Below are 56,907 nucleotides of genomic sequence, written 5' to 3'. Positions count from 1 at the left end.
GGTGTCAGTTCATATGAGATTGAATTCACATCATAAACATTATCAAATCCAATCTATTTAGCAATTCGATTGTTTCACTCTGATAGTCGTCACTTTGAGCATCTAACTATCGATAATTACCTCTTATCGATAGTGATGGACATGCCGGCCGAAATCGGCGATTCTGACGCTCCAAACCACCGCCGTTGGCCATCGGCCGACCTCAGCTCGACGAGAATTGGCCTTGCCGAAGCACGCTGCTCGCCCGCAAATGGTCGACAATCACCCCGTCCGCGTCGTGCCAAGGGACGCTCTCGATCCCGGACTGCCACGATGACGAGTCCCCGTGCTGCCCAAGATCCGCAGCCGCCAGGAGCGTGGGCGGTCCTCGATCCATTGACTGCAGCGATCATCATGTCTGTTCGCCTCGACATCGCCTGCATTCTGGAAAACGACGAGGCTCCGCCGCCTGTCATGTTTGCAAACTGGGCAGGTTTGGAGCGCTGGTCGACCCGGCACGAACTACGTTGCAGCCCGATTGAAGGAGCCCGCACAACCTCTGCCGTCAGGATCGTCGGGGACTATCAGGCGATCAGAGGCGACGTATCGTTCAGATACGATCAGGTTTGGGCGCGAGCAGGCTATAAGCGCTATGCGCGATCTCTCAGAACGGTCGCCCTCCGCGGCTATAATGTAGACCAAGCCGCGATGTCTGGAACGCATGCCGATCACGTCATCAACCGGGGGCGACTGCGCCAGCACCCGGAAGCATGGGTCACGATATTCCCAGTGCACCGCAGTGCGAACTGCCCGTTCGGCTCGATTGAAAAAATGCAGCCGGAGATCGGGAAGGACACCTCGCGCGTTGATCTTCCCGCACTGACGGCCCTCAAATTGTTCTGTGGGACCCTACCGCGTACCCGCGCCGAACTTTCTCACGCGATGCGTGATGTCAGAGGCCAACTGGATCAGAACAGGCCGATCACGAAGGCGTTCTGCGACGAGATGGAGGCTTTGGCTCTCGTCCATATGAGGTCGGAGAAGCCCATGGGCGTGAGTGACGAGCTGTGACCCGTGCAACTACTGAGCCGATGGCGTCGTCGCAAAGTCCCGAGATGCAGCGCGCCCTGCAGCTTGATGCGCTGTCCGCGATCCTGCCGATGGAACGGCGCGATCAACTCGCCAGAATCCTGACCGACGACGATGTCGCAACGCTGCGTCACCTTGCCAAGGAGGGCATGGGCGAGAATTCCTTGCGCGCCCTCGCTTCGGACCTCGCCTATCTCGAGGCCTGGGCGATCGCGGCGACGGGCTCCTCCTTGCCTTGGCCGACGCCGGAAGCGCTGGCGCTGAAGTTCGTGGCGCATCATCTCTGGGATCCGCGGCAGCGCGAAAGCGATCCGGCACACGGCATGCCAGACGCCGTCGCCACCGCCTTGCGCGTAGACGGTCATTTGCGGGTCGAGGGCCCACATGCGCCGTCAACGGTGAAACGCCGGCTCGCCCACTGGTCGACTCTGCATCGCTGGAAAGGGCTCTCGGGTCCGTTCGCCACCCCCTCATTACGCACCGCGGTACGTCTGGCGATACGAGCCAGCACCCGCCCGCGTCGACGCAAGAGCAAGCGCGCCGTCACGCGCGACATCCTCGACCGATTGCTCGCGACCTGCCGCAGCGATCGCTTGAGCGATAGCCGCGACCTTGCCTTGCTGCTGATCGCATTCGGCTCGGGCGGCCGTCGCCGCAGCGAAATCGCGCGCTTGCGCGTCGAGCAATTGTCTGAAGAGTCGCCGGTGCCGCTCGATCCGAACGATCCTGACTCCGCCCGCCTGCCCTGCCTGGCGATCACCCTGGGCAAAACCAAGACGGCACAAGCCGACGACGACGTCCGCGTCCTGATCGTCGGGCCGCCGGTCGAGGCCCTCCGTGAATGGCTAGAGCGCGCGACGATCGACAAAGGAGCGATATTTAGGGCGATCAATCGCTGGGAGGGCCTCTCGGATCGCGCTTTAACTCCACAAGCCGTCAATCTGATCCTCAAGCGCCGCTGTGTCCAAGCCGGGCTCGACCCGGTGACGTTTTCGGCGCATGGGCTGCGTTCTGGCTATCTGACCGAAGCCGCTCGCAACGGCGTACCCCTCCCCGCGGCGATGCAGCAGTCGCAACACCGCTCCGTCCAACAGGCTGCGAGCTACTACAACGACGCCGACCGCCAGTTCAGCAAAGCCGCCCGTCTGGCAGTTTGACCGGACGAGTTGAGACGTCCGCGGGACATCGCTTTGCAACAACCTCACATTCTCGCGTCGCTCGGCACCAGGTGCCCGTAGGCTCTGAAATCGTCCCATTCGGACCGGCAGGAGCCCAAACCATTCTCTCCGATAAGATCGAAGGCCCCTGAGGTCGATGCCGAAGCCAAAAAGCCCATAAACGGCCGCTGGTGGGCTTTGAGCCTTCTCCCTGGTTACCCCTGCCGACGCAGGCGCGAAGGGCACTCAGCGAGCGTCCTGCGAGGTCGATTTTTTTACGATGAATTGAATTTGCAGGCCCGGGCTGTCGGACCTACCGCAACAAGGGTATCACCGTAACCGCGGCGATCGCCATGCGATGGCGCTGCGAATGAGAATGCCGTTGATCCGAGCCATTGAGGCTTCCGAGCCGTCTGGTGTGCGCATGACGTCGCCTTCCTCGCAAGGCAGCTTCGATCGCATCCGGGCCTCGTGCAATCGCGATTGTTGGAACAGCGGCAAACTCTCGTCTCGTGTGGCCAGGCAGCAACGCGTTCTCGCGCAGCGAACAAGTCGCCTGCCGCAAAGGCCTAGGGCTGATCTCCAGTCGGGGATTACCATGCGCCCAAGCAGGCCGGTAGCTCAAGGGTCAGAGCTGGCTGCTCACAACAGCGCCGCAGCCGGTTCGAGTCCGGACCGGCCTACCACGCTCCCCGGACTCATCGACCCTCCGACGATGAGCTCGGGCTAGGCGTCGTCCTTTGTCGTTTTCGATGCGACGACGTCATAGCCGCGCCGGGTCTTCCTGAGGAGCCAATCCTGTAGTGCCTCGGCTGCAGTCTCGCGATCATCATACAGAACCAGCCGCCGCCGACCGGAACAGCCCCGACGTCCCCATTCGCGCACGAGCGCGATATCACCAAACAAGGTCGGCTCGATCGCAAGCACGTAGAACCGCGCCATATTCTGTGCTGGATCGGATCGATCCAGCACCAGCATTTGCAACCGCGGCGGCGTCTCTTCAGCTAAGGAGCTTTCCATGCGCGCATCTGGCGCTCATGGCACGCACCGGTCCAACGCAAAGGATGAATCAATCCCGTGCTACGGATTCATGTCGCTGATGAGCCGTACTACGTTGCCAACCCGGATCGGCCGCGAGCACCCACCCCTACTCGTCAACGACGCTGACCCGAAAATGACGCTCTCCAACCTCGTCGATAGCGACAACAGATCCAGCAACAATCTGGTTGAGCTTGAAGAACTCGGCGATCCAAGCGCGCTTCCGAAAGAGTTTTTTGGTGCCGTCAAGGTCGGTCGATACAGGCTCCGATCCTCCCCATTCGATCGAAAGTTTGATCGCAGCTGCTTGCGCGCGGTTCGATCCGCCGACCGTGTCGGCCGGGAATTTTTCGAAGAACGGCCTCAGATAGATGTGATTGCTCTCGAGGTTGCCCTGTGTGATCGTCGCGATGCCTATCCGCCTTGCAGCCTCTATGCTGGAGGTGGGAGCCAGCCGGATCGCGCTTGACGGCTTCCGGACTTCGCGATGTGGCTCGACAACGGCTTCAGCGCGTGCGCTCCCAGTAGCTGATCGAGCTACAGCCTCAGCTCTCAGGACAACTTCGGCCGACGCTCTCGCGTCCTCACCAGCGTCATGGTGGACGAAATCCAGACCAAGGTGGCGCTTCAGCGACGCGAGCCCATGTCCACCTCGGCCCTTCAGCTCCGGCCATGCTCTGCGAGCCACTTGGACACTATCCCGCCAAATCCAACTTGGCCGCTGCAGACCGTCGCGCTCGCACGCGGCGGCCATCGCGGTTTCATCGAAACGCGAATGCTGAAAGACGACATGACCGCACAGCACCTCCTCCAAAAGAGGATAGACTTGTTCGAAGGTGGGCGCGCCGCTCACAGTGCGGGCTGTGATCCCATGGATCCGGCTACAGGACCAGTCCGTCGTCTGCGGATCGACATAGGTGACCCAGGTCGAGATCGTATTGTCAGGTCGAACAAACGCGACGCCGATCTGGCAAATGCTGTACCGCTGGTAATTGGCTGTCTCGACGTCCAGGGCATGAAACCGGAAATCCCCTTCTGGGATATCGTCTATCGGGAGACGCTGCCTTGCCTGCTTTTGCACTGGTTCCACTCTTGCTCAGAACGACCATCGTTAGGCTGGGCCAGCGCCCAATTGTGACAGGAAGCCCTCACGGACAAGCCGCGTCCTGTGCTTGCCGATCGTTTGCTGGATATACCGCCGCTCCGCTCCTCATCGCCCACCACAACGTCGTTTCGTTCCCCCGGGTCAAAGTCCGGATTTCGCTCGCAGGTCCTCTACGGTCGCCGCGCTAACGAGCTCAGCTTGGCCCACCAGCACACCGCCCTTCATCACCGAACAAGCGGTTACACCTGGACGTGATTGCATATCCCGATATCGACGAAGCGCCTCGGCGGCGGAAGGGGCAGTTTCCCTCACCTTGCTACCCCGGATCGTGGCCTTGATTTGAAACACGTCTATTCCCTTGAACCGTCGAAAGGCCGAGCCCGCCTCCAAATTTCGAATCGGCTGGCCCGAACGCGCGCAGTGATACCAGACCCAGATCGCTCTGACTCCGATCCGTGCTGAACATCCGCCACCTCGTTCATCCTAGCCCCCGCAAGTTCACGGGGCGGTTGCCGAGCATTTCCGCCTTTCGAAGCCGCAGAAGCCTTAAGCGCGTTTCGGCTCGCGCCTCCGGCTTCCGATCAACGCCATCAGCATCGGCCCGATCGAGAACTCATTGGCTTCGGCTTTCCGCGTCAGGCCTCGCAAATAGCCGCCGGCGCTAGAAATCGCCTCGCCGCGCTGCAGGATTGCCGCAACGACAATCGACGCCTCCGTTTCGCCCATCGCATTCTGCGCATCGAGCCAGGCGCTTGGGCTGATTCCAAGCATCGAGCGCACCATCGCAGCCGTCGCCAGGAAATCTCGCCAGTTGGCGATCCCACCACGGGCATAATCGATGATATCCGGGCAGGCATCGAGGACCATTCCCAGCGGGAACGGCCGTTCTGTCTTCCTGGCGGGTTCAGGATCAATCTCGACCGAGGCCACCCTGCTTTCTGGAAAGCGAGGTTCAAGATCAATAGGAAGGTCTGGATTTGAATTCTGTTTGTGGCGCTCAGAATGAGACTCATTGGCGCTTAGATTCTGCGCTTTGGCGTGGATTTCCAGCAGGTTGAGGATCTCGTCTGCCAACATTGATAGCTCACCGGCGATTGGCTCCAGAATCTCGCGCGGAGCGGTGCGTGGAATCCGCCCGGCAATCGTCCGGTAGAGCGTATGGATCTCCTGCCAGGTCGAAGGCCCCTGCCCTGCCGCGTGCGCCGGGACGTTCTCCTCGACGGCCGTCGCGATCATTTTCACGATGTCCCGTCTGCAGACCGTGATCCGTTCCCGAACGAGCTTCAAGGCTCGCTCCTCGAGCCTGACGCCTTCGGCCGCGGCCTCGATCTCTGCCGAACGAACCACCAGCGGAGACAGATCGAAGCCGAAGGCGAGCTCGACGTCCCCTCCCCTCCCCTTTCGGGCGTAGCGCTTCCCGTTCGGGCTATCGCGGCGGATGATGAGTCCAGAGTCCACGAGCACGGCGAGGTGCCGGCGCAGTGTCGCCGGCGACATGCCGTGCGCCCGCAGGGCCAGTTGCTGGTTCGAGGGGAAGACGACCAGCTGTTCGCCCGTCAAGACCGTCTCGGGATGGAATGTGAGCAAAGCGTCGAGCACCGCCAGGGCGCGCTCATTGACGCCTAGTCGAGCCTTGGCCGTGCAGATATCCCGAAAGAGATTCCATTTATGGACCGCCTTCTCGGGTGGTCGTTCTTTCGCGAGCGCCTGATTTGCCACATGGGCAAGAGTCAGCGACCGCCGCCCAAAAGGCGTCGTTGCGGCGTGATTAACCACGTTTCTTTACCTTCAATTAGGCAAAAGAAATCCGCTCGCCGAAATGGCGCTTCGTCTCCAAGAGACTCTTGACGGCGATTCGAGGAAGTGCGATTCTCAAGGTGCGAACTACGAGAAGGGCTTCCGAGACACCGTTTCGGGGGCCTTTTTCTTTTGCTGGTTTATCTAAAGCCTATGATTCCGAGATGGCTCTCAGATATTCCGGCTGTTTCCCATATCCCTCCTCCTTGTCGCTCCGATCTCGCTAACTCAGTGCCCGACGGCATCTGCGAAACGCCGCATCAGCTCGGGCAATTCTGACTTCATGAACTTCGCAAAAGCCGTCGCGGAGTTCGCATCTACGACCAGGCGCACCTCACGGTCCGCGAAGGTCGCCTGACCCAGCCGGTATCCTTCCGGAGTACGCAGCTCCAGTTTTTCACGGCCCTGGCTCTTGCGCACAGCCGGCTTCTCCGACGCCTGCCAGACGATGTTGAAGCGATCGTCGCTGCCGAGGGATTTCACCCTCTCCTCGTTCAGGACCGCATCGACGGCTGAACGAAGCTTCACGTCCTCGAGTTTCTCGGCAAGGCCAAGCCATCTTGCGCGACCGATCTTGGGGGCCGGTCCGATCTTATGGATGAAGGCTTCAGGAATGCGCCGCGCGATCGTGATGTAGCGGCTGAGGTCGGCCTTATCGGTAGACAAGGCCGACACGAGCGTGTTCCGGTCGTGGCCTGAGTCTTCGAGCCGCTTTGCAAAAAGAGCCTTCTCGATGAACGAAAGATCCTGACGATCGAGATTCTCACGGCCTTGGGCAATGATCAGCTCGGCGTCGCTCAGCTCGCGGACAACCGCCTTGACCTCGCGACCAAGAGTGGCGGCCGCGCGAAGACGGCGCCGGCCATATGCGATCTGGAAGCGACCTGGTTCACGCGGGTGAGGGCGAACCAGAATGGGCACTTGCTGCCCGTTCTCCGCAATGCTGGCCATCAACTGGTCGAAACCGGGATCGATCTCGATCGGGATCCGGTCTGCAATGGTGGAGCCCTCAATCTGGCTCGCGTCCAATGCGACGACGACCTCCCCCGCGGCTAGTTGCTGCCGAAGCTTGTCGACTGCCTTTGCGCTTTCGGACAGTTCCTGAAGCGAAGCTCCCATCGCCGCGACTGCGCCGGTGCGAAGCCGTTCGGCCGGCTTGACGGGTGAGGGCGCTGGAGCTTCCGGCTTGGTGAAGAAAAGCGAGTTGACCTGGTCGCGGCGGCTCACGATCGCCCCCTTTCCAGTTTGATGCGAGCGTCGTTGGGAGCTCCCAACAGGCACTTAGTCGAAGCAGGTCGGCGCGCCTGTTGGGAGCTCCCAACACACGCGCATCGCCGCTCGAAGACCCGGCCGCCGTAGACAGAGCGACCTGTGACGAGAAACTTGTGTCCCAGTTGTTGGGAGCTCCCAACAAAGGCGGCCGCAGAGCCTCGAACCGGCGACCGTTTCAGCGACAAGCGGCGAGACTGGCGCCCAAACGAAGCGGGCGGGCGAACGTGTTGGGAGCTCCCAACAAACTCATTCGGCGGCCGTAAGGACGGTTTATGTAAAGGCGGCGTCAGAGAGGAGTGGATATTGCTCACAGCCGCCTTCCCCACGCGGCTTTGATGAGCCCCTCAACTTCCTCGTTGACCGCGCTCAAGGATTCCATAGCCCGGTCGTATGTAGTCCGAGTGAGATTCTCGCGCCCAATCTCGTAAAGCGTCTGCTTGGTCAAACCGGCGTCCGATATCGCGGCCGACTTCACCATCGCGTTGGTGAGAACGAAGTCGTCGAACAGGTTGCGCAGCAGCGCGGCGACCTTTGTCTGCGGAGCGTCCTGCGGCTCATACCGCGTCAGCAGATAGCGCAGGAAATCGTACTTCAGCTCGCCTCCCGCCTCCCGAACCACCCCGAGTAGATCGCGCGTCATGAGCAGGAACTGGCTCATCGACGCGATGTCCAACATCTGGGGATGGATGGTGACGATCATCGCGGTCGCTGCGCAAAGGCCGCTGAGCGTCAGGAACCCCAATTGAGGAGGGCAATCGATGACCACTACATCGTACCGGTCGGCGACCTCGTCGATGGCCCGGGCAATACGGGTGAAAAAAAGTCCATCGCTGGTGCGATCCTTCGCAATCAACGCCTTCGGCGTCGCGTGCTCGAACTCCATGAGTTCCAGGTTTCCGGGCACCAAATCGAGGCCGTCGAAATAGGTCGAACGCACGATCTGGCTTAGCGGCCGCTTTTCGCCGTCATATCGAATGGCTGCATAGAGCGTCTGGTTCGCTGCGACGTCAGTCTCGGGCAAAAAGCCGAGGAGGGCGGAGAGGCTCGCCTGAGGATCGAGATCGACTGCCAAGACCCGATAGCCCTGTAGTGCGAGGTGCTGAGCCAAGTGCGCAGAGGTCGTGGTTTTCCCCGAACCACCCTTGAAGTTCGTGACCGCTATGACCTGAAGGTGCTCTTCTGGACGTCGGTGGGGCAGAAACTCGACGCTCTCGCGCCCTCTCACCGAGCCGGCGAGCATTTGCCGAACTTCATTTATCTGAGCAAGCGTATAAAGGCGCCGGCCATTGCTGCTTGTCTCGGGCATCGGACCTTCGCCCGCCAGCGTCATTTTGCGCAGGGTCGAGTCCGAGATACCGATCAGGCGCGCAGCCTCGCCGGAGGTGAACCGACGCAACATCTTCTTTGCAAGTGGCGGGAAGAGCGCTTCGCTCATGGCCTGCAGCTGCGAGCTGAGCAATTCCGCCTGGGCGCCGATCGTCTCGTCGACGCCGTCGATCACGACACGCGAATGTTCTGCGGCAGCGCTCACGCTAAAATTCTTTCATCACGGAAAACAGAGCTCTTCGCTCATTTATCCGTGACGATACCAATCGGCCGCTCCGGAGCAAGGAATTAGTGGTTAATGATTCGTTAACACGATCACCCGGATGCTCCAAGTTTGGTCAATTTTCTCTTTTATTTGCAGGTACTTAGGGCCGTCGTATTGGTCAGGCCCGGGCACAGCCGGCTCTGTACATTTCGTCGTCCTCAAGGAGTTCCATGAACATTCCTAAAGCGCGTTCCGCTCGAATCCATCGACTCAGGCACGAATCGCTCGACGACAATACCCAGCGCTTTGGTCCAGAATTTCGATCGATAGCGAAAGTGCGCCTCCACCAGCGTGCATCTCCGGCGCAAAGGATCAGAACGCGATTCCTTGAAAAGGGAAGGGCAGGGCGCCATGCTCCAGGTCGATCATCGCCGGTCGCCGCTATGCGGGATCCGCTACGCGAGCCCGCTGGTTGGGACGTGCCCCACGCACCAGGTTCCGCACTCCATCGGCGAGAGGCCGTGCTTGTTCGCCAGACGATCATGCGGTCTCGATCGTTCCGGCGGGCGCGAAGGAATGCGATCCGTCGATGAAAGAGCCAGCGTGCTTCTCCGACATCGTCAGTTCGTCAGCATCCTGCGGCACACGACGACGGAGAAAATGCACGGTCCATCGGCCGGCAACTGACTTGGTGACGCTTCGGGCCGACTGCCCGATCTCCCGCGCCGCGGCGCTCGCGCCGTTAACGGTTTTGAAACTTCTCTAGGACATTATGTCCGGGTCGAAGGCTTCAAGCGCATCTCGTAAAGCAATCTGGCGAAGCAGGTTATCGCTCCGGCCGCAGCCATTTCTTGGGGCCAGCCGGCATGAACGGCGCGCTGAAGCCAGGTTTGAAGAGATAGTTCGAGAGCCCCTGCGGCTTCGACGACTCCGCCATCGGTGGCGGTCCACACGCCATCATGCGGCGCCGGGACAAACTGGCTGGTCAGCGCACGCAGAAAGTACGCTACGTGCTCCGGAGGGCCGGAAACAAGCCAGCGCTGTACCGTTCGGGATGTCAGGCCAAGTCCACGCGCGAACGTCGAGTGCGTAAAGCCCAAGCGGCGTAAGGCGTCTTTGAACTCATCTCCGTCCATCTGCGTCCTGTCGAGTCGAGCAGCGGTAAGAGTCGGTCGGGCATCGCAAACGCCGGTTGACCCCGCTTCCCCCAAACTCTGAGTGCGCCTCGGTTAACGAGGTGTTGAGGCTGCGTGAGTCTCCAGCTTCAAGAATTAACACTTCATTCATTCAAAGCGACATGCCGTCGCCTCTCGATCCTTGTGGATGACGCCGATGTCGGGCGTCGCGCCGACCTCTCTGCCGCCTGCCCAGAGCCCCCAACCAGGAGTTACAGAACGTGTTCGACAACCCCGGACAGCGCGCGATTGCGCTTGCAAGAATAGGCGTCCTTCGTCGCCTTGCCGACGATCTCGCAGCCATCGTGGATGGGAGGAAGCCGTCCCCCGAGGACCTTGCTTCCGCAGTTTCGATCCAGGGCACAATCGGCCAGCGCTCGGTTCCCTGTCTCATCGGCCAGGTGAGCAATCACCCGAGACTCGGCAATCGCCTGATCACGACCTCCCAGCTCTTCATGGTCGATCCCGACGGACGCTGGGCGCGGACCCTCTCGCGCTTCTATCGCCTCGCCGACGACCCCCAGGTCACGGGTCGCGAAGAGGTGCTCAAGTGAGAATGCGGGGCACGAAAGCCTGCGGCTCGTTCAACTGCGACAAGGACGGTACCTTCGAACTGCTCGTGCATATGGAAGCGGACCCACTTGTCGCCTCGTATGGGGGATTCAATTTCGAGACCGTATTGCCTTGCGGCGAGGCAGCGGCGCTCGACGAGGTCGCCGCATTCTCCCTCAATCATCAGGCCGGGCTCTTCGTCGTCTGCTCCGTGAGCCCGAACATCGAGCGCAGTGCGGGCTTCCGCTCAGCCTGGCAGCACGCCGACTTCAAGTTGGCGCAACGGGGAACGTGGCTGTTCTCGACCACGGCCGAGAAGCTGAGGCGCGAGCCCAAATGGACGCGGGCCCGAGAGCTCGCGCGTTGCGCCGGCGTGTATGTCGACCGTCGTGACGAAGAACGCGTCGTCGACTATCTCACCCAGGTTCACCACGCTCCGATGCGGACCTGCGCCAGCCTTTGCATTAACGGGGCCGACAGCCTCGATGCACTCTACAAGCTGATCTCGGCAGGCGTCGTGTTCCTCGGCTCCGAAGACGACGTCCTGCCCTCGGGAAGCGTCACGCTGCACCCCCCGGAGCTCGCGTTCGATCGCTTGGCGATCGGTTGGCTTCAAGAGCCGTCAGGTGCGCTCGTGAGCCGGACCGCGGGTTTCCTGCCTCGGCTAGCGCCATAGACCTACCAAGCCATTCCAGGCCTCCCGGCAGCGCCGAAGCTGCTCGGCGCCGCCTGGCAGCGCTTCATCATCATTTCGGGAGCCGCTTCGCGTGAACGACCTACCCCATCCACATGACCGTCTCCGGCGGATCAAATCCGTTCAGATCCTCCTCGAGAGCCACGACCCCCTTGGGCCTTCGATCAGGCGATTGGGGAACTCCGATGCGATCGGGATCACGTTCCCACGCGATGCACTGCGGCGTGTCGCGGACTGGCCGGAACTGTCACGGCGTGGCGTATATATGCTGATTGCTCCAGATCCCGGCGATCGCGCGATGCGCATCTATGTCGGTGAAGCCCAGAACCTGCTGACGCGCCTCTCGAGCCACGAACGCGACCGCCTTTACCCGCGCTACGTCCAGATCGCGATCGTGGTCAGCACCGACAACCAGCTCCGCGAGGACGTGGCACAATATGTCGAACAACGATTGGTCGAAGCCCTGATTCAGACCGGCATGGTCGAGGTGGAAAACAAGCCCCCGGCCTATCCAGAACTACCACTCGAGGTACGCGTCGTCGCCGAACACTTTTTCCGGGACGCGCTACTGCTGTTCGGCCCTGTCGAACCGATGACCGGAATGGCGTGCGCGACCATCCTGCAGCAAGAGCGCCTGAGCGATTTTCTGAAGGACGATCCGGCTCCACCTCCACTCTGTATCGAGAGCAGCGTCGTCTACGAACTGCGCCGCGAGCACTGCCATGCGTTCGCGGTCAAGGCCCAGGATCGCACCATGCGAGTCCTTGCTGGAGCAAGGATTGCCGGAGAGATTCATTTCTCTCTGCCGAAGCGCGGCCGGGAATTGCGGGCTCGGCTGATCACGGCAGGCACGCTCGTTCGCGAACCGGACGGCCGTGCCTACATTCTGCTCCAGGACGTTTCGGTCTTCAGCTATCGCGGCGCCGCCGATCTCGTCACGGGGCGCAAATCGGACGGCTATCACAGCTGGAAGCTCGCAAACTTCAACCTCGGAGAGGGAGAAGAAGATTGAGCGGCACGACCTTCAACGAGCTCCTCATCGAAGACGACGTCGAAGAGGAAAGCGCAGCACCAAAATCGCCTTCCCTCAAAACGCGTTTCGGGGAGAGCCCACCCACCCCCGGAGCGCAGATCGCGCGACGCATGTTGTGGGCCGCGTGCCCGGCGGTATGCCGCAGGGACATCGAACGCAGGCGGTCGCTGGTCGTCATCGTCGAGGCTCCGGCGACCTGGATCGATCTGATTCAGGAAGCCGCCCGCGATCTCATCCGTCCGGCCGACTTCGTCGTCAACGAACGGAAGCCCGGGCCGAGGACTTGGTCTCTCCAGGAACTCGGCTTGCGGAATGCGATGGGATTGCGCCGCTCGTTCGTCATCCTGACCACGCAAGGGGTAAGTGGCATCAGTCCATCGGTGCTCGCGGCTGCGGATCATCATATTCGCATCGCTCCTCCCGATCGACCGATCCTGGCTGCCGCCCTCAAGGCGGTCTTCGGCCTGCGGCGATCCCCCAGACTGCCTGCCAAAATCGACGCCACGGGTGACGGCAACGCGATCGTCGCAGCGATCCGTCCCGGCGAGTCGGCGGGCCGCGCGATCCGCCGTTTGGCGAGCCTCTCCAAGGATCGTCCGATGTCTATCCTCGATCTTCCCGAAGGACCGGGCCTGTCGGACCTGCACGGCTATGGCGCCGCCAAGGAATGGGGTTTGGCCCTCGCGCACGAGATCGACGCGTTCCGCGCCGGCGCCGTCAGATGGGCTGCGATCAGCAGCGCGGCGATCCTGCATGGGGCGCCAGGGGTCGGGAAGACCTACTTCGCGGCGGCTCTGGCGAGGACCTGCAAGATCCCGCTGACCAGGACCTCGCTCGGCCAGCTCTTCGCCTCGACCGCCGGCGATCTCGACTCGATCGTCAAAGGGCTGGATCGGGCTTTCGAGGAGGCGCGTGCCAAAGGACCGAGCATCCTGTTCATCGACGAGCTCGACGCTCTGCCCGATCGAAAGATGCTGACGGGGAGGGGGCGAGACTGGTGGTCGCCGATCTGCAACCACTTTCTCAAATTGCTCGACGATGCACGCGACCGGGTCGTCGTTCTCGCAGCGACCAACATGATCGACCGGATCGACGATGCGATCCTTCGTCCGGGCCGCATCGATCGTCATTTCGAGATCGCGCTGCCCGATCACGATGCCCTCGTTCAAATGCTCAAGCATCATGTGGGGGATGATCTCGCCGGAATAAACCTCGCCCCCGTCGCGCGCCTGGCTCAGGGGCACACGGGAGCGCGGATCGAGCTCTCGGTGAAGGCAGCGCGGGCGGCTGCCAGGCAGGCGGAACGGGCCCTCGAATTCAAGGACCTCCTCGATCAGTTCTTGCCCCAGTCGGAGGATTTGCACGAGCTGCGAAGAATCTGCGTTCATGAAGCCGGGCACGCACTCGTCGCCCATCTGCTCGGTCGGCGCGTTCGACACGTCACTACGCTGGGTGACGACCAGCGCGGCGGTTGCGTCGAGATGGAACCACTGGAAGGGGCCGTGTCTCGCCGCCAGATCGAGGACCAGGTCACCATCAACCTGGCCGGCCGCGGCGCGGAAATTCTCTTGCTGGGATGCGCCTCTTCGGGTGCGCATACCGATCTGAAAGTCGCCACCCAACTTCTGGCCGCCCTGCACGGATCCTTCGGTCTGGGCGACAGCTTGATCCATCTCGCAACGGCGTTGGATCCGTCTGTCCTCATAGCGAATTCCCGGCTCCAAACTATCGTCGAGTCGGATCTCCAGCGCCTCGATGCCCGGTGCACAGCGCTTCTTTCCGAACACCGCCTGCAGCTGCAGGTGATCACCGACGCATTGGCGATCAAGCGCGTGGTCGACGGCGAAGAGCTGGCACGGCTGGTTGGTTCCCGATGACCGATCTGACCCGCGAAGAATGCGAATTGCTCCTGAGAACCGCGATCCGCATCCTTTCCAACTGGCAGGTTCGGGACGAGGAGGGACGGCGCATTCTCGGTGACGTCGACGAGGCCACCTATGCAGATTGGCGAGCAGGCCGGGGCCACGCCGTGCCGACCGGCACGATGGCCCGATGCGCGATCCTGATCGGCATTCACAAGGGCCTGCGGCTCATGTTCCGCGACCCGGCTCGCGGCTATGCCTGGATGTCGCACGCCAACAAAACCTTCGGGGGCGCGACGCCGATAGCGACGATCGCCAGCGGAAACCTCCAGGCGCTGCGACGATTGCGCGACTATGTCGCGGCACAATCTCAGCTTTGGTGAAAGAATCGGCGATCCATTGCCTCAAGGACAAAGCGATCCAGATCGCGCGGCGGGAGGGGGTCAGCCTGCACGACGCGGCCGAGCGGTTCTCGACGAAGCCGGAGACGCTGTACAATTTCTACGGCGCCGACTGGGATCTCGGGAACCAGATCGACGCCGCGGAGGCGCAAGGGGAGCGTCGCCGCTGGCGACGCGCCTTCGAGCGGGCGAGGGCACGGCGCGAACTGGCGGAGGTGAGCCGCAGCGCACGCGCCGGCGCTCTGCGACCGGGGGCGATGGGATTGCGGCCGCCGCCGTAGTCCCGGCGCTCCAGCCCGCTCCGGACGAGGGCGTTGGGTCCGTCCAGGCGCAAGCCGCCGTCGCGGCACCGGCAGAGGTCGGACCCGACTGGCTGACGGTCAGGGCGGGGCTGAGGTTTTCGCCCACGTCACCGCCGCGATCTCGCGCTGAAGCAGTCATTGTCGGCGAGGATGCCGAAAGCGGGAAGCCGATCATCGGCGGCGCGGCGGCAACCGATCCAAGCGCCGGAGAATGGCCTCAGTCCAGGATCGAACAAAGGATTGATCGGCGTTTTTTGCAGGATCTCGTGAACGGTCCTTGCTTGCGCGAAGGATTGGAGGCGAACTCCTTCTTACGTTCCCCTTGAATACTCGATGCAATCTTGCTGCACCGGCTCGTCGATGCTGTTTTTAGATGCTCCCATTACTATCTTGATTGGCGCAGAATCGGAAATTATATTCTGGATCAAAATGGCTCAAGCGCCCGACCAAGCGCCCAAAAATTCGATAAGTCACTCCTAAATAATGTTTTTTGACGATTTACGTCACATTAATCACCGCGTTCGCCGCCCCATCGCGGAAGGTCATTGCCCCCGACTCGCTGTCACCTTTAAGTCTGTGAGGACAAGATGCCCAGCCTCGACGAAGATATCGCCTGGTTCAAATTTCTGTTGGAGGCAGACCGTTTCGCCGAAGGCGACTATTTTGATCGGGTCCCAGCGATCGCAAGCCTGATCGGACTGTGCGGCCTGCCTGGCCGGCGCCTCAGCAGTCTCAAGCGCCGCGACTTCGATCTTGAACCTGGCACCGCGCATCTCAATCTCGTTGAACCGGCCTGGCAGGCCCGCCGCATTCCGATTGTTGAAACCGCCCGCATCGTCCTGCAGCAGCAATGGCGCCGCGCCCCGAACCAGAAGGCTGAGGCGGCATTTCTTCAAAACGTGTCCGGCGGGAAAATGGGCGGCCAGCAGATCTTCCAGCACTTCCGTGATGCCAGCCGTCTGCTCGGGCGTCCCGATGTCACGGTGGGCTATCTCCACGGCTTGTACATTCGGTTGGTTGAGATCCAGAGGACCCCGAGCAATGGACGCGCCATCGCCCAGCTTTGCGGCCGGGTTATCGACTTGGTCCCGGGATCCGAACACCGGTCGCCGGATGTCGCGGAGCTGAGGCGACTGCTGGAGGCCGCATTGCCGCTGGCCAAGCCGTGGAGGCTGCTGACACATCGTGTGGTTCGGCGGGGTCAAGCCGACACCGCCGAGAACAATCTCCGCTTCTCATGGTTGGGCCTAAAAGACTGACGGCCGCCGCGGTATCCTGATACCGGGAAAATCGCGGAGGCCTGGCGAAAGAATGGAGCGGGAACCGCTCGGAATCGGGGCGGATACGCCATCGTCACCGGGTACCGAACGGCATCTAAAGGTACAGCAGGGTTTGACAAATCGCCTGACCAATCGACGGCAGATAATGCGACCCTTGGCCAAAGCCCACAGCAGCCGGGGATTTCGCACATCCCGGCGCAAAAATGGCCACCCTCCCGACGGCTCTGTCCGGCCCCCAGCGCCGCGCCAAGCCGTCCGTCGAGCCCTCTCGCCAAATCCTGAATCAAGCCCTTGCCCCGCCTTGCCCCATCAAGCGCGTGCCACCAGCCCCGGCCCGCTAAACCTCCGACGAGGATCAGGGCTGAACAGCGGCCCAGACCTGAAAGCCGCGGTGCGTGCGGCCAGCTCGCCCTCGCGCCGATAGGGCAAAACGGGGACAGTTGCGCGCCCCAGCAATCCCGTCCCCAGCCGGCGCGAGCTTCACTCAATTGAACAGGTCCGGGCGCAGCCGGCACTCCTGCAGCGCCATCGCGGGATCCAGCGTGCCGTTATCCAGCCACTTGCCATAGACCTTGGTCAAGGTCTCCTGCGTGATCGACAAAAACTGCGCAACCACCGCGGTCGACACGCCCATCTGCAACAGGATGGTCGCGCAAGTGTGGCGGAAGATGTGCATGGTGACGTTGACGCGTGCACCGTTGGGCCGCACGAAACGCTCGTCCTCGCCCTCGCCGAGATAACCCTGCAGGCCGGCACGGACGACCAGCGGCCGCAACAGTCCGCTCACCGGGGACGAGAACCCGGTGCCGTCAGGCTTGTGCGCCACCCAGGTGATGCCGTTGGCGAGATCGCCGCGCTGCCAACGCAGCATGTGCTGGCCCAAGCGCGGCGGCATCTTGCAGGGGCCCGCTTGCTTGATGTCGTTCTTGGGATAGAGAAAATCGCTGCGATAAAAAATGCCCGCATCGAAATCGACATAGCCGTTTCGGCCATCGCGGACCCAGCGCATCATCAGCAGGATATCGGCGCGCGACCCGGTATAGAACCCCATGATGATGATCCGCGCGACCGCCTTGCTCGACAGGCGGTAGCCGAGCCTCGGATGCACCGCCAACACGGGCCGCTCGACATAGCCGGGAATGCCGGTCTCCTCCAGACGCCAGCGCTTCCTCTGCTTATCGAAAACCCAGTGTCGACCGCGCGAGTCGAACACGGCCTGCGTCTTCCAGCCGCCCTTGGCCTTGTCCCAGACCCAGCCGCGGCAGGCCAGCAACAGCCGCGCCACCTCCTTGCGCTTGAGCCAGGACACGCGCGGTCCATCGTGTTTGAGACCCTTGAACCGCGGCACCCAACTCAATCCGGCGAACAGCGCGAATTCGCCGATGCAGCGCCGCAAAAACACCAGCTCGGCGTTGATCGTGGATGCTGCGATCGGCAGCTTGTTGCCGCTTGCATCCTCATTCAGCCCTTTCGTCTTCTCGCGAAACGGACGGTAGCCTTCCATCACCCGGGGATCGGCGACGTCGCCGAGCACCTTTCCGGCAAAAAAAGCCTTCAGCGGCTTGGCCACGGCCTCATACTGCTTGCGCCGCCTGACCGAGGCAGCGCCGAAGAACGAGATGCCGTAATCGAGGACGTCCTCGACCGCGACCAGGGTTGGCAGCGTGAAGCCGATCAGCTTGGCGCGAGCGAGCTTGTATTTCAGGTTAGCCGCGCCCGCCAGCAAATGCGACTGCGAGAGCCGAAACCCGGTGCTGCGCCGCTCATGATCCGGCAGCACCTCATAGACCATGGGATCGGCGCCGTAGCCGCCCGAGGCGGTCTTGCGCCATCGCAAGGCATAGAGTTGATGCTCCGGCGGGCGACCCCGGCCGCGGCCCAATGGATTGTTGCCGAGGCGCTGAATCGCCGCCGAGATCGTCGCGATATCGAAAGCAAGCTCTTTCGCGAGCTGCGGGAAGGCGCCCGGCACAGGCGCCTTGGGCGCAACTTCGCCGGCAAGAAGTTCAATCAGCTCCAGCAACTGATCGGCCGTGAGCATGCAACCGGTGACCAGAGACGGCCTGAGCGGCGTGCGGTGCGCGACCAAACTGTCCTCGGAGACGCTGACGAGGGCGTTCATTGAAAGCTCCTGGCAAAAGCTTCCCCACGCGGGCGAAGGCCGCGGGCAGTCAGCTCGGGGGGACAAGAGAGCGGCAAACTCGCGCGGCCTTCAGCCCGCTTCTGTTACGGGGATCGACCGGCTGGGATCAGTCGGATCTAGGCGTGGGCGTGCGGGTGCATGTCGTCATCTCCCTGATCGCTCTGGGCGTAACGAAGAGCTTGCCGGCCAGCCGCAGAAACGGCAGCTGCCCGGCCGCAATCGCGTGCCGCAGGCTTTTGACGGTCAGTGGTCCATGCGGCCACCAGAGAGCCGCCGCCTCGATCAAGGTCAGGATTTCGTCCTGCGACCAAAGCTCCGGTCGAGACCGTTCCTGAATACGCGGCGGCAATCTCAAAGAAAACCTATCACATCCATCGCCATTCGTCGACTGGTCGCGATATGATTTTTTTTCTATACTCATATAGATAGCCTCCTATTCTATGCTTCACTTTCGGCATCTAAATTTTTACTTTGAGTGAAGGATTGTCGAAAATTCCTTGATTTCGATCCTTACCCCCCGCTGTCGCTCGGCTCTGGTGGCGACTCCAGCGCCAACGATCCAGCGCGTCGTCGGGCCGGCGCCGGCTGCAGCGCTAATCGCGACGTCCGGTCCGGGACGCTCGCCCAAGATCCGGGTTCATCGCCTCGGCGATGAGCAGCGCGTGCTTCAGGTGGCAGGGCCGCTGCACCACGCTCAAGAATGCCGGGTGAATCCACCGGCCGACGCGGACCATCACCGGCTCGTGACGCGGTCGCCGGCCTTGACGGCAAAGGCCACCGTGAGTCTTTGGAATGGCCGATTTTATCCTTGCGAAACCAAATTTAATCCTTGGTCGGCCAGGGATTTAAGGAATGCCATATCGGTCCTTGGTCTGGCTGCGTCCCTCGGCAAGACCTTGATGAACCTTTCCACCACCACCGCTCCGCCGCACCGATCGTAGCTCCAAGACCATCGGAACCTCCAAGCCCCCCTGAACGCGCGAGCCGGTCGGGAGGGCAGGGCAGGTCGGCGGCGGAGCAGGACCTGGCGCAAAGCCGCCATGGCGATGAGCCACACAGAAGGGGACCACGCAGACCTGTCCGGATCTCAGCCGCCAGCGTGAACCGGAAGGCCAGATGCCAACATCGTCCGAGGCCAGGATGGTTGTGGCACGCGCACCCCAGACTTCGCAGCCCCTGCGACACAGACAATCCGCCCCTGATGGCTACGTCCGATCGTCATCGCGGGGTCGAAGGCACCATCTAGGGCAGCAATCGCCCGGTTACGATCATACGCGCCAGCGTCAATCCTTGGCGGGAACGGCCGCCAGTTCGCAATGCCCGCTTCGCCCTCGCTTCGGCCGCGCCTGCCCCCCGCCAGTACCGATCGAGCGTCTGTCCGCCACAACGTGACGGCGTCGTCTGATGGGAGCACAGCATCGACCTGAAGCGCCTCGCGGCGTGACGCGGCGCTCAGCATTCGCTGCGATGGGACTGCCTTGGTCCCCAGCGCCGATCCGCGTACCGATCCGAGAGGGACCGCCCGTTAGTCACGCCAGCTATGACGAATGAGCGCCCGGCGCCCCTGGGCGTCCTGCCTGGGCTCACACCACTAGATAACCGAGAATGGGCGAGGAATTTCAGCCGCCGTAAGAGGGACGACGCGACTATCTTCGCACCCTTCTGTGAAAGAAACGTTAAGGCTCCCGGCCCGCTGGTGCCAGACGATCCGTTAAGGCTGTCATCGACTTACATGCTTCCTCGAGGACGAGCCATTCGGGTCAACATCACTATCGTCCTACGGAAAGCCCGCCTTCGGTAGCAGACAAATGCCGGGGCGCCCACGCGTGTTCCTTGCAACCGGTCGACATACCTTCGTTCGTGACAACGACGTTGCAAGGAATCCCATGAAGATCGAAGTGCTATTTGGCAAACCGCTCAGGACTGAGGGTTCGGGTGTCCTTCGCTCGATTCTTTTGAGAACGGTCGTAGCGTCGGCTGCGTTTTTGATAAGCGGAAGAGGCGCGCGGGACGAACGGGAGAGGACCTTCGCCTCGCACTTCCATCCCGCGCCGCATTGGATCGGGCTCGGAAATGCCTCTCAGATAGATTTGGAAACCTAGGATTTAATTACCGGTGCAAGGAATATGTTCCATAATTCTCATTATGCGAATCGCGCCTGTAGAACCGTTTAGACGTCGTGCGATGACTGTCGTGTCGCCCGATTGGGTGTCGTTTAGCCCATATGATCGCACGTTGTAGCCCGAATAATCGTCGTACGATTTGCTGCGTGTTGAGGCACACCCTGCCCTCCGGCCGAGCTCGATCCTGCCCGACCGTCTCGCTGAAGCTCATCGCCTGGCAGCCCTCCGGCTCGATGCCCTTCGACAAGCTGGCGGGCACCGAGCAGAGGGCTCCGGCATGCAGGAAGGCGGACCTCGATCGACTGCCTCTCTCATGCTTCCGTCAATCTCGACACGCGGCGCATCCTTCGGGAGGGGGCAGACCAGGTTGCGTACATCGCGTCAGATCCCGCTATGCCGATCCGCCGAGCGGATGATGGGCCGCAGAGATGTGTTCTCGGCGGCTTACTGCGCGCTCGATGAGCTCTGTCCGCCCTGAAGGCAACAGAATGCCCAGCGCGCCAGAAAGAACGCGCTGGAAGGCTTGATCTCCTGCCTATCGCCGGGTCCGGCCCCTAATGGCGCGTTTCTCGCGCACCGCCTTCTGGAACCGACGGCCGACCTCTTCCATGAAGCGCAGGCTCAGGCTGCCCGAGGGAGTCAGGCTTTCGAAGTCGTACAGTTCGTCCGAGCGGACCTTGTTGTAGTCGTCGAGGACGAGGTAGCTGGGCTTCTCCAAGCTCAGGCCGACCCGGCGCTTCTCAATCTCCGGAATCTCGACGTACAGGCGCTCTCCCCTTACCTCTGGCTGGGGTTCAAGGCTCGTGAACGGGAACAGGTACAGCCAATCCCCGATCTGCATCATCAAGCAGACGCGACGTATCTTCTGGCTGCCAGTCCGCCCCCTCGCCGCCTCGTGGCCCCAGAGGTAATTGAAGCGGTAGACCTCGCCGCGGTTCATCACCGACGATCTCGCTCGGCTTCGTCGATGATCTCCTGAAAGCCGACCATCAGATTCTCGATGTCCTCGTCCGGAGCCGTATCGAGCGTGAAGGCCCTCGGCTCATGCGATCGGGCCCGATCCTTCATCCGTTCGTACTGCTCCACCGGTAGCATCACGATCTTCGCCTTGCCCCGCTTGACCAGCGACACCGGCTCCGCGAGGGCCGCATCCAAGACGTCGCCGGAACGGCGGTTCAGGTCCGAGAACGAGAATTCCTTCATGGGGAACCTCCAGTTGCATAACATACGTATGTTACGTCAATTACGCATCATTGCCAAGCCCGTTAGCTCATCGAAATCGAGGACCGGCCGGCCGCAAAGGCGGGATTTATGTCTCTTCCGCGAGCCATGTAAGCTATCTGGGTCCTGGGAGGCCCGCCTTTTGCCCCCTGCTCGTAGTCACCGGCTAAGTAGGCGGCGTTCAAGCAAAGCTTGCATGTCACGGCGACCGTCGGCGATGACCAGGATGACGACTTTGCTGCCGATGACACGGTAGATCAGGCGATACGGGTCGAGCAGAATCTGCCGAAACTCCCGAATGCCCAACGCCTCAAGCTCCTTCGGGACGCTGCCCCGGTCGGGGTAACGCTCCAGTGTGGAGATCTTCTCGAGGAATGCATTGAGCAGCGACTCGGCCGCGTCCATTGAACGATGTTCGGCAAGGTAGGTGTGAATGGCTTCGAGATCATCCTCCGCACCTTGCGTCAGCTCGACCTCAAAGCACCCTTCCATCATCGACGATCAGCCGCTTTTCCGCGTATTCTTTCGACGACAGCGCGAGCTGGCTTGGTCTTGCCTGCATCGACATCCTGATTGCCGACGGCGAGCAGCTTCAACAGGGCGAGCGTCTCTTGCGTCTGCTCAAAGGAGGCCACGTCCTGCAGCACCGCCCTGGCCTCGCCATTCTGCGTGATGACCAGAGGCTCCCGCCTCTCGGCGAGATCGAGCAGGATGTCGGCCGCATTGGCCTTCAGATAGCTGATCGGCTTGACCTGGGCCGAATATCGCATAGCTACCTCCGGTCTAAATTCGGTCCGAATATAGTCTTCCCATCCACGCGCGGCAAGAACGCAGGATGGGCAGCGTCCTCCGGAGCCGGTCATCGCATTGGACGGAGCTGCCCCCGTAATTCGACTGACCGCCGGTGCGCAGCCCAATTAGAGGTCGTAAGAGCCACGACCATCTATTGGGCTACACACCGCACTGTACGACGTTCAATCGGGCTTCCGCCCACTCAGCCTTCGCAGTCTGAAACTTGGCTTCCACGGCGGCCGCGCGCGTCTGCCACTCGGAAGACGGCACTAGACCTTCGAGCCAGTCCGCGGCTGCCAGAACGTCATCATCCCGCCAGCCCTGCCCATGCCGCTGAGCAATCCACATGATGTCTGGGTCAAAGAGGTCGGACCTTCGGTGAGATCCACGAGCTGGCTGATACTGCTTTTTGGGCGATATGTGGGCGGTAAGAGCCTCAAGCATCTTAGGCAACAGCTTCGAACCAGTCGCCCAACGCCTTGCCACGCTTAGCCGGCCGACCACGCCCAGGGCTGCGTGTGACTTTCAAACGCCCATCGTAGGGTTAGCTCGTAGCAACGAGAAAATCGGAACCGCAATGTCCATCGACGACCTTTTCAGTGAGCCACTCAAGATCACAAGCGCCGGCATCATCCTCTACGTTCTCTCCAGCCAGGTAAATTCCGAGGAGCCCGGCGCGCAGGCACTCTCAGAGTTCGGGAATGGCCTCACGATCGCTCAGGAGAACGAAGCTCTAAAGGCAGACTTGGCTCGGCTCGAGGCCGGCTGGCAGCCAAGTTGCGCCGATCTGGCAGGCACTCCGGAACTTCAAGATTGGGGAATTTTGGACACCGGAGAAGCGCTCCTCAAGGTGCTGGGCGACGTCGACGAGCCCTCTAAAATCGGCGCATCGGTAAGCAAACGTAAGCGCGTGGCAACTTCGTATATATTGGCCCGAGACACCGCCCTGACCTGGATCCGCGACCGACGTGGATTCTACAGGCTGGACGAAGCGCACTCGCTCGTTTCCACCTAAGTTGTGCGGCGTCGCGATTAAATGGCGCTTGCCCAATGATCGCCGCAAAGGCTTCGGACGTTGCCCCTCGCCTCTAATCCGGTCTGAAGTCCGTTTTGGCCCAAATTGAGGACCAGAACATGAAGCGCAGCCGCTTCTCTGAAGAGATGGGGTATTCGGTCCTCGTCGCCTGGCCGGCTTGCGGATAGGCGCCTTCGTCCTGACGATCATGGACCACCCCATGCAAGGAGAAGCGTCATGATCTATGTCGGGCTCGATGTCTCGCTGAACTCCGTCGCGATCTGTGTCGTTGACGACGCAGGCAGGATCATTCGGGAAGGAACGACCTCGGCGGATGCGCCGTCGATCGCGCACTATCTCGAGCCAATGGCCGGTCAGGTCGAACGGGTCGGCCTTGAGGCAGGACCGATCTCCGAGTGGCTGACGGCCAACCTCTTCCAGCTCGGATTGGCGACCGTGCGCGGCGACGCGGCATGTCGGCTCCTGATGACGATGCCGGGCATTGGATCGATCTCCGCGCTGGCCTTTCGATCGACCGTCGATGATCCCGAGCGCTTCATGCACTCCCGTTCTGTGGGTGCCTACCTCGGACTGACACCCCGGCGATACTAGTCGGGCGAGATCGACCGGGTCGGTCGGATAACAAAGGTCGGAGATTCCGAGACCCGGACCGCCCTCTTTGAAGCTGCCAACGTCATTCTCCGGCCCTCAACCCGATGGTCGATGCTCCATCGCGTTGCATGGATCTAGGCTGTGGTCCCGGTCCCGGCAACAGCGCAGAACTCGTAGCAGCTCGGTTCCCGGAGGCGGTTACGGAGGGGTTGGATTCGTCGCCCGACATGATCCAGAAGGCGCGCAAGCGCCTGCCACGTCTGCAATTTGTGCTTGCTGACCTTGAGACCTGGTCGAACGCGCAACCTTACGATCTGATATTCGCCAACGCCGTCCTGCAATGGATACCGGATCATGCCGGTCTCTTCGCGCGGCTGGCGCGCTACCTTGCGCCGAGTGGCATCCTCGCCGTCTAGATGCCGAATAACCTCGCGGAGCCATCCCATGTCTCATTGGCCGAGGTCGCAGCCGAGGGCCCTTGGGCGGAGCGGCTCGCCGATGCAGGCAAGGCTAAGGCACCGATTGGCTCGTTCTCCGACTACCGCCGGTGGCTCGCCAACTCCAGCTGCCAGACCGATCTCTGGCAGGCTACATATGTCCATGTCTTGGCGGGGCATCAAGCGATCGTCGACTGGTTCATGAGCACCGGTCTTAAGCCCTATATCGATCCGCTGCCGGAGGCGGAACGCGTGTTGTTCCTGGACCGCTACCGGGAGAAGATCGCGAGGGCCTATCGCGCCGAACCCGATGGTCGCGTGCTGCTGCGCTTCCCTCGCCCGTTCATCGTGGCCACGCACAGCGTTGCTTGAGAAGGTTGGCATTCCGAGAACCGTCCGGATTTCGTGCATCCCGGAATGTCCATCTCGCTCTTCACCGCTTATGGACGCGCAACTTTGACCGGCGGCGCCGGGCCAACGCGTTACAGCGCATCACTTGTTTCGCCGGATCACCAGCGGCAATCGTCCCCAACTGTCATCGCCGGGAGCTCGGCACGATTGCTGCATGCTGTGCAGGTAACATTTGCAGCCTAGTACGATTGTGGCGCTTTCACAGACGCCTAATTCTTTGCCATTTGGATGCCGAACGGGGCCACGCGATGACCACCGCCGTCAAATTTTCGCATGCAGGGAGCGCGGAAGTTCTCAAATTTGTCGACCAGCAGCTTGGCCCCCCTGGTGCGGCCCGAGTGATTAGGCCTGATGTTTGGAAGACCTATCCGCTCAGCGGGGTCGTGGAAGCGCATCCCGCGCTGGAAGGCGGCCAATCCCGGGGCGCGATCACGCTCGACCCGCGGTGAGCCAGTTCATCGATATCCTGCTTGAGGCCGGGCGCGGAGCGATCGACATCTCGCTCTATACGTTGCTCCCGATCATGGTCATCATGATGATCACTATGCGCATTTGTGCCGCGACAGGCCTGCTTGACCGCCTGATCGCGGTGACCGGTCCGGTGCTTAAGCCATTCGGGCTGGGTGGGCTGGAACTTGTCGCTATGCTACAGATCGGATTCGTCAGCTTCGTTGCGCCGATTACTACCCTGGCACTGATGGAGGACCGTGGCGAGCCCGATCGCCGGATAGCCGCGGCTTTCGCCGCAGTGATGGCAATTGCGCCTGCAAATGCAGTCTTCCCGCTGGCTACGATAGGACTCAACGCAGGCACCGTAATGCTGCTGTCGCTCGTGGGAGGCCTCATAGCCGCGACGTCGGCTTATTGGCTCTTCGGCCGCAAGCTTTCAGTAGAGCCGCGAGCTCAGACCGCGAGCGAGGCGCAGGTCACGCAGCGGGAAGGAGTCCTAAAAATAATCAACGTAGGCGGCCGCGAGGCGATCGACATCGTCATCAACATAATTCCCATGCTGCTTCTTTCGCTGGTGGTTGTCATCACTCTCCGCCGGATCGGTGCTGTGGATGCGCTGGCCGGAACGCTGGGTCCGGCGCTAGCTGGTCTCGGGATTGCGCCGTCGCTTATCCTACCCGCGATCACCAAGCTGCTAGCCGGCAGTACGGCGCTTATGGGCGTGGTCCACCAGATGCATTCGGCTGGGCAGATCGGCGCAGAGGCAATCAATGCGGGGGCGAACGCCTTGCTCCATCCGATCGACCTCCCCGGCGTTGCCATCTATGCCTCTGTCAGCCCGAGGATGGCACGCTGTGCCGTTCCCGCCGTTCTCGGGGGCGTTGTGGGGATTGTATCGCGCTGCGTGGCGGCGGGGATGCTCATTTAAGCTTGACTCAACTTGGCGATGTGGCCTGCCACGGTGCTCCATGAATAAAGATCGAGGATGCCCAAATATAGAATGCGGCGAATGCCGCCGTCTCAAACTTTGCGGACGGCCGAACGAGTAAAATGCCGCCGTCGCCGTCCGGCGTCCATGCCGGCAAGACCCGGCAAAAGCTGCCGTCCGCGACCGCGCGCCGTCGGCCAATCTCCTGATCCTATGATCCCGATTCCTGCCTTGGCGGTATCGAGCAGCGCGGCACCATCATTCGATCGCATTCGACCCCGCGCTTCTATTACTGCGCTGCATTCTCCGTCTGACAGCCGCCAGGACGGAAAAGATGCCCAGCCAGTAAACTCAAGGCATACGTGACGCTCTAGGGTCTAAACTCAACGGCCAGTTTGTGATTCAAGCAGCTCATGGGAGAGGTAATTTCCATGAGCCGCTTGTTTTGGTTGAATGGCGAGCAATGGTCGAAGATCGAGCCGTTGCTGCCGCACTATGGTAGCCCGCCTCGGGTCGATGACCGGCGCATCCTCAGCGGGATCGTTCATGTGCTTCGATGCGGCTGTCGATGGTGTGACTGCCCGTCGGAATACGGGCCCTACACGACGGTCTACAACCGCTTCAATCGCTGGTCGCGCAAGGGCATCTGGCAAAGCATCTATTCGGCCCTGACCGGAGATAGGCGCACGCACCGCCAACTTCTCGCCGACAGCACCCACATCAAGGCGCACCGCTCGGCGGCCGGCGCCGAAAAAGGGGGGAGCAATGTCAGGCGATTGGTCGCTCCCGCGGTGGTCGAACGACTAAGATCCATGCCTTGAGCGACGGCAGAGGGCGCCCTCTCGTCCTGGCTCTCACGCCCGGACAGGCGGCCGACATCAAGATGTTGCCGATCATGCTAGACGCCGCGCCGCTGGCGAACGAGCTTCTGGCCGACAAGGCTTACGACAGCGATGCGGTCCGCGAAGACCTGCTCGGACGAGGCATGCGCCCGGTCATCCCGAACAAGGACGACCGCAGGTTCTTCCACCCCTTCGACCGCAAACGCTATCGCGACGACAAGCTCGCCAGGAACTATCTGGCCGCGCTCTGCCTCGCCGCTCTCGTCGCATACTGGCTGCGTTGAGTCTCAACCCTAGATCGGCGGGCGTTTCCGGAACTCCGCGACGCAGTCCCGAAGACGAAGGTCGGGTCCTTGCCGATGCTATAGGACGAGCGGGCCGCCCCGTGAGCCCGGTAGGACCGGGAGACAAAAGCTTCCTCTTCATTGAGCGGCGGGCCCTACTGCAATGATAAGTGCTGGATCCACTCAGGCGAGGACCATCAAGCATCCGACGATAGCGCTCGCTCAACCAGTCGGCCGAGCGAGCGCGGATCTGATGAAACTGACCATTACGCCCGAGACAGGTCGACCTTGTATGTCTCTCGCGCAAAGATCAGGCTGAGTACGAAGCACGCGATGGCAATTCCAACCGGGTAATACATTCCCGAATAGATATTGCCGGTCGCGGCCACGATCGTGAAAGCGGTTGCCGGCAGGAAGCCACCAAACCATGCCGCGCTCATATGATAAGGAAACGACATGGCCGTGTAGCGGATCCTCGAGGGAAACATTTCCATCAGCGAGGTTGTCGTCGGTGCGAAAGTCATCGCTCCGAAGGTCAGCAGAAGCGACAGGAGAAGCACGATGACTGGAGCATTGATGTCCGCTGCCGCTGCGTTCCCGAGAGGATACAGCTTCTCGGTCAGCGCCGACGTCAATTCCTTGTCGAAGCGGGCTTTCTGAGCAGCTGCGTCGGGAGCATCGCCGACATATCCGATGATGACGCGATCGCCGACCCTCGCTTGGGCGATACCCGCATCGCTGGTCTTCACGGTCGAGTAGTTTAGCCCGAGCTTAGCAAGAGCATCACTCACGACGTCACAGGACGAGGTGAACTTCGAGGTTCCGAGGGGGTTGAATTGCAGAGAGCAATCGTTGCCGTTTGCGACGACTAAGATCGGATGGTTCTGCTGGGCCCTCTCCAGCGCTGGATTCCCGAAATGCGTCAGGCCTTGGAAGATAGGGATCGTCAGAACAGCCGCGAACAGGTAGCCAGCCAAGTAAACCGGCTTCCGCCCGATACGGTCAGAGAGGCTTCCAAACACCACATATAGGGGCACAGTGATCACGGTCGCGACGATCAGCAGGGTGTTCGCCGTCAACGCCTCGATCCGCAGCACTTTGGTGAGGAAGAAGAGGGAGTAAAACTGCCCCGTGTACCAGATCACGGCTTGCGCCGGCAGGATGCAGAGCGCGCCGATGATGATGGAACGAACGTAATTCCAATTGCCGAAAGCCTCGGCCAAGGGCGCCTTCGAGGCCTTGCCTTCGGCCTTCATGCGCTTGAACTCGGGAGACTCGTCGAGCTTGAGGCGGATCCATAGGGACACGCCGAGAAGTGCGATCGAAATCAGGAACGGAACGCGCCAGCCCCAATTGGTGAAGGCATCGGCTCCGATCGCGAGCCGGAGCGGGATAATCACTGCAACCGCGAGCAGAAAGCCCAGCGCCGCGGTGAGGATCACGTATGCCGTCCAGGCCGCCCTCTTGCCGGAAGGCGCATGCTCGGCCACATAGATCATGGCTCCCCCGAACTCACCGCCGAGCGCCAGGCCCTGGAGCATCCGCATGGAAATGAACAGGATGGGCGCCGTGATCCCGATGGTGGCATAGGCAGGCAACAGGCCGATGATGAACGTCGAAAGGCCCATCAGGAGGATCGTGATCAGGAAGGTGTATTTCCGTCCGACCAGATCACCCAGACGACCGAATACAAGGGCGCCGAACGGCCGCAGCATGAAGCCGGCGGCGAAGCCCAACAATGTAAAAATAAACCCTGCGGTCGGGTTGACGCCGGAGAAGAACGCCTTTGCGATCTCCGAAGCCAATAGACCGATCAGGAAGAAATCGTAAAATTCAAAAACGGTTCCAAGAGATGCAGCAACGATCACCTGCTTATCTCTCGCCGAAATTTTCTGTTTTATTGAGACGGCGTCTAGTGTCGTCATGATTTTCCTCCCACCATATCGAGTCATTGTCGATTTTTGATTGCGCTATGGACTTACCTATCTCGGGCTCGCGCATTTAGGTTCGAGATCGATCATCAAGAGCAGGTCTCGATTGCGAGGGCTGTAGCTTCCCCTCCCCCGATGCAGACCGAAGCGATGCCGCGGCGCAGCTTCGCTTCGCGAAGGGCGGCCAGAAGTGTGACGATGATCCTCGCACCGGATGCGCCGATGGGATGTCCCAGGGCACAGGCTCCGCCGTTGATGTTCACGCGTTCCGCGTTCAGGCCGAGCTCGCGCATGGCGGCCATAGGAACGACTGCGAATGCCTCGTTTATCTCGAAGAGATCCACGTCTCCGATCTGCCAGTCGATCTTCTCGATGAGATTGCGAATGGCCTGCACGGGGGCAACGGGAAAGCGGTTAGGCGCGTCGCCATGTGTAGCGTGTCCGACGACGGTCGCCAGCGGCGTCAGCCCGCGCTTGTCCGCCTCTGAGCGCCTCATCAACACGAGAGCAGCAGCACCGTCGGAGATAGAGGACGAGTTGGCGGCGGTGACCGTGCCGTCCGGGCGAAAAGCAGGTCGCAGGGTCGGAATCTTGTCGATCCGTGCTTTGCCAGGCTGCTCATCCACCGAGATGGTCTGAGCGGCAAAGCTCTTGTCCGCCGGCAACGTTACAGGCGCGATTTCCGCAGCGAAGCGTCCCTCTGCAATCGAAGCTTGTGCCCGTGTAAGGGATCGGATTGCGTACTCGTCCTGGAGCTCACGGCTGAACTGGAATTCCTCGGCGCATTGCTCGGCAAAGATGCCCATGAGGCTGCCCTTCTCATAGGCATCTTCGAGACCGTCCATGAACATGTGATCGATCGTGCGACCATGGCCCATGCGGTAGCCGGAACGCGCGCGATCGAGCAGGTAGGGCGCGTTGGTCATGCTCTCCATGCCACCGGCCACGGCGACATCGATGCTTCCGGCATGCAGCAGATCGTGTGCCAGCATCGCCGATTTCATTCCCGAACCGCACATTTTGTTCACGGTCGTGGCGCCCGCGCGAACCGGGATGTTCGCTTTGATCGCGGCTTGCCTGGCGGGAGCCTGCCCCTGCCCTGCGGTGAGCACGCACCCGAAGATCGTCTCTTCGACACTGTCGGATGTGAGCCCTGATCGCGTTATCGCCGCCTCGATCGTGTGAGCTCCGAGTTCGGACGCCCTCATCTTACTGAGGCTCCCCTGGAACGCGCCCATTGGGGTTCTGGCGGCACCGACTATGACAATCGGGTCTTTCGACATTGGAATGGCTTTCTCGCGAGGCGGTTACCGAGGTGCCATGCGCAATGCGCCATCGAGGCGAATGACTTCGCCGTTCAGCATCGCGTTCTGACAGATGTGGACGACGAGTGCGGCGTACTCGGTAGGGCGCCCAAGACGCTTGGGGAACGGGACGTTCTCCCCCAATGCGGCCTGCACCGCTTCCGGCATTGCTGCCATCATTGGCGTCTCGAAGATGCCGGGTGCGATCGTGACGACCCTGATCCCGAGTTGGGCCAACTCCCTCGCTGCGGGTAGCGTGAGCGCTGCCACAGCCCCTTTGGAAGCCGCATAGGCGGCCTGGCCGATCTGGCCGTCAAAGGCGGCGATCGAGGCGGTGTTGATGATCACGCCGCGCTCGCCGTCAGGTCCGGCCGGCTCGTTCTTTGCGATTGCTTCGGCTGCAAGCCGCAGCATGTTAAAGGTGCCTATAAGATTGATCTCGACCGCTCTCGCAAAGGTCTCGAGGCGGTGGGGTCCGTTCTTCGAGAGAATGCGTTCGCCCGGCGCGACGCCAGCGCAGTTCACCAATCCGTCGAGTCGTCCGAACCGCGACAGCGCCTCGTTCACAGCAGCGGCCGCGTCATCGGCCTTCGTGACATCTGTTCGGACGAAGGCCGCAGCCGGACCAATGTCTCGCGCGACCTTCGCTCCCGCATCTGCGTTCACATCAGCGAGAACGACCCGTGCTCCCTCGCCGACGAGTGTTCGCGCGACGCGTTCCCCAAGTCCGGAACCTGCGCCGGTAATAAGAACAACGCCGCCATCAATCTTCATATCGAAAGCCTCGGTTAGCAGAAGGAGTCAGCTTCACTCGTGGAACTGAGTGAACTGAGCGACGTCGATGCGTTCGCTGATCAGCGAGTTCTCAGGAGCGCTTTGGTGCGACTTGCCGATGGCCATCCCGGAAAGGACGACATGCGTGTCCGGGATGTTGAGCTGCTCATGGACGACGCGCCCGTACTCGCACCAGGCCTGCTGCGGACAGGTCTCCAGCCCAAATGTCCGGGCGAGGATCATGACGTTCTGCATGAACATGCCGCAATCGAGCCACGAGCCATGCAGCAGGCTCTTCTCCATGGTGAAGAAGAGCCCCATCGGAGCGCCGAAGAACTCGAAATTCCGCAGCATCGCGCGCTTGCGGCTCTCGTAATCGGAACGCTCAATTCCGTAGAGGCTGTAGAGCGCGTAGCCGACCGCCCGACGGCGCGACAGATAGGGCTCGGGCACAGGAGCCGGCGCGTAAGCATACTCATCCGACCGCTCGCCGGCCTCGGCGGCCGCGATCACGGCACGGGACAAGCGTTCACGGGTCTCGCCCACCACCACGTGAACATGCCAGGGCTGGAAGTTGGTGCCAGACGGAGCGCGAGCTGCGGCAGTAAGTATCTTCTCGATAGTGCCCCTCGAAACGGCCTCGGGCAGGAACCGGCGGATCGACCGCCGGTTCTCGATCGCGTCTATGACGGACATGCCGACGTCGAGCGCGTCGCCGGCGTCCGGAAGCGCCTTTGGTTGAATAGCCAACCGATTATCCAGCATGGTCTTCACTCGGCCGCAGCCGCGGCGAGCTGCGCTCGACGCTCCTGCCGCAGGACGAACCGCTGGATCTTGCCGCTTGCCGTCTTCGGCAACGCATCGACGAAGTGGACCGCGCGCGGATAGGCATGTGCGGCGTAGCGGACTTTCACCCAGCTCTGGATGTCCTTCGTCCGCTCCGCCGAAGGCGTTTCGCCGGCCTTCAGGACTACATAGGCTTCAAGAACTTCGCCACGCTGGAGGTCCGGCACGGCGATGATGGCGCATTCGCTGACGGCGGGATGGGTCACGATGACGGATTCGATCTCGAACGGCCCGATCCGGTATCCAGCCATGATGATCACGTCATCATCACGCGAAGAGAAAAAGTAATAGCCGTCCTGATCTTTGCGCCCGGCGTCTCCGGTCAGATACCAGCGCCCGTTACCAGCGAATTTCTCAGCGCTCTTAACCGGGTCATTCAGATAACCACTGAACCAGGCGAGTGGACTATCCTTCAGCTCGATTGCCACGCGGCCGAGTTCACCGATCTCGGCCGGCTCATCAGCGAACTCCTTCAAGACAAGGGCGGACCAGCCGGGCAGCGGAATCCCCATCGACCCGGGCTTGAGAGCGCATGCGAGGTCCGGATGGTGGTGATTGTTGAACAGCATCCCCGCCTCGGTTTGGCCGAAGTGGTCATGGACGAGGACGCCCAGGACACCGCCGGCCCACTCGTTGACTTCCGGTGTCAGCGGTTCACCGGCGCTGGACGCGCAGCGCAGTTTCGTGATCGGAGGGACTGTACCGGCGTACGCTCGCAGCGATCGATAGACGGTAGGAGCAGCCGTGAAGTTCGTGACACCGAACTTGGAAAGCACCTCGAACGTGGTTGCAGGGTCGAAGTTTGCCTGCAAAAGGATGCTCGGAACGCCGGTCGTAAACGACCCAAGAATGCCAAAGTATAGCCCATAGGCCCAGCCTGGATCGGCAGCGCACCAATAGAGATCATCCTTCGTGAGGCCGAGCCCGTATTCGGCATAGGTTTGAAATCCGGCGAGCGCCTTGGCCGGAACTGCAACGCCCTTCGGCGTCCCTGTAGTCCCTGATGTGAAAATCTGAATGACAGGCGCGTCGCCGCCGAGTGCCGCGGCTTTGAAACCCGGACGAGAGGCTTCGATGACTGCGCTGAACAAGAGCGCACCTAGTAGCATCTGGTCCACAGGTGCGGTCGTAATCACCTTCCAGGGCGCCGAAGCAGGAATATCTTCACCTGGCACCAGTTTGGCCTGTTGCGATTCATCGCAAATCACGATCTTGGCTTCGCTGTTGCTCAGCCTGAATGCGATCGCCGGCGGCGCAAAGGCGGTGAAGATCGGGACGTGAACAGCCCCCAACCTCCAGATTCCCATGAGGGAAACGAGATACTCGACGCTCTTTCCCATGAGCGTCGCGACGCGATCGCCGGGCCTTACGCCGAGTTCGTACAGTGACGCGGCAAATTGCTCGGAGCGCTTCCGGAGATCGCCATAGGTCAAATCAAACGACGACATATCAGCGGAAACGACTTTGTAGGCGATTGCCTCCGCAGGCCGGCTGTCGCAAAGCTCCGTCGCGACGCTGAGGTTGGGCGCACTATAAAGGCGCACGAGTTCGTGCACGCGCGCGAGCGCTGACGCGTAATCAACTGCCATCTCGGCCACTCCCGGTGATCTGGTTTTTTTTAAGCGCCCCTCGGCCGAAGCCTGGGTACCTGCGTGAGCCTCCGGCGTTCGGGGCGTCGTTCACAGCAGGGCTTGGATTAAGCGATTTTCATAATCTCAATTCTCCCCCTGAGGCGAGGCTAATCGCCGGCATTGCCGCCTTGATCGCGGTTCTTTATGTCTTTCTAGGTAGGTATGTAGAATCCTAATTCTACTTATGTCAAGCGCCTTGATGCCAGGTCGTAAATGGGCCATAGGCGCGTCCAGGTGCACCTAGATTGGAGCGTTCTATGTGGTTGGATTCTGCGAGGAACTGCCGATAGAACCATTCAAAGTCGGCAATGCGGACGATCAACTTCAAGGCAGAACTGAACGATGGACTCCAGATGAATCCTACCCAGCAGTCCGCGCGAAGAAACCGCAATGCCCCTGCGACCAACGAGAAGCGCATAGCAATACTGCGTGCGGCTCGTGATCTCGTGACGAGAGTCGGCTTCCGGGAAGCGCAGATGAATGCCGTCGCTGAGGAAGCAGGCGTTGCGCTCGCAACGCTTTACAGGAATTTTGCCTCGAAGGCCGAACTCATGGTCGAGGTCGTCGGCATTGTGTCTCAGCGCGAGGTGGACGCGGCGGCCGGGATGGCGGTTAGCGACGGATCTGCCGCCGAGCGCCTATGGGCTGCAGCGTGGGTCTTCGCCAGCCGAGCGCTTCGCGGCCGCCGACTTGCGCATGCTTTGGTGGCCGAGCCCGTCGAGCCCGAAATCGAGACTGCGCGCCTCGTATATCGGCGCAAGCTGGCCCGCGTGTTTGAGACAGTGATCGATCATGGCATTCGAACTGAGGAGTTTCCTCTCCAGGACCCACAAGCCTCGGCGGCTTGCATCGTCGGCTCACTTTTTGAGGGCCTGGTAGGACCGCTTGCACTCGACGGCCATCGGACTGACGCCGACCGCGAAGCCCACGCCAAGTCTATAGTTACCTTTTGCCTTCGCGGTGTCGGTCATGCCGGAGCCGTACCAGCAGCCTGAGTGCAATCGCGTCTGGTCCATTGCTTCTACGCTGCCGTGCGCTGTCCGTATCCGAGCCGGCTGTTGAGATCTTCAAGGAGCTTCTCCGCGGCATCGGCGATGACGGTGCCGGGCGGGAAGATCGCCGAGGCGCCGGCCGCGATCAGCGCGTCGAAATCCTGCGGCGGGATGACGCCGCCGACGACGATCATGATGTCGGGTCGGCCGGCCTTGGCGAGCGCGGCCTTGAGCTCCGGCACCAGCGTCAGGTGACCCGCTGCGAGCGAGGAGACGCCGACGATGTGGACGTCGTTCTCAACCGCCTGCCGCGCCGCCTCGTCCGGCGTCGCGAAGAGCGGGCCGATATCGACATCGAAGCCGAGATCGGCAAAGGCCGACGCGATGACCTTCTGGCCGCGGTCGTGCCCGTCCTGCCCCATCTTGGCGACGAGGATGCGCGGCCGGCGCCCATCCGCCTCCTCGAAGGCATCGCACATCAGCTGCACGCGCGTCACGGCGGGGTTCATCTGGCCCACCTCCCGCTTGTAGACGCCTGAGATCGCCTTGATCTCGGCCCGGTGGCGCCCGAAGACCTGCTCCATCGCCAGCGAGATCTCGCCGACTGTCGCCTTGGCACGCGCCGCCTTGACCGCGAGGTCGAGCAAGTTGGCGTTGCCCGCCGCGCCATTGGTCAGCGCGGTCAGCGCAGCCTGAACGTCGGTCTCGTCGCGTTCGGCCTTGAGACGCTTCAGCTTGTCGAGCTGCTGGGCGCGCACCGAGGCGTTGTCGACCTTCAGCACGTCGATCGAAGCCTCGTTCTCGGGCTTGAAGCAGTTGACGCCGATGATCTTCTGCAGCCCACCATCGATGCGAGCCTGCGTCTTGGCCGCGGCCTCCTCGATGCGCAGCTTCGGGATGCCGGCCTCGATTGATCCGCCCCCGCCGAGAGGTCCGGGTTGAATGTTAGTGTGGGGTTGGCCTCGGCGCCAGCGCGGTCGGCGTAGCCGGTCTGGATAGCGCAGCCGCCCGCGCGGTCATGGCGGGCACGAAGACCTCCGGAGCCGGGGGCTTGTATCCGAGCGAACCGTGGGGGCGGACGGTGTTGAAGTGGCGACGCCAGCTTTCGATGACGATCCTGGCCTCGGCCAAGGTGTAGAAGATTTCGCCGTCGAGAAGTTCGTCGCGGAGCCTGGCATTGAACGACTCGATGAAACCGTTCTCCCAGGGACTGCCGGGCGCGATGTAGGCGGTCTTCGCGCCAACCGCGCCGATCCAGGCCTGCACGGCCTTGGCGACGAATTCGGGGCCGTTACCTGACCGAACATGCTCCGGCACGCCGCGCAGGATGAACAGGTCCGAGAGCACGTCGATGACGTCGATAGCCTTCAACCTGCGATCGATCCGGATCGTCAGGCATTCATGCGTGAACTCGTCGATGATGTTCAACATCCGGTATCTTCTCCCGTCATGGGTGCGGTCCTCGACAAAGTCGTAGGACCAGACATGGTTCGGCCGCCCGGCGCGCAGGCGGATGCAGGATCCGTCCGCAAGCCAGAGGCGGCTGCGCTTGGGTTAAGCTAACCCGGCCTTCTTTTCGAACTCGACCGGGCTGATGTAGCCGATGGTCGAATGCCTGCGAACAGCGTTGTAGAACCGCTCAATGTAATCGAACACGTCGGCACGAGCATCGTCGCGTGTTCGGTAGATCCTGCCTCCGATCCGCTCGGTTTTGAGCGAGGAGAAGAAGCTTTCCATCGCGGCATTGTCCCAGACGTTGCCCAAGCGGCTCATCGAGCAGGTGACGCCGTTGTCGGTCATGAGCTTCTGGAACTGCTCGCTGGCATACTGGCTGCCCTGGTCCGAATGGTGCAGCAGGGCATCCGGCTTTCCCCGGCGCCAGATCGCCATCATCAGCGCATCGGTCACGAGCCCGGCGGTCATCTCGGCCTTCATCGACCAGCCCACCACCCGGCGGGAGAAGAGGTCGATGACGGCTGCAACGTAAAGCCAACCCTCCGCAGTCCAGATGTAGGTAAAGTCGGCGATCCAGCGCTGGTTCGGGTGCTCGGCGCGGAACTCCCGGGCGAGCGTGTTCGGCGCGATGGCCGATCGCTGGCCCTCATCCCTGGGCAGGCTGCGCCGACGCGGCCTGGCGCGCAAAGCCTGGGCACGCATCAGCCTCTCGATGCGATGCAGGCCGCAATCGATGCCTTCCGCCAGCACGTCCCGCCAGACACGCCTGGCACCATAGGTCCGATCCGAACCAAGGAAGCTTGCCCGGACCCTGTTGCCGATCTCCTCGTCGTCGCCTGCTCGACGGCTCGGTGACCGGTTGAGCCAGGCATGGAAGCCCGAGCGCGACACGTCCAGCGCTTCGCAAAGCCACGCCACAGGCCAGATCCCCCGGTGCTTCGCAATGAGCGTGAACCTCATGTCACGTCCTTCGCGAAGTAGGCTGCGGCCTTTTTTAGGATATCGCGCTCCGCCTTGAGCTTGGCCACCTCGCGCCGCAGCTTCTCGATCTCAAGCTGCTCCGGCTTCATCTGGCCGTGGCCGGGAAAGGCTTGCGCTGGATCGGCAGAAAAGAGCTTCACCCATTTGCGCAACTGGTTCTCATGTACATCCAGGTCCCGAGACGCCTGCGCCACACTCACTCCGCGATCCTTGATCAGGCGAACCGCCTCGATCTTGAACTCACGCCCAAATTGCCTTCGTCGCATACCCCACCTCCGGTTTCATGAAACACCCAATCTCGGTGTCCACGAAACCGGCAGCAGGCCACTTCGCCGGCTCAGACGGCGGCGGCGAGCACTGGGCCGTCATCGTCTCGCTGATGGAAACCTGCAAGCTCAACGCCATCGACCCGCAAGCCTATCTCGGCGACGTCATCGCCCGCATCGTCGCCGGTCACCCTCAGAACCAGATCGACGACCTGCTGCCCTGGGCCTACGCGCCCCAGCCGCTCAAGGCCGTGGCCTGAAAACAGCGGTTACTCTATGCCGACGATCTGGATACGACGAACGAGGCAGATCGCATTGATCGGAACGAGCTGCCGATTGTGTGAGCGAGACAATTGCACTCAGCGTGCATTTCCACCGGCTGGAAGGTCAATTTGCGTCGATCACGATAACAGGTTTGTAGTGCCTTACAGCTTGCGAACGCAGCGGACCGATTAAAACGCTGGCGATTGGTCATTCGCGGCCGGCGTCTGACTGGCAGTTCGTTAGCTTGGACCGAAGCCGCGGCAGGTCGCTCGATCGAGCTTATGTGTCGTGTGAAGCTCGCCGCACTTTTTGTGTTCTCGTCAGCTCGTGAGGTAGGCTCATAGGGAGCTAGCCCCCCTGAGCGGCATACCCAATTCCCATCCTGTCTACGTTTATTGCAACGAATTAAGCAAAGCTAATATCATAAGAAAGGACGCCGATGTCGCGTAGGCTGCACCTAATACCAATATATCTTTCCTTTCGAGCCTATGGTCGAAATCAACGCGTGATTTCATTGAATACTGAGTAGCATAAGGGAGTGAATCTCCCCAACAAATACCGTCGGCTCGCCAAATTGCATCCCAGCTCAGCAACAGATCGGCCCGCCTCATGATCAATCTCCTAGCAAGGCAGAAGTTTCTACTTATTGGCTGTCCCGACTTAAGTGAACGGCGCGACTAACCATCTGAAAATCGATCTCCTCTTTCTGGACTTGTGGTAGCTAGCGCGGTGACAGTGCTGGCCGGTGAGTTAGCCGACGACCTATGGACTTCGTCGCCTATCGTCACGGCGCCCTCTCGTTTTGAGGAGCGCCTCGGTTAGCGGTATCTGCCCGTTCGCTGACTGGACAAGCTGCGAAGGTCATTCTGGGACGCTGAGGATCGATCACCGACAAGGGCAAGTTCGCACTTTTACCCTCGCCGTCAGAAGCTTCGTCCCGGGCTGGCAAGCGCATTCTTCGTTCACGAATTCGGAAGCAGAGAGCGCACATTCAATTCACGGTACCAGCGTGATATGCACGGCTTCGCGACCGTCGCTCATCTCGCGTCCAAGCGTGCGGACGGCATCAGTAACGCGATCCAGCGAAAACGTATGAGAGCAAAGCGGCTGAAGCTTGCTGCCTTCATCACGTATCATTGCAATTGCCATTTCAGTGGACTCCCAACCTGCACTCAAGACGCCGATTAGCTGGATCTCCCGCAGCGCAACCTTGTCGACGGGGAAATCATTTAGCTTGTTCGAACCTTTGAGGCCTGCGAGCACCAGACGCCCGCCCCGCTTGAGCATATCTATCCCCTGCAGTATCGGGGCCACAGCACCCGACGAGACGTCCAGGACGACATCAGCACCGGCGCCAAGAGTGAGTTCGGACACACGCTCGACGGGATTTTCCTCCTCGACATTGATGATGGCCGTCGCGCCGAGGGTAATCGCGAGCTGCAGCCGGCCTGCATCCGCTTTCGTTCCGGTCACGATGATTTTGGCAGCGCCTGCTTTCCGCGCTGCCACAACCGCGAGAAGACCGCGTTGGCCGGGCCCCTCGATCACGACCGTCTTTCCGAGCCCCGCTTGTCCGACCTCGTAAATCCACCGGATCGCATTCGATAGAGGGTTGACCAAAGTCATGAGATCGGTCGGGATATCCGCGGGCAGCTTATGAACCATCGTCCGCGGGTGCAAATACACGTGCGAAGCATATCCGCCCCATAAAGACGGAGCTCGCTTAGTTCCCTGATACAGTCCGTAGCCCAGGTCGGACTGGCAGCGCGTGTAGGCGCCCTTTACGCAATCCTCGCAATGCCCGCATGGGATGATCGGCTCGATTGCCACGCGATCACCTTCGACAACGTTCCAGCGCTTCGACGCGCTAGGGCCGATGCTCTCGATGAAACCCATGATCTCATGCCCTGGAATGATAGGCATGCCATCAGCGAAATCATTGAAAGCTCCAAGCCACTGCTCGTAGTCGGTGCCGCATAGGCCGCAAGCCTCAACGCGCAGGATGGCGTCGTCTTCACCGACTTCGGGAAGGGAAAATTCGCGAAATTGGAGATCTTTGGGACCTTCAAGGACTGCTGCTAGCGCTTTCACCATTGTCAATCTCCAACGAAATAGTGCTATCGGACGGGCCGCTACGACCGCAAAGGTTAGGTCAGTCCTGTCTCACCGAACGGTCGATCGCTGAGCATCGCCCTCTTCGCGTCACGCAGATCGCGAGGACTATTGAAGGCCGCCGCGGCGGTTAGACGCGAGCCGTCGACGAAATACTGAATGAAACGCCCGGACCGGGGATCACCCTTCGACAAGACCTTGTCAGAAGCGGAGGGAATGCCAACGAGTTGGAAGTTTAGATCGTATTGATCAGACCAGAACCAGGGCAGATCGCGGTGGGCGACGTCATCGCCGAGCATCACTTTTGCTGCTACGATTCCCTGATTTTGCGCATTCTGCCAGGACTCGAACCGCATCATTCGCCCACCGGGTCCGGCGGGATGCCTGGCCACATCGCCGGCGGCAAATATTGTCGGGTCGGACGAGCGCGTCGCCTCGTTCACCACGATGCCGTTGTCGACCTCGAGTCCGCAGCCGACAGCAAGTTCGACATTGGGCTCGACTCCGATACCGATCACGGCGATCGAGATGTCCAGCGAGCTTCCGTCGTCGAATGCCACTCGCTCGACGCGCCCGGCTCCCTCAAACGAGGTCGGCCGTGCATTGAGGCGAATGTCCACGCCGCGCGCGACATGCATGGCGTGGAAATATGCAGCGGACTCCTTGGGCAGCGACCGCCCGCATAGCTGCTCACCTGCCTCGACCAAGGTGACCTTCACGCCCATCGAGACGGCGGCGGCTGCAACCTCAAGTCCGATCCAGCCCCCGCCGACGACGAGCAGGCGACCCGCGGATTGGAGAGATTGCCGAATGCTCAGGCTGTCCGCGATCGTCCTCAGATAATGGATGCCGCCAAGATCCACACCGGGGCAACTCAGCTTTCGCGGCCGCGCGCCTGTCGCCAAGAGCAGGCGATCATACGCGACGTGACTGCCATCGAAACGGAGGATTTCCCGCTTGGAACGATCGATTTGAACGACCCGCGCACCAAGCTGGAGGTCGATGTCCAACTCCTTCAGCTTCTCGGCCGGCCACAGGAAAAGGCTGGTGGGCACTTCCCCCGACAACAGCACCGCTTTCGAAAGCGGAGGTCGCTCATGGGGCAGATGCTCCTCTTCGCCCAGAAGGACGATCCGGCCGGCGAACCCACGATCGCGAAGGGTCTTCGCCGCCCAGCCGCCGGCCTGACCGCCTCCGACGATGACATATTGGTGCGGAGCGTTGCCCATGATCAGACGTCAACCAGGATCTCGACGCCCTCAACCTTCACCGGATAGGTTTTCAGATCCGCATCCGCCGGAGGACCGAGGCACTTGCCCGTTGGTATGTGAAACATCGCCCCATGTAGAGGACACTCGACCGTGTCCCCCTCGACGAAGCCATCCGTCATCAACGCGTAGGCATGTGGACAGATATTGTCCAATGCATAGTAATTCGCGTCGACCTGAAAAAGCGCGAATTGCCTTTCCCCGATTGTAAAGGGGAATGGCGAATCCGGCGATACCCGTGCGGTTGTTGCTACGATCTGCCACGTCATCTTCTAACGATCCGATCAATTGGCTACTTGACGTGGTGCGATGAGCCTGTCGTTGAACCGTTCCAGAAACGCGTTGACCTCGCTCTGCTCGGCAACAATGTCCAGCGGCTCGACATTGTATGCGCTGCCGTCTTCGATCGCTTCCCGGAACCTGGCGAGAGCGGCATCGGTCTCCATCGCTAGGAGAACGCGCCGACGCATGCGTACGATCACGATGTCGGCAGCGACCAGGAACTCCTGACTGCGATTGGTGATGCGTCCGTCCGTTCCTTCAATCGCAAGCATCGTCTCCTGCATGGCACGGTCCTGATCGTTCAGACCGAGAATACCGCTCGGGCTCGCCAGCGTTTCATCGCCACGGTTGATCAGATAATCATTTGCGACGGTGCGAACCGGGATCCACGTATCGATGATCGACCCGGTGTTGAGCTTGTAAGGCTTGTAGTTGCTTTCCGGCGGGAAGACCAAGCCTTTTGCTTGCATGTCCAACAGCGCTTGCGGCAAGGGGCCCTTTAGATCGTAATTGAAGTCCCAAGTGTAACAGTTGTAATCGTCGATCGGTATGTAGCCGCGACCTCCTACCGGGAAGTTGGCCGATGGGATGGAGCTGTAGGCGGGCAGCATGAACTGGCTGACGCGCCAGTAAAAATTAGCGTCCGCATTTCGACGCGCAATCCCCAGGACGCCGATCGACGTGTCCTTTGCAAATATCTTCGGGGATAGATCCTTCGACGAATAATGCTGGTGAACAGGCGAAGTGGCCATCGTCGCGGGATTGGTGTGAAGGATCGACACATGCGAGCTGTCGAGCTCGCCCTCGATCCCCTGCAGCCAATTGGATTCCTGCAGCCAGACCGTCGCGTTGCGCTGCTCTTTCGGCAGATCCATCCACGGGAACTTCGGCAAGGCGGGCGGCTCGCCTTCGCCCATGTAGATCCAGATGATGTCGGCCTTCTCGACGCACTGATAGGCTTTGATCTTGACCTTGGCGCAGATCGTCTTGTCCGTTTCGTTCAGCATTTCGCGGCATTGACCGGTCTTGTCGTAGAGCCAGCCGTGATACGAGCAACGAACGCCTTCATTTTCGATCTGGCCGTAGTAGAGCGGCGCCAGACGGTGCGCACAGGTCGCCTGCACGATGCCGAGTTCACCGTTTCCGCTCCGGAATGCCAGAAGCTCTTCGCCGAGTAGCTTGATGCGGACAGGCGCGCAGCCCGGCGTGGGAAGCTGTGAAGCCAGCAATGCCGGCAGCCAAACGGACCGGAAAAGCGCGCCGGTCTTCGTTCCAGGTCCGGTTTTCGAGAGAACGTCGATGCGATCCGCAAGTGCCATGGGTTGGTTCCTCTTCTATCTCAGAGTGCCAGGAAGCCGCCATCGACCGGCAGGGCCACGCCTGTGACGAAGCTCGCCAGCGGCGACGCCAGGAAGACCACCGGCCCGGCGATCTCTTCCGGTTGCCCAAAACGCTTCATCGGCGTGTGTGCCGTGACAAATGCGACGCGATCCGGATTGGCGCGCGAACCTGCCGTCTGGGCCGTCTCGATGAAGCCGGGGGCAACGCAATTCACGCGGATGCCGAATGGCGCGAAATCGACGGCGAGCCCCTTCGTCAGCATCAGGACGGCGCCCTTGCTGGTGACATACGCGCTCGTCTCGTTCGGTGCGGCCGTGAAGGAGTTGATCGAAGCCGTATTCACGATACAGCCCTTGGTGCGCTTGAGCTGATCGAGAAACGCCGTGATCCCGTGCATCACGCCGTCGACATTGACGGCCATGATTTCGTTCCAGCTCTCAACGTAGTTCGGCGAACCGATCGCGGCCCGGCGATGCACACCCGCGTTATTGATCAGGATCGCCGCATCTCCCGAAATCTCCGCAACCATCTCGGCGACTTTTGTTGCTTCTTCGACTTTCGAGACATCCCATTGGACATGCCACGCAGTACCGCCGAATTCAGTGATGCTCTTGGCCGTGTTCGCAGCCTGTTCAGCGTTAACGTCCGCGGCCCAGACGCGCGCGCCTGCTTTAGCCAGGGCCAGCGCAATAGCCTTGCCGATGCCCTGGCCCGCGCCGGTCACGACAGCAACCTGCCCATCCAAAAGCGCCTTACCGTCGAGATACATGTCCAGTCACCTTCTTGATCGGCCCGGCAGCCTGTTGGTTCAGAGCGTCAACCACCGATGACGGATCTCTTCGCCCTCGGAGCGGAATGTTTCGACATCGACCGTCTCGACGATTTTGCCCTTGGACATGACGAGAACGCGGTCGGCGACGTTTTCGGTGAGAGCCAGGTTCTGCTCGACGAGGAGAACCGCGACGCCCTCGGCGGTGAGAAGGCGAATGACGTCGGCAATCTGGTCGACGACCTTGGGAGCCAGCCCCTGCGTCGGCTCGTCCAGCATAAGCACCTTCGCATCAGTCACTAGAGCGCGCGCGATCGCCAGCATCTGCTGCTCTCCGCCCGAGAGAGCCTTGCCCAGATTCTTGGCGCGCTCCCGTAGGTTCGGGAAGAGTTCCAGAAGCCGGTCCTCCGTCCAGGTCCGCGGCGGACGTCGCTGTCCGACGCGGAGGTTCTCGATGACTGTCAACTGTGGGAAGATCTGACGGCCTTCGGGAACGTATCCGATACCGGCGCGCACCATGTGGTGGACGTCCCGGCCCGTCAGTTCCTCGTCGCCGAGGAAGACCTTGCCAGCCTTCAGCGGGAGGATGCCGAGCATTGCCTTCAACGACGTCGTCTTGCCGACGCCGTTGCGTCCGATGATTGCGGTCACCTCACCCGACGGAGCATCCAGATCGACCCCGAAGAGAACCCGACCCGTACCATACCCCGCTTCCAGTCCCCTAGTCCGCAACATGGCTGGCTCCGAGATAAGCTTGCTGCACGGCGCGGTCGGCTTTTACGTCCGCCGGCGCTCCATCGGCGATCTTTTTACCGCGATCCAGAACGACGATCCGATGAGCGAGACCGAACACAACCTCCAGATCGTGCTCGACGAGCAGCACGGCCATGTCGTTGCCCTTCAGCAATTCCTTGAGCAGATCGACCGTGCCCCGGGTCTCGTCGACCGACATGCCCTGCGTGGGCTCGTCGAGAAGAAGAAGCTTGGGCTGCGTCGCAAGAGCGACGGCGATCTCGAGGAGGCGCTGGTCGCCGTGAGACAGGAACCCAGCCAAGGAGCTGGCCCGATCCTGCAGTCGCACGCGCGCGAGCCATCTATGGGCCTCGGCGGTCGTTTCCTGGAGCAGCTTGCCCGAAAACCAGGGATTGACTCGGCCTGCTCCACGAGACTGAACGGCCAGGCGGACGTTCTCCAGAACCGTAAGCTCGGGAAAGAGCGCAGTGATCTGATACGTCCGGCCCAGACCTCGACGCGTCAAGGCCGAAGCCGGCAGATGTTCGACCCTCTGACCATCGAACGTCACTGTCCCCGCGCTTTTGATCAACATGCCAGCGATGAGATTGAACAGCGTGGTCTTGCCGGCCCCGTTCGGTCCGATCAGCGCGACGACTTCACCCGCACTGACGCAGATATCGACATCGCTTACCGCGACCAGCGCACCCCATTTCTTCGTCAAACCCGAACACTCAAGAAGTGGCACGGTTCACCCCCACTCGCTCGGCCTTGCGCGCCGCAAACATGGCTACGATGCTGTCCTTGATGCCCCACAAGCCCTTCGGCGCCACCACGACCACCGCGATGAACAGCAGCCCCATCACCAGTGGCCAGCTGTCCGTCACCGCACTCAGTTCATGGCCGGCAATGATGATGAAGGCGGCACCGAGCATCGGCCCGACGATACTGCCGGCGCCACCCAGCATCACGGCGATGATGATGTGTCCAGACAGCATCCAGTGCAGGATTTCCGGCGAGACGAAAAGCAGGAAGCCCGAGTGGAGCGCACCGGCGACGCCGCCGACGGTGTTGGAGGTCACGAAGGCTGCCAGACGCAACTTGCGCGGCTCATAACCTATTGCAATCGCTCGATTTTCGTTCTCACGGACGGCGACGATCGCAGTTCCCATCGGGGATCGTACGAAGCCGATGGCGAGCAGCGCCAACCCGACGACCACGGCCAACGTGAACAGATAGAAGGATGCGTTCGAATCCAGCGCGGGCAATCCCAATGGGCCAGCGTTCCTCGCGAGTCCGGCTATGCCGTCGGAGCCTCCGGTGAGGCTGTTCCACTTGTAGACCACCGCATAAGCGAGCTGGGCGAACGCCAGCGTGAGCATCGAAAAAGCGACGCCGCCGACCCGCGTGCACAACCATCCGATCGGAATGGCGTATGCGAAGACAGCACCCGTCGCGATCAGGACGGCCACCGGGAAGGAGAAGTGTCCACTCTGCAAGGCGAAAGCGCAGACATAAGCACCGATGCCATAAGACGCGGCATGGCCGAACGAAAACATCCTCGCATAACCGATCTGAAGATTCAGGCTCATCGCAAGCAATGCGAAGATCAGAACTTCGGTCAGCAGCTTGACCTGAAAACCCGGCAGGAACAGCGGGGCTAGCGCCAGAAGCGCAACGACCGGCAACGCGTATCTCATCACTCCTGCTCCCCGAAGAGTCCGCCCGGCCGGCAAAGCAAGACAGCGATCATGATGAAGTAGGGCGTGACGAGCGCCAGGTCTGGAATGAAGAAGTTTCCGAACGTCTGCGTCAGCGCGACAAGCAGACTGCCGGCCGTCGCGCCGATAAAGCTTCCCATTCCGCCGATCATCACGATGACGAATGAGTCGATGATCGCGGCGTTGCCCATGCCGATATAGCCGGTTATCAACGGAACGGCGAGGTAGCCGCCCAATCCCGCGAAAGCACATCCGACCGCGAAGGTCACGGAGCGTATCGATTGAACGTCGATGCCCAGCGCGTGCGTCATCTCGGCGTTCTGCGAGATCGCCCTGACGAGGAGGCCAAGCCGCGTGCGCAGGAAGACAAATGTCAGTGCGCCGACGACGATCACGCCGAACACGATGAGGAAAAGCCGGTATGCCGGGTAGGCCTCGTCGCTCAGCCAGACCACGCCCGAAAGGAAATCCGGCAGGCCGACATCTCTTGTATTAGGACCCCAGACGAGGCGGATGGCCTCAGTCAGAACGAGGCTCAGACCGAAGGTAATTAGGAGAAATGCGCCGCCATCGCGGCGATAAAGTCGCCTTAGCAACGCGTATTCGAACATCAATCCGAGAGCGCCGGCGGCAAGCGGAGCCGCCAGCAATCCGATCCAGAAATTATCGACCAGTCGCGCGGCCGATATGCCTGTATACGCTCCAAACATGTAGAGCGCGCCATGGGCGAAATTCATGATGCGCATAATGCCGAAGATCAGCGTCAGACCCAGCGTAATCATCGCCAAGAGAGAGGCCAACGCAAGCGTATTCAGCGACAAGTTAAGCCAAAGATACCAGCTCATCCGAAATCCCTTAAAATCCTAGCGCGACGACGCGCTGATATCTAAAAGAAGACGTCAGAAAGTATCTTTTCGGCATCCAGGCATGATCGCATCCGGGGCGAACGCCTTGATGATCTTAGCCACCGGATAGCCGACCTTGTCGTCTCTTTCCATGCGACCCATGAAGACCTGATTCTCAGCCTGGTTGTCGCAGGCCCGCAGTACCATCTTGCCCTTGACGCCATCGATCTGGAGCCCGGTAAGCGCCGCGCGAACAGCCTCCGTCTCCGTCGAGTTCGAGCGACGGATGGCTTCGGCGAGCAGCTGGAGCGCCTGCCATTGCTCGCCTTCCCATGTATCGGGAATATCCTTGTACTCCGCCTTGAATAGCTCGACGAACTCGACATTGGCCGGCGTGTCATATGCAAAATTGTATTGCGTCACACCGTGCAGCCCCAGCGCGGCATCTCCGAGCGGCTTGACATTGAGTAGATCCAAGACCTCGGTTACGAGCGTCATGCGATCGGCGAGACGGTATTGCGCGGCCTGCTTGAGAAAGGCGGTTGCATCCTCGCCGCTCATGGCGATGTAGAGCACATCCGGGTTGGCCTCTCGGATCCTAGCGATGTAGCTCGAATAATCTTTCGTTCCGAGCGGCGAGAGGACGTTTCCGACAGTTTGCCTCTTGAGATCCGAGATCAGTTTTTCGAACGTTGCGACGCTGCTCTTTCCCCATGCATAGTCCTGAGCAATTGAGAAGAAGCGCTTGCCGTTGGATTCAGCCAGCCACAGTGCGATGGCCCTGGCGCGCATCGGTCCCGAGGTGCAGGAGCGGAACGCGTTCGGCACATACCCGGCGGCCGTGATCGGACCGGCGCCACTGATCGTGCAGACGTATAGGGCCTTCCAGTCGTTGAGCCGCGGCATGATCGCCAACGATTCAGGGCTCGAAATGACGCCCGAGATCAGATTGACGCCCCGTCCCTCGATGAGCTCGCCGGTCTTGCGAACGCAGGTGGCAGGATCGCCCTGCGTGTCTTCGTATAGGAACTCGACCGGACGACCGATGATGCCGCCCTTCGCGTTGATGGTCTTCGCAAAAAGACGGCAAGAACGCTGGATCTGCGAGCCCAACGCCGCCCAGTTTCCGGTGATGCCGGTCGGCACACCGATGCGAATGGGATTGGCCTGCGCGAACGAAGGCCTGACAACCGCGGGCAGGATACCGGCGGCACCAACAGTAGCTGCATTGGACAAGAACGACCTGCGAGTAGTCGACATCGAACGCTCCCCTTTTTAGGGCCGGACTTGTGCCAGCCGCATTTTTTATATGTCCGGCATATATGTATGTCAAATGGATTAGTTAGCAACACTATTAGGCGTTGCGGTCTTGTCAATGCCTAAATTGTGGGCCGATGCCCCGGCGCAGAGTTGAAAGCGACACGCGAGGCGATCGGCGGGATGACTGCTGCTCGGCATGCCGAAAATTGCAGCTTGTTTGATGGCTAGGAAGTGTGGACAGGGTGATGAACCAATGCCGCCCACGGAGCGTGAAGGTGCAACGCTTGATGTGGGCACCGTCTGGGATCGGCCGATGCAGATGCACCTTCAAGCCGCCGATGATCGGCTTGAACAGCAGCTTCCCCTCGCACAGGCGGATCCCTTTCCACTCGCCAAAGCCGAAGCTACTCCAGCGACCCACGCTGCAGAACCGGGGAAAGCCAACCTTCTGCCCACGCTTCACGCGGCCGAAGACGCCGGTCATGGCGTCTTCGACGCGGGCGATCGACCAGCGCGACAGGCTCACCGGCATGTCGCTGTAGCCAACATCCTTCTTTGCGGATCTTGGTCATGGACTTCTTCTGATCGATCTTGCTGATCGACTTGCCGGACTTGTGCCAGGCCTCGATCCGCTCCTGGAGCGCCCCGTTGTACAGGAGCCTCTGGGCCTCACGGAGCCGAGCGAGCGACGCGTACTGCGGCTTCGTTGGCTTGAGCTTGTAGCGATAGCTCAGGATCATAGCCTGCAGGCATGTTCTTGTAACGTTCTAGTCGAACGTCGCCCGGCCGGCCGGCCGTCAAGCCCCGTCAACCTCCGAAGCGGAATAGCCCTTCTTCTCTTCCTTTGCGAAGCAAGGAGTTTTGTGGGCGAAAGCTCAGATATCGACGCCCCGCTTTCACAGGCCGTCGATCTGGTGAACCTCGTCTAGGCACGCGGCAACGGTTCTTTCGCCGATGTTTTCGGCAGCGCCGGCGGGCCGACCGTGTCTCACCGAAGCCGCGTCGGTCTGGGGTCTGATTTGCAGATGATAAACGGCAAATTACCTCACTTGAAAAAGCTATATAACGACTCTAGCCTCTTGGCCTTCAAGAGCGGAGGGGACTATGATGCGTTTCGGACTCGGAATAATTGCATGCTTACTGACGCTCGCCGGCGCTGACGCCATCGCAGAAGATAAATTTCCAAGTCGGCCGATAAAGATCGTTGTCCCCTACGCCGCCGGTGGTCTGGCCGATACGATCTCTCGGGTCCTGACGGAAAGAATGGCTCGCGATCTCGGCGGACAGTTTGTTATTGAGAGCAGACCTGGCGCGAACGGTACCGTGGCAAGTGCGGCGGTCGCGCGTGCGGAGCCTGATGGGTATACGCTACTCATTACAGTGGAAGGGCACGCCACAAATCCAAGCTTTTTCGATCGCCTCAGCTACGATGCAATCAAAGACTTTGCACCCGTCGGGTTCATCGGCAAGTCTCCAATGCTGCTGGCCGTTCACCCTTCTGTGCCGGCCAGGTCTGTCCAAGAATACATCAGCCTCGCCAAGTCGGAACCTAACTTGCTCACGTACGGGTCGATTGGCTTTGGGAGCGCCAGTCACCTCGCGGGGGAGGTTCTAAGGACGGGAGCCGACATTTCGATCAGACATATACCCTTTCGTGGCGGCGCACCCGCCCTGAACGATCTGATCGCGGGCCATATCAAAAGTATGTTCGTCTCGCCTATTATTGGTCTTCAGCACTTTCAGAGCGGTGCACTCATCCCGCTGGCGATCGCGGCTCCGGAACGCTCCGACCTTTTACCAAACGTGCCCACGATGGCAGAGGCCGGTTTTGCGCTCGATGCCAGCTATTGGTTCGGGCTGCTCGCGCCGGCAGGCACGCCCGCGCCAGTGCTGAGTAAACTGGAAGGCGCACTGTCCGAGGCTCTTAAGGACCCCGGCACGCGGCATCGGCTAACTCAGATGGGTGCGATAGTGGACTATAAGGACGGGAAAGAGTTTGGCCGTTTCATCGCTGCGGAATCAGAATTCTGGGGGAAATTCGTACGCACCCACAACATCAAATCCCAGTAGGCACCATCCACTGCCGAGAATATCCAGCAACGCTGTGACTGCTCCCGGAAAGGATCTTGAGTGGCAATGCCGCAGTGATCGACGTTTCGACACCAGCGGGCAGCTAACCATCGGCGCAACCCTATTGGGTTGGCAACTGTGACTGGACCGCCGAGTTGCACGGTCACCCCAACGATTTCCGGCTTGCCGCTATCGCTGGCGGCAAGCGCCTCGTCCGTCCTCGATCGCGCCGGGAAGAGCAGCTGCGGGTGGCTCAGCAAGCGGTGGCGCGCTACAAGCGCGGCTCGAAGCGCCGGCGGAAGATTCGGGCCCGCCTGGCCACGGTCCAGCGCCATATCACCAACGCCCGCAACACCCATCTTCACCAGATTTCCGTGGTGACGTTGCCCCTCCGAGATAATCCAGTTTGAAATTCGTTCTGGCCCATTGAGAGGACCAGGACATGAGGCGCAGCCGCTTCACGGAAGAGCAGATCATCGGGATACTGAAAGAGCACGAGGCCGGAATCCCGGTCTCGGACCTGTGCCGCAAGCACGGGGTCAGCGACGCGAGCATCTACAAGTGGAAGGCCCGCTTCGGCGGGATGGACGTATCCGAGGCCAAGCGGCTGAAGGCGCTTGAGGACGAGAATGCCAAGCTGAAGCGCATGTTCGCCGACGCGATGCTGGACAACGTCGCGCTGAAGGATCTCTTGGGAAAGAAGTGGTGACGCCCGCTGCCGAGCGGAGAGCTGTCGCCCACCTCATGGGCACCCATGGGATGAGCGAACGGCGGGCGTGTAAAGCCACCGGCTTTTGCCGCATGACCATGAGATACAAAACCACACGCGAGGATGACGCCTCGCTGCGCGAGCGCATGAAGGCCATCGCCCGGGAACGGCGACGGTTCGGTTACAGGCGCCTGTCCGGCAGGAAGCTGGGCTCAACCCGTCGCTGCTCGATGCAGCGCCTGGGCGTCTGATCCGATGCTGACCTACAAGCCTGAAAGAGCCGGTGGGATGTGGTCAGGGTCGATCCGCGTCGCACCTCGCTGGAATGCTCCAGCTGCGGTGAAATCGTGGAAAAGGCACTCTTCGAACGTCGCCGTTTGCGGCTGCTGCGGACTCTCGCTGCAGCGCGACCAAAACGCGGCGATCAATATTTTGAATCGCGGCTTGGTCGCGATCCGGCGGGCTAAACCGCCGGGAGGAAGCACCAAGTCAAACCGGCGTGGAATCGGAACCGCGGTCGCCAAAGCAGCCTAGCTGCCGAACTTCCCGTAGCCTGCATCGGAGAATCTTCCTCCAATGCGGGATAGCCAGCGCAAGCCGCGTAGACGACGCGGAAGTTAGCCGCCTGCCTTCGGCGCCCGGCCTAATCTTGGTAAGCGATGCTCTCGCTGAATCGTGTGAGCAGCGGAGCAATCGGCAGTTCACGCTCCTCTTGGATATGTCCTGCAAGCCCCGCGCAACGGCCGACCGCGGCAACGGCACGCATCCCCGCCGTCGGAAAATCAATCTCATGAAGCACGGCAGCCAACGCGCCCGTCGCATTGAGCGGGATGCTGCGCTGTGCATCGGCATTAACGGCCGCACTCAATGTTTTGACCAGGCTGATATAGTCGCCCTTAACGCCGGCATCCTGCGCAACTTGGAAGATTCTAGCAGAGCGCGGATCGACTTCCTTATAGGCTTGGTGGCCGAAACCTGGAATCCGACGCTTCTGTTTCCTAAAGTCTTGGACGAGTTGCTGAGCCCATTCCATCTTGTCGCCTTCGGCCGCCATTCCCTCCTCGAGGATGCGACCTGCGCCGGTCATGGTGCCGACAAACCGATTGCCGACCATTAGCAGTCCGGCCGCCAGAGCGATCTGGTCGTCTTCTCGGTTCGAATCGGCGACGAGCCGCGCAACGAGTGCGCTCGGCGTTAGCCCATGGTCCATGAGAAGGAGGAGCGCTGCGTCGAACACCTTCGCCTGCATATTGGTCGGGCGACGGCCCGTCACGACGAGATAGAACCCTTCGGTAAAAGTCATCTCGCCGATGATCTCGGTCAAGGTATCATGCCCTCGCAACCGAAGCCGCTCGGCATCGTTTGGGTGCGTACCGATTCTTGTTTCAGCCATCTGACCAACCCCGATTTAGATATTCTGCCGCGGTCCTTCGAGCTATTTGCCGCTGCTCAACAAAGCGATCTGTTCGTCCGAGTATCCGAGCGTCGCCAGGACCTCCGCCGAGTGCTCGCCCAGATCGGGCGCGGCATTCAAAGGCTGATCGGCGCGGCTGCCATCGTAGCGGACCGGTCGGCGGATCATGGTCTGTGTCCCATGAGACGGGTGCGAGACGTCAACGAACGTCTCAAGATGGCGGACCTGGGGGTCGTCCATCACTTCTTGGAGCGTCAAAATCGCAGCATGGGGCACATCGTTTTCGACGAGGCGCTCGATCCAGTAATCGCGCGTCCGCAACTTGGCCGCCTTGTTAAGTTCGACATTCAACTGCTCGTAGTTTTCCATTCGCCCAACTCGATCGGCAAAGCGCGCATCGGTTCCGAGGTCGGGACGCTCGAATGCCTTTTGAGTTCCAACCCAGAACTTTGTCGGGGAGGACATATGAATGGCAAGAAGCTTGTCGTCTGCACACCGCAGCGCGTAAGACTGGGATGCCCGCACCCGCATCAGCGGCTCCGGTGCAACACCCGCCATTGTGTAGTTGGCGAAAGGATCGCTGATAAACGCAATCGCCGACTCCAGCATGTTGACCTGGATCGTCCGAGCCGAGCCAGTTCTCTCGCGCTCGAACAGCGCGCCGAGGATGGCGTGGCTAGCGTACATACCTGTCAGGTTATCCACCACCGATGGCCCGGTTATCTGAGCGTCCGCCCCTAGCATGAGCCCCGAGATGCCGCTGATGGCCTGGCCGACTGCATCGTATGCGGGCCTGTCAGCATAGGGCCCATCATCGCCGAAACCTGTAATCGAGCAGGTGATGAGGCGGGGATTTTTCTGTCTGAGAATCTCGATGCCAAGCCCCAACCGCTCCATGACACCCGAACGAAAATTGTCGAGGAGGACATCGGCCGTCTGGACCAACTTCAGGAACGCTTCTTGTCCCGCCTGGCTCTTAAGGTTGAGAGTGACGCTTCGCTTGTTGCGGTTGTAGGTACAGAAATAGGGACTGTAATTTCCGCCGCGGAACGAGCGAAACGCGTCGCCATCCGGCGGATTCTCAACCTTGATGACGTCCGCCCCGAGATCCGCGAGCATGGTTCCTGCGAGCGGGCCGGTGATCATCGCCGTGAGCTCGACAATTCGGACGCCCGCGAGCGGGCCCTTCTCTTCTGTTTTCATAGCACTTGGCACCGGCTGGCTTTGACAGTGACGATTTTTTGATGTTAGTTAGGTCAACTACCTTTGTCTAGAGATATATTTTTCGCCGAGGAAGGACCGCGAGATGCCCCTTTTATCGACACGCGTTCGAATTGACCTCGACGATTCCTATGAGGATTTTATGGGCGGCTACTTGGCGGTCCCCGAGGTGGAGACGCGCGGGGGCCTGATAGTTCTGCAAGAGATATTCGGCGTTACCGACGCGATGCGAGCGATCGCCATCGATTTTGCAAACCAGGGCTATCTGACCTTGGTGCCCGACATCTTCTGGCGCATCGAGCGAAACCTCGAACTCGGCAACGGGGAGGACCCAGTCCAAAGGCAGAGAGCCGTTGATGTAACGGCGCGCTTCGATGAGGCGCTGGGAACGACCGACATCGCGAGAAGCATGGATTGGCTCGTCGAATGGGGCGGATTGCGGCAGCGCCCCGCTGTTCTAGGCTTCTGCCTGGGCGGTCGGCTTGCCGTGCAGGTTTCGGCAGTAGCAGAGCCTCCGTGCGCGGTGTCCATGTATGGCGTCAAGCTCAACTCGCTCGCCACTGAAATCGGCCGCACGCCCTGCCCGCTTCAATTTCACTTTGGCGAGAATGACAATCACAATCCAATGCCCACGATATTAGAAGTTAAGCAACTTGTAGAACAACGCGAACGGTCATCCGATGAGTTCTACACATATCCGGCTGCGGAACACGCGTTCTACAATCGGTTTCGGACAGACCGCTTTGATGAAGCGTCCCATCAGCTCGCCCGGGCGCGAGTTTTGGAGTTCCTGGAGCGCCACGTGCCTCCACCACAGTACTGACACGCCACGCGTCATCGGTCTCAGGTCATCCGCCGCGTTTCGACTTTCCAAAGCAAGTCGCGAGCCGTTGCTAGTTTCGGTTCCGCGTATCTAGGATCAAGAACCCATGCACGCACTTAAGGGCAAATCGGTATTGATAACGGGTGCCGGGCAAGGGATTGGCCGATCGTTGGCTCTTGGATTGGCCGACGCTGGTGCAAGCTTGATCATCGTCGATATTGATGCCGGCACTTTGACGGAGACAGCGGCCCAAGCCAAAGCCCGCGGCGCACTCGTTCTAGCGAAGACCATGGACGTGACCGACGCCCGCGCAGCCAATGAGTTGCGCGACGAGGCGCAACGCCTCCTCGGCGGTGTCGATGCTGTTGTAAACAATGCAGCCATCGGCGCCGAAAGCATTTCGCCTCGCTATTTGACAGAGCCGGTGAAATTCTGGGAAGTCCGCGACGAGCTCTGGCTCTCAATGCTGCGGGTCAACGTCTTCGGACCGCAGCTTATTTCGAGGATTTTTGTGGAGGGCATGATCCAGAAGGGATGGGGCCGTATCGTCAATATCACCACCAGCCTCGACACAATGTATCGGCAAGGCCTTGGCGGCTACGGACCTTGCAAAGCTGCGCTCGAAGCTGCGACCAGGATTATGGCGCAAGACCTTCATGGCACGGGCGTCACGGCCAACGTCCTAGTGCCGGGCGGCCCGGTCAATACTCGAATGGTCTCCCCCGAAAATGGATTCAGCAGGGATCAACTCATTCAGCCAGAGCAGATGTGTTCCCCGCTGACTTGGTTTTGTTCGAATGAATCCGATGGCATCAACGGGACTCGCGTGGTCGCCAAAAAATGGAACATCGAACTTCCCCTCGAACGCCGCCTAGCCGAAGCAGCTGCCCCGGTTGCTTGGCCGCAACTCGGTGCCCAGTCGGCTTACCCGATTAGCATCGGGTAAGTCGTCGAGAAATTGACGACGGGATACGCTGGCTACTTGAGCCATCGGCCGACGAGGCCTACCCCTTGGGGACAGACTGCGACAAGTCGCAGGCCCCAATAAAGTCGCCTATATCTTGGCGCCGACGTAAAACATCAAAATTGATAGCGCGCTCTCTCTTTCTTCGCTGGTCAGCTGGCCAGCGAAGTAATCGACGTGATACTTCACCTTTTCATCGATTGCGTCGACCAGCTCCCTGCCTTGGCTGGTGATGGCAACATAGGTGATCCGCTGGTCCTGCTTATCGCGCGCCCGCGAAACTAGTCCCTTCTCGAATAGCGCCCGCACTAGGCTTGATGCGAACGCAGGGGCTATATCGAGCCGATTGGCAATTTGATTGACCTGCAATTGCATCGAAGGGCTACCGTAGATCTGGATCAGGGCTTGATGCGCGAGCGGGTCAAGGCCGTATTCCTTGGCCTGATCCTCCACGATGCGAAATGCTTTGCGCAAGACATAACGCGCTTCCGCCACGCCGGTAAAATAGGTATGTTTATCGTCCGTCTCGCGCGATTTCTGGGCAGCGTCGCCCTTACGACGTAGCCTTGCTAAGTCGATATGCTCAGGAGACGAACTAGCACCTGCCACCACACGAGGCAGCTGGTTTTCAGGAAGTTTTGCCTTATTGGCCGTGCTCATAGGCAGTTTCGGTTCTCATTATGGCGGTTGCAGGCGCCGGGAATGACGGTCCACGATGGGACCTACAGATTAATAATATAACACATATTTAGTGCCCATGTGCTGGCCGTCAATGACCCAAGCACACGCCGATCGATAGCCGCTCCCGCCGCCGATGTCCAAACCTCGTCCCGGCCGGAAGGAGCGGGATTTTCTGCCCGGTCCGCAAGGCCGTCGTCAGACGATCTCCGGGCTTGTCCGTGGAGGCCTCCCTCTCCGACTCGCCGCCACAGGCCGCGTTCCGGCCCAAAAATGTCTCTAGCGGTAGGTCCACCGCCTGGCACTCGCGTTCTCGCGAGCGGTCCCCCCGCGCCCGGCGCTACGCGCTGATCGTGGTCGAGATTTGACTGAAAACATGATCAGGTCGGCGACCGGTACGGTTGAAGAGCGTGGCACGAATGTCCATCAGAAAGCCGGTCTCTACCGGTCGATGTTCGATGCAGCGTAACCACAACACGGCGATCTTTGAATCGCGGCTTGGCCGCCATTGAACGGGCTCAACCGCCTGGAAGAAGCGCTGGGTCAAACCGGCGTGGAACCGGAACGGCGGTGGCCGAAGGGACTAGCTGCCGGGGTTCCAGTAGACCCGCATCAAAGGATCTACCTCCACTGCGGTCGCCGCGAAATGGCAGCAGACCGCGACGGGTAGAGATTTAACTACAAAACAGACATAAAAATGTATATGCTAACTTGATGAAGGTGGTGGGT

The 56,907-nt window shown here is 60.7% G+C and carries 51 protein-coding genes, 1 tRNA gene and 6 pseudogenes; 24 read left to right on the top strand and 34 right to left on the bottom strand.

Going from position 1 to position 56,907, the window contains the following annotated elements; genetic code table 11:
- Positions 1-393: 393 nt before the first annotated feature.
- The 3 genes from ACQKLX_RS21245 to ACQKLX_RS21235 all read left to right on the top strand — a co-directional run bounded on the left by ACQKLX_RS21245 (position 394) and on the right by ACQKLX_RS21235 (position 2,911).
- Entirely contained in the window at positions 394-1,050 is a 657-nt protein-coding gene (locus ACQKLX_RS21245; RefSeq protein WP_427363548.1) for a hypothetical protein, read from the top strand.
- 44 nt (positions 1,051-1,094) lie between these two features.
- On the top strand, positions 1,095-2,225 hold the full coding sequence (locus ACQKLX_RS21240; protein ID WP_427363547.1) for a site-specific integrase: 1,131 nt from the start codon (positions 1,095-1,097) through the stop codon (positions 2,223-2,225).
- A 610-nt stretch (positions 2,226-2,835) separates the two neighbouring features.
- Positions 2,836-2,911 (top strand) — tRNA-Val (locus ACQKLX_RS21235).
- Positions 2,912-2,951: 40 nt separating this feature from the next.
- On the opposite strand, the gene ACQKLX_RS21230 is transcribed toward ACQKLX_RS21235, so the two are convergent.
- From ACQKLX_RS21230 to repA, 5 genes are all read right to left on the bottom strand, one after another.
- The gene (locus tag ACQKLX_RS21230) at positions 2,952-3,245 is read right to left on the bottom strand and encodes a WGR domain-containing protein (protein WP_427363546.1); all 294 of its coding nucleotides are present in this window, start codon (positions 3,243-3,245) and stop codon (positions 2,952-2,954) included.
- A 127-nt stretch (positions 3,246-3,372) separates the two neighbouring features.
- Positions 3,373-4,344, bottom strand: coding sequence for a 3'-5' exonuclease (locus ACQKLX_RS21225; protein WP_427363545.1), 972 nt, complete (start codon positions 4,342-4,344; stop codon positions 3,373-3,375).
- A 570-nt stretch (positions 4,345-4,914) separates the two neighbouring features.
- Positions 4,915-6,144: a plasmid replication protein RepC gene (gene repC / locus ACQKLX_RS21220; protein ID WP_427363544.1), complete on the bottom strand. Its 1,230-nt coding sequence runs from the start codon at positions 6,142-6,144 to the stop codon at positions 4,915-4,917.
- Positions 6,145-6,393: 249 nt separating this feature from the next.
- On the bottom strand, positions 6,394-7,392 hold the full coding sequence (repB, locus tag ACQKLX_RS21215; RefSeq protein WP_427363543.1) for a plasmid partitioning protein RepB: 999 nt from the start codon (positions 7,390-7,392) through the stop codon (positions 6,394-6,396).
- Positions 7,393-7,744: 352 nt separating this feature from the next.
- Positions 7,745-8,968 (bottom strand): plasmid partitioning protein RepA, encoded by a 1,224-nt coding sequence (repA, locus tag ACQKLX_RS21210; RefSeq protein ID WP_427363542.1) that lies wholly within the window; start codon positions 8,966-8,968, stop codon positions 7,745-7,747.
- Between the two features lie 1,396 nt (positions 8,969-10,364).
- Here repA and ACQKLX_RS21205 point away from each other — a divergent pair.
- The 7 genes from ACQKLX_RS21205 to ACQKLX_RS21175 all read left to right on the top strand — a co-directional run bounded on the left by ACQKLX_RS21205 (position 10,365) and on the right by ACQKLX_RS21175 (position 16,246).
- The gene (locus tag ACQKLX_RS21205) at positions 10,365-10,697 is read left to right on the top strand and encodes a DUF6634 family protein (RefSeq protein ID WP_427363541.1); all 333 of its coding nucleotides are present in this window, start codon (positions 10,365-10,367) and stop codon (positions 10,695-10,697) included.
- Between the two features lie 2 nt (positions 10,698-10,699).
- Positions 10,700-11,371 (top strand): hypothetical protein, encoded by a 672-nt coding sequence (locus ACQKLX_RS21200; protein ID WP_427363540.1) that lies wholly within the window; start codon positions 10,700-10,702, stop codon positions 11,369-11,371.
- 91 nt (positions 11,372-11,462) lie between these two features.
- Complete coding sequence (locus ACQKLX_RS21195) at positions 11,463-12,401, top strand: hypothetical protein (protein WP_427363539.1); 939 nt, start codon at positions 11,463-11,465, stop codon at positions 12,399-12,401.
- Complete coding sequence (locus ACQKLX_RS21190; RefSeq protein WP_427363538.1) at positions 12,398-14,299, top strand: AAA family ATPase; 1,902 nt, start codon at positions 12,398-12,400, stop codon at positions 14,297-14,299. Before ACQKLX_RS21195 ends, ACQKLX_RS21190 begins: the two co-directional genes overlap by 4 nt.
- The gene (locus ACQKLX_RS21185; RefSeq protein ID WP_427363537.1) at positions 14,296-14,667 is read left to right on the top strand and encodes an antitoxin Xre/MbcA/ParS toxin-binding domain-containing protein; all 372 of its coding nucleotides are present in this window, start codon (positions 14,296-14,298) and stop codon (positions 14,665-14,667) included. The genes ACQKLX_RS21190 and ACQKLX_RS21185 overlap by 4 nt, the downstream gene beginning before the upstream one ends.
- Positions 14,661-14,966, top strand: a complete 306-nt coding sequence (locus ACQKLX_RS21180) for a hypothetical protein (RefSeq protein WP_427363536.1) — start codon at positions 14,661-14,663, stop codon at positions 14,964-14,966. The genes ACQKLX_RS21185 and ACQKLX_RS21180 overlap by 7 nt, the downstream gene beginning before the upstream one ends.
- A 608-nt stretch (positions 14,967-15,574) precedes the next feature.
- Complete coding sequence (locus ACQKLX_RS21175; RefSeq protein WP_427363535.1) at positions 15,575-16,246, top strand: hypothetical protein; 672 nt, start codon at positions 15,575-15,577, stop codon at positions 16,244-16,246.
- A gap of 505 nt (positions 16,247-16,751) precedes the next feature.
- Here ACQKLX_RS21175 and ACQKLX_RS21170 read toward each other — a convergent pair.
- From ACQKLX_RS21170 to ACQKLX_RS21145, 6 genes are all read right to left on the bottom strand, one after another.
- The gene (locus ACQKLX_RS21170; RefSeq protein WP_427363534.1) at positions 16,752-18,389 is read right to left on the bottom strand and encodes a site-specific integrase; all 1,638 of its coding nucleotides are present in this window, start codon (positions 18,387-18,389) and stop codon (positions 16,752-16,754) included.
- A 127-nt stretch (positions 18,390-18,516) separates the two neighbouring features.
- Positions 18,517-18,831 (bottom strand): hypothetical protein, encoded by a 315-nt coding sequence (locus ACQKLX_RS21165; protein ID WP_427363533.1) that lies wholly within the window; start codon positions 18,829-18,831, stop codon positions 18,517-18,519.
- A gap of 2,237 nt (positions 18,832-21,068) precedes the next feature.
- Entirely contained in the window at positions 21,069-21,473 is a 405-nt protein-coding gene (locus ACQKLX_RS21160; RefSeq protein WP_427363532.1) for a hypothetical protein, read from the bottom strand.
- Positions 21,473-21,736, bottom strand: a complete 264-nt coding sequence (locus ACQKLX_RS21155; RefSeq protein WP_427363531.1) for a type II toxin-antitoxin system Phd/YefM family antitoxin — start codon at positions 21,734-21,736, stop codon at positions 21,473-21,475. Before ACQKLX_RS21155 ends, ACQKLX_RS21160 begins: the two co-directional genes overlap by 1 nt.
- A 177-nt stretch (positions 21,737-21,913) precedes the next feature.
- Positions 21,914-22,246 carry a type II toxin-antitoxin system RelE/ParE family toxin gene (locus ACQKLX_RS21150; RefSeq protein WP_427363530.1) on the bottom strand — a complete coding sequence of 111 codons (333 nt, stop codon included), beginning with the start codon at positions 22,244-22,246 and terminating at the stop codon, positions 21,914-21,916.
- Positions 22,246-22,524 carry a type II toxin-antitoxin system Phd/YefM family antitoxin gene (locus tag ACQKLX_RS21145; RefSeq protein WP_427363529.1) on the bottom strand — a complete coding sequence of 93 codons (279 nt, stop codon included), beginning with the start codon at positions 22,522-22,524 and terminating at the stop codon, positions 22,246-22,248. Before ACQKLX_RS21145 ends, ACQKLX_RS21150 begins: the two co-directional genes overlap by 1 nt.
- A gap of 599 nt (positions 22,525-23,123) precedes the next feature.
- Here ACQKLX_RS21145 and ACQKLX_RS21140 point away from each other — a divergent pair.
- The 7 genes and pseudogenes from ACQKLX_RS21140 to ACQKLX_RS21110 all read left to right on the top strand — a co-directional run bounded on the left by ACQKLX_RS21140 (position 23,124) and on the right by ACQKLX_RS21110 (position 27,525).
- The gene (locus tag ACQKLX_RS21140; protein ID WP_427363528.1) at positions 23,124-23,561 is read left to right on the top strand and encodes a hypothetical protein; all 438 of its coding nucleotides are present in this window, start codon (positions 23,124-23,126) and stop codon (positions 23,559-23,561) included.
- Between the two features lie 456 nt (positions 23,562-24,017).
- Positions 24,018-24,263 (top strand): annotated as a pseudogene (locus ACQKLX_RS21135) (transposase); the annotation flags it as partial.
- A gap of 14 nt (positions 24,264-24,277) precedes the next feature.
- Entirely contained in the window at positions 24,278-24,589 is a 312-nt protein-coding gene (locus tag ACQKLX_RS21130; RefSeq protein WP_427363527.1) for a class I SAM-dependent methyltransferase, read from the top strand.
- A gap of 36 nt (positions 24,590-24,625) precedes the next feature.
- Positions 24,626-24,982, top strand: a complete 357-nt coding sequence (locus ACQKLX_RS21125) for a hypothetical protein (RefSeq protein WP_427363526.1) — start codon at positions 24,626-24,628, stop codon at positions 24,980-24,982.
- Between the two features lie 287 nt (positions 24,983-25,269).
- The gene (locus tag ACQKLX_RS21120; RefSeq protein ID WP_427363525.1) at positions 25,270-25,470 is read left to right on the top strand and encodes a hypothetical protein; all 201 of its coding nucleotides are present in this window, start codon (positions 25,270-25,272) and stop codon (positions 25,468-25,470) included.
- Positions 25,467-26,399, top strand: a complete 933-nt coding sequence (locus ACQKLX_RS21115; protein WP_427363524.1) for a nucleoside recognition domain-containing protein — start codon at positions 25,467-25,469, stop codon at positions 26,397-26,399. Before ACQKLX_RS21120 ends, ACQKLX_RS21115 begins: the two co-directional genes overlap by 4 nt.
- A gap of 431 nt (positions 26,400-26,830) precedes the next feature.
- A protein-coding gene (locus tag ACQKLX_RS21110) for an IS5 family transposase (protein WP_427363523.1) occupies positions 26,831-27,525 on the top strand; the annotation gives its coding sequence in 2 pieces (ribosomal slippage) (positions 26,831-27,148 and positions 27,151-27,525; 693 coding nt in all).
- Between the two features lie 266 nt (positions 27,526-27,791).
- Here the strand turns inward: ACQKLX_RS21110 and ACQKLX_RS21105 are convergent.
- The 5 genes from ACQKLX_RS21105 to ACQKLX_RS21085 form a co-directional block, all read right to left on the bottom strand.
- Positions 27,792-29,450 (bottom strand): MFS transporter, encoded by a 1,659-nt coding sequence (locus tag ACQKLX_RS21105; protein ID WP_427363522.1) that lies wholly within the window; start codon positions 29,448-29,450, stop codon positions 27,792-27,794.
- A 95-nt stretch (positions 29,451-29,545) separates the two neighbouring features.
- The gene (locus ACQKLX_RS21100; protein ID WP_427363521.1) at positions 29,546-30,739 is read right to left on the bottom strand and encodes an acetyl-CoA C-acyltransferase; all 1,194 of its coding nucleotides are present in this window, start codon (positions 30,737-30,739) and stop codon (positions 29,546-29,548) included.
- A 24-nt stretch (positions 30,740-30,763) separates the two neighbouring features.
- Positions 30,764-31,534, bottom strand: a complete 771-nt coding sequence (locus ACQKLX_RS21095; RefSeq protein ID WP_427363520.1) for an SDR family NAD(P)-dependent oxidoreductase — start codon at positions 31,532-31,534, stop codon at positions 30,764-30,766.
- Positions 31,535-31,567: 33 nt separating this feature from the next.
- Positions 31,568-32,299 (bottom strand): nitroreductase, encoded by a 732-nt coding sequence (locus ACQKLX_RS21090; protein WP_427363628.1) that lies wholly within the window; start codon positions 32,297-32,299, stop codon positions 31,568-31,570.
- Positions 32,300-32,304: 5 nt separating this feature from the next.
- Positions 32,305-33,969, bottom strand: coding sequence for an AMP-binding protein (locus tag ACQKLX_RS21085; RefSeq protein WP_427363519.1), 1,665 nt, complete (start codon positions 33,967-33,969; stop codon positions 32,305-32,307).
- A 350-nt stretch (positions 33,970-34,319) separates the two neighbouring features.
- Here ACQKLX_RS21085 and ACQKLX_RS21080 point away from each other — a divergent pair, with 350 nt between their 5' ends.
- Positions 34,320-35,006 carry a TetR/AcrR family transcriptional regulator gene (locus ACQKLX_RS21080; protein ID WP_427363518.1) on the top strand — a complete coding sequence of 229 codons (687 nt, stop codon included), beginning with the start codon at positions 34,320-34,322 and terminating at the stop codon, positions 35,004-35,006.
- A 26-nt stretch (positions 35,007-35,032) separates the two neighbouring features.
- Here ACQKLX_RS21080 and ACQKLX_RS21075 read toward each other — a convergent pair.
- From ACQKLX_RS21075 to ACQKLX_RS21065, 3 genes and pseudogenes are all read right to left on the bottom strand, one after another.
- A pseudogene (locus ACQKLX_RS21075) lies at positions 35,033-36,019 on the bottom strand (methylmalonyl-CoA mutase family protein); the annotation flags it as partial.
- A pseudogene (locus tag ACQKLX_RS21070) lies at positions 35,949-36,557 on the bottom strand (integrase core domain-containing protein); the annotation flags it as partial. The pseudogenes ACQKLX_RS21070 and ACQKLX_RS21075, both read right to left, overlap by 71 nt.
- Positions 36,558-37,705, bottom strand: a protein-coding gene (locus ACQKLX_RS21065; RefSeq protein WP_427363517.1) for an IS3 family transposase whose coding sequence is annotated in 2 segments (ribosomal slippage) — positions 36,558-37,456 and positions 37,456-37,705 — 1,149 coding nt in all. Because the reading frame shifts where the segments join, the coding sequence is not laid out codon by codon here.
- A gap of 62 nt (positions 37,706-37,767) precedes the next feature.
- Between ACQKLX_RS21065 and ACQKLX_RS21060 the strand changes: the two are divergent.
- Positions 37,768-37,965 (top strand): annotated as a pseudogene (locus ACQKLX_RS21060) (transposase domain-containing protein); the annotation flags it as partial.
- 16 nt (positions 37,966-37,981) lie between these two features.
- Positions 37,982-38,161 carry a short-chain fatty acyl-CoA regulator family protein gene (locus tag ACQKLX_RS21055; protein ID WP_427363516.1) on the top strand — a complete coding sequence of 60 codons (180 nt, stop codon included), beginning with the start codon at positions 37,982-37,984 and terminating at the stop codon, positions 38,159-38,161.
- Positions 38,162-38,965: 804 nt separating this feature from the next.
- Here the strand turns inward: ACQKLX_RS21055 and ACQKLX_RS21050 are convergent.
- The 12 genes and pseudogenes from ACQKLX_RS21050 to ACQKLX_RS20995 all read right to left on the bottom strand — a co-directional run.
- Positions 38,966-40,063 carry a zinc-dependent alcohol dehydrogenase gene (locus ACQKLX_RS21050; protein WP_427363515.1) on the bottom strand — a complete coding sequence of 366 codons (1,098 nt, stop codon included), beginning with the start codon at positions 40,061-40,063 and terminating at the stop codon, positions 38,966-38,968.
- Positions 40,064-40,116: 53 nt separating this feature from the next.
- On the bottom strand, positions 40,117-41,310 hold the full coding sequence (locus ACQKLX_RS21045) for an NAD(P)/FAD-dependent oxidoreductase (protein ID WP_427363514.1): 1,194 nt from the start codon (positions 41,308-41,310) through the stop codon (positions 40,117-40,119).
- A 2-nt stretch (positions 41,311-41,312) separates the two neighbouring features.
- Complete coding sequence (locus tag ACQKLX_RS21040; RefSeq protein WP_427363513.1) at positions 41,313-41,618, bottom strand: non-heme iron oxygenase ferredoxin subunit; 306 nt, start codon at positions 41,616-41,618, stop codon at positions 41,313-41,315.
- 15 nt (positions 41,619-41,633) lie between these two features.
- A complete protein-coding gene (locus ACQKLX_RS21035) occupies positions 41,634-42,950 on the bottom strand; it encodes a Rieske 2Fe-2S domain-containing protein (protein WP_427363512.1) in 1,317 nt (438 codons plus the stop codon).
- 20 nt (positions 42,951-42,970) lie between these two features.
- Positions 42,971-43,741 carry an SDR family NAD(P)-dependent oxidoreductase gene (locus tag ACQKLX_RS21030; protein ID WP_427363511.1) on the bottom strand — a complete coding sequence of 257 codons (771 nt, stop codon included), beginning with the start codon at positions 43,739-43,741 and terminating at the stop codon, positions 42,971-42,973.
- A 39-nt stretch (positions 43,742-43,780) separates the two neighbouring features.
- On the bottom strand, positions 43,781-44,476 hold the full coding sequence (locus ACQKLX_RS21025) for an ABC transporter ATP-binding protein (protein ID WP_427363510.1): 696 nt from the start codon (positions 44,474-44,476) through the stop codon (positions 43,781-43,783).
- Positions 44,463-45,197, bottom strand: a complete 735-nt coding sequence (locus ACQKLX_RS21020; RefSeq protein ID WP_427363509.1) for an ABC transporter ATP-binding protein — start codon at positions 45,195-45,197, stop codon at positions 44,463-44,465. Before ACQKLX_RS21020 ends, ACQKLX_RS21025 begins: the two co-directional genes overlap by 14 nt.
- A gap of 10 nt (positions 45,198-45,207) precedes the next feature.
- Entirely contained in the window at positions 45,208-46,173 is a 966-nt protein-coding gene (locus ACQKLX_RS21015) for a branched-chain amino acid ABC transporter permease (protein WP_427363508.1), read from the bottom strand.
- A complete protein-coding gene (locus ACQKLX_RS21010; RefSeq protein WP_427363507.1) occupies positions 46,173-47,039 on the bottom strand; it encodes a branched-chain amino acid ABC transporter permease in 867 nt (288 codons plus the stop codon). The genes ACQKLX_RS21015 and ACQKLX_RS21010 overlap by 1 nt, the downstream gene beginning before the upstream one ends.
- 54 nt (positions 47,040-47,093) lie before the next feature.
- Entirely contained in the window at positions 47,094-48,299 is a 1,206-nt protein-coding gene (locus ACQKLX_RS21005) for an ABC transporter substrate-binding protein (RefSeq protein ID WP_427363506.1), read from the bottom strand.
- Positions 48,300-48,411: 112 nt separating this feature from the next.
- Entirely contained in the window at positions 48,412-48,831 is a 420-nt protein-coding gene (locus ACQKLX_RS21000) for a hypothetical protein (protein ID WP_427363631.1), read from the bottom strand.
- Between the two features lie 82 nt (positions 48,832-48,913).
- Positions 48,914-49,039: pseudogene (locus ACQKLX_RS20995) on the bottom strand (helix-turn-helix domain-containing protein); the annotation flags it as partial.
- A 364-nt stretch (positions 49,040-49,403) separates the two neighbouring features.
- On the opposite strand from ACQKLX_RS20995, the gene ACQKLX_RS20990 reads away from it, so the two are divergent.
- Both ACQKLX_RS20990 and ACQKLX_RS20985 read left to right on the top strand, forming a co-directional pair.
- Positions 49,404-50,369, top strand: coding sequence for a Bug family tripartite tricarboxylate transporter substrate binding protein (locus ACQKLX_RS20990; protein ID WP_427363505.1), 966 nt, complete (start codon positions 49,404-49,406; stop codon positions 50,367-50,369).
- A 442-nt stretch (positions 50,370-50,811) separates the two neighbouring features.
- Positions 50,812-51,272, top strand: a pseudogene (locus tag ACQKLX_RS20985) (transposase); the annotation flags it as partial.
- A gap of 449 nt (positions 51,273-51,721) precedes the next feature.
- Here ACQKLX_RS20985 and ACQKLX_RS20980 read toward each other — a convergent pair.
- Together ACQKLX_RS20980 and ACQKLX_RS20975 are read right to left on the bottom strand one after the other, a co-directional pair.
- On the bottom strand, positions 51,722-52,471 hold the full coding sequence (locus ACQKLX_RS20980; RefSeq protein WP_427363504.1) for a citryl-CoA lyase: 750 nt from the start codon (positions 52,469-52,471) through the stop codon (positions 51,722-51,724).
- Between the two features lie 42 nt (positions 52,472-52,513).
- Positions 52,514-53,695 (bottom strand): CaiB/BaiF CoA transferase family protein, encoded by a 1,182-nt coding sequence (locus tag ACQKLX_RS20975; protein WP_427363503.1) that lies wholly within the window; start codon positions 53,693-53,695, stop codon positions 52,514-52,516.
- A gap of 103 nt (positions 53,696-53,798) precedes the next feature.
- On the opposite strand from ACQKLX_RS20975, the gene ACQKLX_RS20970 reads away from it, so the two are divergent.
- Together ACQKLX_RS20970 and ACQKLX_RS20965 are read left to right on the top strand one after the other, a co-directional pair.
- Complete coding sequence (locus tag ACQKLX_RS20970) at positions 53,799-54,536, top strand: dienelactone hydrolase family protein (RefSeq protein ID WP_427363502.1); 738 nt, start codon at positions 53,799-53,801, stop codon at positions 54,534-54,536.
- A 106-nt stretch (positions 54,537-54,642) separates the two neighbouring features.
- The gene (locus tag ACQKLX_RS20965) at positions 54,643-55,482 is read left to right on the top strand and encodes an SDR family NAD(P)-dependent oxidoreductase (protein ID WP_427363501.1); all 840 of its coding nucleotides are present in this window, start codon (positions 54,643-54,645) and stop codon (positions 55,480-55,482) included.
- Between the two features lie 108 nt (positions 55,483-55,590).
- On the opposite strand, the gene ACQKLX_RS20960 is transcribed toward ACQKLX_RS20965, so the two are convergent.
- Entirely contained in the window at positions 55,591-56,160 is a 570-nt protein-coding gene (locus ACQKLX_RS20960) for a MarR family winged helix-turn-helix transcriptional regulator (RefSeq protein ID WP_427363500.1), read from the bottom strand.
- Positions 56,161-56,907 lie beyond the last annotated feature (747 nt).

It is taken from the genome of Allobosea sp. NPDC003192, assembly GCF_050275675.1.
In the GTDB taxonomy this organism is placed as follows: Bacteria; Pseudomonadota; Alphaproteobacteria; order Rhizobiales; family Beijerinckiaceae; genus Allobosea.
The sequence above is the reverse complement of the archived record's forward strand: the minus strand, read 5'-3'. Positions and strand labels throughout refer to the sequence as shown.

Bases quoted from the DNA above. Each gene is read 5' to 3' on its own strand.
- ACQKLX_RS21245 (WP_427363548.1), top strand. From the start codon at position 394: ATGTCTGTTCGCCTCGACATCGCCTGCATTCTGGAAAACGACGAGGCT.
- ACQKLX_RS21240 (WP_427363547.1), top strand. From the start codon at position 1,095: ATGCAGCGCGCCCTGCAGCTTGATGCGCTGTCCGCGATCCTGCCGATG.
- ACQKLX_RS21230 (WP_427363546.1), bottom strand. From the start codon at position 3,245: ATGGAAAGCTCCTTAGCTGAAGAGACGCCGCCGCGGTTGCAAATGCTG.
- ACQKLX_RS21200 (WP_427363540.1), top strand. From the start codon at position 10,700: ATGCGGGGCACGAAAGCCTGCGGCTCGTTCAACTGCGACAAGGACGGT.
- ACQKLX_RS21185 (WP_427363537.1), top strand. From the start codon at position 14,296: ATGACCGATCTGACCCGCGAAGAATGCGAATTGCTCCTGAGAACCGCG.
- ACQKLX_RS21175 (WP_427363535.1), top strand. From the start codon at position 15,575: ATGCCCAGCCTCGACGAAGATATCGCCTGGTTCAAATTTCTGTTGGAG.
- ACQKLX_RS21170 (WP_427363534.1), bottom strand. From the start codon at position 18,389: ATGAACGCCCTCGTCAGCGTCTCCGAGGACAGTTTGGTCGCGCACCGC.
- ACQKLX_RS21165 (WP_427363533.1), bottom strand. From the start codon at position 18,831: ATGAGTATAGAAAAAAAATCATATCGCGACCAGTCGACGAATGGCGAT.
- ACQKLX_RS21160 (WP_427363532.1), bottom strand. From the start codon at position 21,473: ATGAACCGCGGCGAGGTCTACCGCTTCAATTACCTCTGGGGCCACGAG.
- ACQKLX_RS21155 (WP_427363531.1), bottom strand. From the start codon at position 21,736: ATGAAGGAATTCTCGTTCTCGGACCTGAACCGCCGTTCCGGCGACGTC.
- ACQKLX_RS21150 (WP_427363530.1), bottom strand. From the start codon at position 22,246: ATGGAAGGGTGCTTTGAGGTCGAGCTGACGCAAGGTGCGGAGGATGAT.
- ACQKLX_RS21145 (WP_427363529.1), bottom strand. From the start codon at position 22,524: ATGCGATATTCGGCCCAGGTCAAGCCGATCAGCTATCTGAAGGCCAAT.
- ACQKLX_RS21140 (WP_427363528.1), top strand. From the start codon at position 23,124: ATGTCCATCGACGACCTTTTCAGTGAGCCACTCAAGATCACAAGCGCC.
- ACQKLX_RS21130 (WP_427363527.1), top strand. From the start codon at position 24,278: ATGGTCGATGCTCCATCGCGTTGCATGGATCTAGGCTGTGGTCCCGGT.
- ACQKLX_RS21120 (WP_427363525.1), top strand. From the start codon at position 25,270: ATGACCACCGCCGTCAAATTTTCGCATGCAGGGAGCGCGGAAGTTCTC.
- ACQKLX_RS21105 (WP_427363522.1), bottom strand. From the start codon at position 29,450: ATGACGACACTAGACGCCGTCTCAATAAAACAGAAAATTTCGGCGAGA.
- ACQKLX_RS21100 (WP_427363521.1), bottom strand. From the start codon at position 30,739: ATGTCGAAAGACCCGATTGTCATAGTCGGTGCCGCCAGAACCCCAATG.
- ACQKLX_RS21095 (WP_427363520.1), bottom strand. From the start codon at position 31,534: ATGAAGATTGATGGCGGCGTTGTTCTTATTACCGGCGCAGGTTCCGGA.
- ACQKLX_RS21090 (WP_427363628.1), bottom strand. From the start codon at position 32,299: ATGCTGGATAATCGGTTGGCTATTCAACCAAAGGCGCTTCCGGACGCC.
- ACQKLX_RS21085 (WP_427363519.1), bottom strand. From the start codon at position 33,969: ATGGCAGTTGATTACGCGTCAGCGCTCGCGCGCGTGCACGAACTCGTG.
- ACQKLX_RS21080 (WP_427363518.1), top strand. From the start codon at position 34,320: ATGCGGACGATCAACTTCAAGGCAGAACTGAACGATGGACTCCAGATG.
- ACQKLX_RS21055 (WP_427363516.1), top strand. From the start codon at position 37,982: ATGCCGACGATCTGGATACGACGAACGAGGCAGATCGCATTGATCGGA.
- ACQKLX_RS21050 (WP_427363515.1), bottom strand. From the start codon at position 40,063: ATGGTGAAAGCGCTAGCAGCAGTCCTTGAAGGTCCCAAAGATCTCCAA.
- ACQKLX_RS21045 (WP_427363514.1), bottom strand. From the start codon at position 41,310: ATGGGCAACGCTCCGCACCAATATGTCATCGTCGGAGGCGGTCAGGCC.
- ACQKLX_RS21040 (WP_427363513.1), bottom strand. From the start codon at position 41,618: ATGACGTGGCAGATCGTAGCAACAACCGCACGGGTATCGCCGGATTCG.
- ACQKLX_RS21035 (WP_427363512.1), bottom strand. From the start codon at position 42,950: ATGGCACTTGCGGATCGCATCGACGTTCTCTCGAAAACCGGACCTGGA.
- ACQKLX_RS21030 (WP_427363511.1), bottom strand. From the start codon at position 43,741: ATGTATCTCGACGGTAAGGCGCTTTTGGATGGGCAGGTTGCTGTCGTG.
- ACQKLX_RS21025 (WP_427363510.1), bottom strand. From the start codon at position 44,476: ATGTTGCGGACTAGGGGACTGGAAGCGGGGTATGGTACGGGTCGGGTT.
- ACQKLX_RS21015 (WP_427363508.1), bottom strand. From the start codon at position 46,173: ATGAGATACGCGTTGCCGGTCGTTGCGCTTCTGGCGCTAGCCCCGCTG.
- ACQKLX_RS21010 (WP_427363507.1), bottom strand. From the start codon at position 47,039: ATGAGCTGGTATCTTTGGCTTAACTTGTCGCTGAATACGCTTGCGTTG.
- ACQKLX_RS21005 (WP_427363506.1), bottom strand. From the start codon at position 48,299: ATGTCGACTACTCGCAGGTCGTTCTTGTCCAATGCAGCTACTGTTGGT.
- ACQKLX_RS21000 (WP_427363631.1), bottom strand. From the start codon at position 48,831: ATGCCGGTGAGCCTGTCGCGCTGGTCGATCGCCCGCGTCGAAGACGCC.
- ACQKLX_RS20990 (WP_427363505.1), top strand. From the start codon at position 49,404: ATGATGCGTTTCGGACTCGGAATAATTGCATGCTTACTGACGCTCGCC.
- ACQKLX_RS20980 (WP_427363504.1), bottom strand. From the start codon at position 52,471: ATGGCTGAAACAAGAATCGGTACGCACCCAAACGATGCCGAGCGGCTT.
- ACQKLX_RS20975 (WP_427363503.1), bottom strand. From the start codon at position 53,695: ATGAAAACAGAAGAGAAGGGCCCGCTCGCGGGCGTCCGAATTGTCGAG.
- ACQKLX_RS20970 (WP_427363502.1), top strand. From the start codon at position 53,799: ATGCCCCTTTTATCGACACGCGTTCGAATTGACCTCGACGATTCCTAT.
- ACQKLX_RS20965 (WP_427363501.1), top strand. From the start codon at position 54,643: ATGCACGCACTTAAGGGCAAATCGGTATTGATAACGGGTGCCGGGCAA.
- ACQKLX_RS20960 (WP_427363500.1), bottom strand. From the start codon at position 56,160: ATGAGCACGGCCAATAAGGCAAAACTTCCTGAAAACCAGCTGCCTCGT.